Source organism: Methyloceanibacter sp. (assembly GCF_051306395.1).
Taxonomy (GTDB): domain Bacteria; phylum Pseudomonadota; class Alphaproteobacteria; order Rhizobiales; family Methyloligellaceae; genus Methyloceanibacter.
The window spans coordinates 1-42,865 of the sequence record NZ_JBPPND010000260.1; the positions used below are offsets into that span (position 1 = coordinate 1).

The following is a 42,865-nucleotide window of genomic DNA, read 5'->3' on the forward strand; positions in this document are numbered from 1 at the left end:
TCGACGAGCGCTTCCGGCTTTTTTGTTGGCTTGCCGGATTTGGGGGTGAGCGTTCCGGCGAGCTTGAGTGGCGAGAGGCGCGCTCGATGGAGCGCCTCGCACGCATAAATATTCCCCAGACCCGCGATCAGCCGTTGATCGAGCAGACCGGCCTTGATCGAGGTGGCCTTGCCTTTGAGCTTGCCCGCGAGCCATTCGGAGGTGAAGTCTTCGCCGAGGGGCTCGACGCCAAGCCCTTTGAAGAGCGCGTGGCTGTCGAGGGTCGCGGCCGGCACCAGATCCATGATCCCGAAGCGGCGCACGTCGCTGTAACGGATCGCCGAGCCGTCCCCGAGATGGAAGACGATGTGCTCGTGCTTCGGCACAGGCTTTTGCGGATGTGCGAAACGACCCGGGGCCGCCGCCGTGCCGTTCGCCTTGTCAATGGCGAAGCGGCCGGTCATGCCGAGATGCATGACGAGCACCTCGCCGTCGTCGAGCCGGGCGAGCAGATATTTGGCCCGCCGGTCGAGCGCCTCCACTTTGCGGCCCTCAAGGCGCTCGCCGAAACGCTTGGGCAGCGGAAAGCGCAGATCGGGACGGCGCTGCTCCACGCGGGCAAAGGCGTTGCCCACGAGAACGGGTTCCAGCCCCCGGCGCACGGTCTCCACTTCAGGCAGTTCGGGCATGGCGTCCCAGCATAGTGCAGTGCAGAACAACTCTCATCGCACTGCAACAATAGCCTGAACTGGGGCCTTAGGCTATTGTCCGCTGCATGTCAGAGGACCTCAAAAACCGGGACGCCGAGACCAGCTTCGGCTTCGCCAGCGTGCCCGAGAGCGGCCGCCAAGGCCTTGTGAACGAGGTCTTTTCCAAGGTCGCCGGCCGCTACGACCTGATGAACGACCTGATGTCTGGCGGCCTGCACCGCCTGTGGAAGGCCGAGCTTATCAGCACGCTCGCGCCACCGAAGGGCGAAGCGCCGTTTGCGCTCATCGACGTGGCGGGCGGCACAGGCGACATCGCTTTTCGCTTTCTCGATGCGGTGGGGCCGGGCGGCAGCGCCGTGATCTGCGACATCTCCAAGGAGATGATCGAGGCCGGCAAGGCGCGCGCCAAAGAAAGAGGGCCGCTCACCTTCGTGCAAGGCAATGCCGAAGCCCTCCCGTTCGAGAGCAAGCGCTTCGACGCCTATACGATCGCCTTCGGCATCCGCAACGTCACCCATATCGACCAGGCGCTGGCGGAGGCCTTTCGCGTGCTGAAGCCCGGGGGCCGGTTCCTGTGCCTGGAGTTCTCGAGCGTGGAGATGCCGCTGCTCGACACGCTCTATGACGCCTATTCCTTCAACGCCATCCCTGCGCTCGGCGGCCTTGTCGCCGGTGACGCGGAGTCCTATCGCTATCTCGTGGAAAGCATAAGGCGCTTCCCCGATCAGGAACGCTTCGCCCAGATGATAAGAGATGCGGGCTTCGAGCGTGTGGGCTATCGAAACCTGACAGGTGGCATCGCGGCCATCCATTCGGGCTGGCGAATTTGATGAGGCAATAGAGACGTGAATGCCATCGCCAACATGGCGCGGCTGACAAAGGCGGGCGTGACCCTTGCCTGGAGCGGCGCGCGCGTCCTGCCTGCGGACACCAAGCTGTCGGGCCCGCTTGCCGTGTTCGGCCGGGTCACGGCGCCCTTGCGCAAGAACGCCGCCGCCTCGGGTAACCAGGCGCTGCTCTCCGAGGCGCTGACCTCGCTCGGGCCGTCCTACATCAAGCTCGGACAGTTTCTCGCCACCCGCGACGACATCATCGGGCGCGAACTCGCCCGCGACCTCTCGACCTTGCAAGACCGTTTGCCGCCATTCTCGCAAGATGACGCGGTGAAAGCCGTGGAGACGGAGCTCGAAGCGCCGATCGGCGAGATCTTCGCGGAGTTCGGGCCGCCGGTCGCGGCGGCGTCGATCGCGCAAGTGCACAAGGCCAAGGTGAAGACGCCGGACGGCACGCTGAAAGACGTGGCGGTGAAGGTGCTGCGGCCGGGCATCGAGCAGCGCTTCAAGAGGGACCTCGATTCCTATTTCTTCGCCGCGCGCATGATCGAGCGCTTCCATGCGCCGTCCCGGCGTCTGCGCCCCATCGCCGTGGTGGATACGCTGGCGAAATCCGTCGGCATCGAGATGGATCTGCGCATGGAAGCAGCCGCCATCTCCGAGATGGCCGAGAACAGCAAGGACGATGAAGGCTTCCGCGTGCCGAAGGTCGATTGGACGCGCAGTGCGCGCCGCGTGCTGACGCTCGACTGGATCGACGGCATTCCCATCGGCAATCACGACAGGCTGCGCGCGGCGGGGCACGACCTCAAAGCGCTCGGCACGCTCCTGGTGCAGACCTTCCTGCGCCACGCCATGCGCGACGGCTTTTTCCATGCCGACATGCATCAGGGCAATTTGTTCGTCGATGCGCAAAGCACCATCGTCGCCGTCGATTTCGGCATCATGGGCCGCTTGAACATGAAGGAACGGCGCTTCCTCGCCGAAATCCTCTACGGGTTCATCACCCGCGACTATGCGCGGGTCGCGGAGGTGCATTTCGAGGCGGGCTACGTGCCGCGCAAACATTCCGTCGCGCAATTCGCGCAAGCTCTGCGCGCCATCGGCGAGCCCATCATGGACCGGCCGGCGAGCGAGATCTCCATGGCGCAGCTCCTCGGCCAGCTCTTCCAGTACACCGAAGTGTTCGACATGCAGACCCGGCCCGAGCTGATCCTGCTGCAGAAGACGATGGTGGTGGTCGAGGGCGTGGGCCGCAGCCTCGATCCCGATCTCAATATCTGGGTGGTGGCCGAGCCCGTGGCCAAGGAGTGGCTGGAGAGTCAGCTGGGCGCCGGCGCTCGTTTGGAGCAGGCAGCCGAAAGCGCCGCCTCCGTGGGCCGGTTCGTGGGCGATCTGCCGCGGCTCCTGCTTCAGGCCGAGCGTACGGTGGACGCCTTCGGGGCCATGGTCGAGGACGGTTTGCACCTGGACGACCGGAGCGTGGAACGGCTGGCCGAGGCGCAAGCCCATAAGGACCGCTGGAGCCGGACCGGTATCTGGGTCGGCGCAGCGGCCCTCGTCGCCATCGCGCTCGCGCTTCTGTTTTGAGGGACACGCTAACCCTATTTATTGTCATTGCCCGGCTTGACCGGGCAATCCAGTAACCCCCGTCAAACCATTATTGCTAAGGTCGTGGCTACTGGGGTCCCGCTTTCGCGGGAACGACGCGGAGCAAGACGAAAGTGCAAGGTAAGCGCATTCTTCTGATCGTCGGGGGCGGTATCGCCGCCTATAAGGCGCTGGAGCTCGTCCGCCGCTTGGGTGAACGGGGTGCCTCCACGCGCGTGATCCTGACGAAAAGCGGCGCGGAATTCGTGACGCCGCTCTCCTTCTCCGTGCTCTCTGGTGACAAGACCTTCACCGATCTGTTCGATCTCAAGGACGAGGCGGAGATCGGCCATATCCGCCTGTCGCGCGAAGCCGATCTCGTCGTGGTGGCGCCGGCGACCGCCGACCTGCTCGCCAAGATGGCGACGGGCACGGCCTCCGATCTCGCCTCCACCGTGCTGCTCGCCACCGACAAGCGTGTGTTGGTGGCGCCCGCCATGAACGTGCGCATGTGGCAGCACCCGGCGACGCGCCGCAACGTCACGACGCTCCGCGCCGACGGCATTCACTTCGTGGGTCCCGACGAAGGTGAAATGGCGTGCGGCGAGTTCGGTCCCGGCCGCATGGCAGAGCCTGAAGCGATCGTGAGCGCCGTCGCGAGGCTTCTTTCCGAAAAGCAAAAGGGCCCGCTCACCGGCCGTCACGTGCTGATCACCTCGGGCCCGACCCACGAGCCGCTCGATCCCGTGCGCTATATCGCCAACCGCTCCTCAGGGAAGCAGGGCCATGCGCTGGCGCGCGCCGCGCTTGCTCTCGGGGCCCGCGTGACGCTGGTCTCGGGCCCGGTGAATTTGCCCGACATCGACGGCGTGAACACGGTCAAGGTCGAGACGGCGCAAGAGATGCTGGATGCGGTGCTCGACGCGCTTCCCGCCGACATTGCCGTTTGCGCCGCCGCGGTCGCCGATTGGCGCGCGAATGCCGAAGCCGCGCAGAAGCTCAAGAAAGAGCGCGGCGGCGATGTCTCGCTGAGCCTCGCGCAGAACCCGGACATCTTGGCGACCGTCGCCATACCGGGGCCGCAGCGGCCGGAGCTCGTCATCGGCTTCGCCGCCGAGACGGAGAATGTCGTGCACCATGCGCGCGCGAAGCGCCGCGCCAAGGCCGCCGACTGGATCGTCGCCAACGATGTGTCCGCCGGCACCGGCATCATGGGCGGCGACCGCACGCAAGTGCATCTCGTGACCGACGCGGGCGTCGAGGATTGGCCTGCCATGAGCAAGGACGAGATGGCGGCGCGCCTCCTGGCGCGGGCCGCCGAGTCGTTGTCCAGTGTGCGTTCGGCGGCCGAATGAGCGTCACGCTCCGGATCTTGGCCCTCCCCCATGGCGAGGGGCTGCCGCGTCCCGCCTATCAGTCAGCCCATGCCGCAGGCTTCGATCTGCTGGCTGCCATGCCCGAAGACGGCACGCTGATGCTTGATCCGAGCGACCGCGTGTTGGTGCCGACCGGGCTCGTCTTCGAACTGCCCCCAGGCTACGAGGCGCAGATACGCCCGCGCTCGGGGCTGGCGCTGAAGCACGGCGTCACCGTGCTGAACAGCCCCGGCACCATCGACGCGGACTATCGGGGCGAGGTGAAGGTGCTGCTCATCAATCTGGGCAGCGAGCGTTTCCTCATTCAACGTGGCGACCGCATCGCCCAAGCCGTCATCGCGCCGGTGACCCATGTGGAGATCGTCGCGGCGGACGCGCTGAGCGACACGACGCGCGGCGATGGCGGCTTCGGCTCCACCGGCTAGGTGCCCTGGCGGTGCCTGCCTGCAAGGCATAGATTGAGCCCATGCTCACCCAAGACGAAATTGCCCGCTACCGGCGCCATCTGGTGCTGAAGGAGATCGGCGGCGAAGGCCAGCAGCGCCTCAAAGCCGCGCGCGTGCTCGTGATCGGCGCAGGCGGCCTCGGCTCGCCGCTCACGTTGTATTTGGCCGCGGCAGGCATCGGCCAGATCGGTATCATCGACGACGACCGGGTGAGTCTCGACAACCTCCAGCGCCAGATCGTACACGATACCGGCTCCGTCGGACGGGCGAAGACGAAGAGCGCGGCCGCGACCATCGAACGTCTCAATCCCCATGTGGCGACGAAGCTCTACACCACACGCCTCGTCGCGGAGAACGCGCTCGATATCTTGCGCGGCTACGACATCGTTGCCGACGGCTCCGACAATTTCGCCACGCGCTATCTGGTCAACGACGCCAGCTATTTCGCAAAGGTGCCGCTGGTCGCCGCCGCGCTCGGCCCCTTCGACGGCCAGCTCACCACCTTCCGCGCCTTCGAGGCCGACGCCGAAGGCAACCCGCGCCCCAACTACCGCTGCCTGTTTCCGGAGCCCCCGCCGGAAGGCACCGTGCCGGCCTGCTCGGAAGCGGGCATTCTCGGCGCGGTGGCGGGCGTGCTCGGCTGCCTCCAGGCGGTGGAGGTGGTCAAGGAGCTGCTCGGCATCGGCGATGGGCTGGTTGGCCGGCTGCTCCTCTACGATGCACTCCAAGCCCGGTTTTCCACCGTGAACTATGCGTGGGACCCGGAGAACCCGCTGAACGGCAGAAATCCGCGCTTTCGCGACCTCAGCCACCACCGCGCGCGCGCGCCAGCCGCCGCGCAATAGAGTTTTTCAATCTTTTCAGCCGAGGGTTGCGGGCGAGGGATCCTTGCATTGCCCGGCCGCGCCCGGGCGTCACCATGAGGCTGCGCCATGGCCACAGAGACCATCACCGTGGAGTGCGCGATCGCCGGCGGCGGCCCCGCCGGGGTCATGCTTGGCTTTCTCTTGGCGCGGGCCGGTGTCGACGTGGTCGTGCTCGAGAAGCATGAGGACTTCTTCCGCGACTTCCGGGGCGACACCATTCATCCCTCGACCCTGGAGCTTATGTACGAGCTCGGCTTGATCGACGAATTCCTCGAACGGCCCCACCAGGAGGTGCGCGAGCTCGGCGTGCAGATCGGCGATGAGCTGGTGCAGGTCGCCGATTTCTCGCATCTGCCGACCCACTGCAAGTTCCTCGCTTTCATGCCGCAATGGCACTTCCTCAATTTCCTAGCCGAGGCGGGCAAGCGCTACCCGACCTTTCATTTGCGCATGCAGGCGGAGGTGGACGAACTCCTGAAGGACGGCGAACGGGTCGTGGGCCTGAAAGCGGCGACGCCGCAAGGCGATCTGGAAGTGCACGCCGATCTTGTTGTCGGCACCGATGGCCGTCATTCCACCGTTCGCAAGCTTGCCGGCTTCGAGGTGGAGGATCGCGGCGCGCCCATGGACGTGCTGTGGCTTCGCCTGTCCAGGCACGCGGACGATGGGTCCGACAGTCTCGGCCGCATCGAGCCGGGCCGCTTCTTCATCATGATCGATCGCGGCGACTATTGGCAGTGCGCCTTCGTTATCCCGAAAGGCGGCTTCAACGAGCTGCGCCGCAAAGGCATCGAAGCTTTCCGCTTGGCGATTGTTGCGCTGAATCCGGAGCTGTCCGACCGGGTGCGCGAGATTGCCTCCTGGGACGACGTGAAACTGCTCACCGTGGCGGTCGACCGCTTGAAACGCTGGTACGCGCCGGGGCTGCTGTGCATCGGCGATGCGGCCCATGCCATGTCGCCCATCGGCGGCGTCGGCATCAATCTCGCCGTTCAGGATGCGGTCGCAACCGCCAATATTCTCGCCGCGCCGCTGCGCGAGGGGAGGGTGACCGAAGAGGATTTGCGCAAGGTGCAGAAGCGGCGGCAATGGCCGACCGAGATGACCCAGGCGCTCCAGATCTTCATTCAGAACCGCGTCGTCTCCAACGTGCTCACTATGAAGTCACGGCCGAAGCCGCCTTTCGCGGTCAAGCTGCTGAACCGCTTCCCGGTGCTGCGCCGGTTGCCTGCGCGGCTTATCGGGTTGGGCTTCCGGCCCGAGCACGTGCAGACGCCCGAGGCGCCCATCCGTCCCGCATCGTAGCGGGCCCTTCTTAGAACATTGCGGGGTGGACGCGGTCCGGCGGCGCGTGACCGTCGAGGAAGGTCTTGATGTTGATGATGACCTTCTCGCCCATGTCGACGCGGCCTTCGAGCGTCGCCGAGCCCATATGGGGCAGCACGACCACTTTCTCGTTGCGCAAGAGCTTCGGGTTCACGGCAGGCTCGTGCTCGAACACGTCGAGACCGGCGCCGGCCAGCTCGTTGTTCTCGATCATGCGGGCCAGCGCATTTTCGTCGATCACCTCGCCGCGCGCTGTGTTGACGACGTAGGCGGTCGGCTTCAGCAGCGACAGCCGCCGCGCCGAGAGCAAGTGATAGGTTGCCGGCGTGTGCGGGCAATTGACGGAGATGATGTCCATGCGCGCCAGCATCTGATCGAGGCTGTCCCAATAGGTGGCCTCAAGCGCCTGCTCCACATCCGGTGGGACCCGCCGCCGGTTGTGATAGTGGATCTGAAGGCCGAACGCCTTGGCGCGCCGCGCCACCGCTTGACCGATGCGCCCCATGCCGACAATGCCGAGCCGCTTGCCGAAGATGCGGTGGCCGAGCATCCAGGTCGGCGACCAGCCCTGCCATTGGTCGCTGTCCCCGAGCAGGATGTTTGCGCCCTCGGTCAGGCGCCGCGGCACCGCCAAGATCAGCGCCATGGTCATGTCGGCCGTATCCTCGGTCAGCACGCCAGGCGTGTTGGTCACGATGATCGAGCGGTTCCGCGCCGTGTCGAGGTCGATATTGTCCACGCCCGTGCCGAACTGGGCGATCAATTTGAGGTCCGGCCCGGCCTGGCTCAGCACTGCCCGGTCGATGCGGTCGGTGACCGTGGGCACCAACACGTTGGCCGTCTTGACCGCCTCGATCAGATCGTCCCGCGAGAACGGCTTGTCGTCGAGATTGAGCCGCGCGTCGAATAGCTCCCGGAGTCTTGTCTCGACGACATCGGGAAGCTTACGCGTGACGATAACGAGCGGTCGTTCAGAAGCCATAATTTGTCCAGTCAGGAGGCTAGCGGCGGGGGATGTTCCCGGATTGCGTTGATTTGCGCGCTTTGTCTAACAGAAGGGGCTTTAAGAGATAAAGCGTCATATTGGCTTAGGGACTGCCGGGCCACGATCCGTTCACTTTTCTCGGCCATTTAGGAGCGGGCCGATTCGGCCGCCAAGGGGGAGAAACAAGTGCGCTTTCGCGGGGTTGTCGGCATTGGGATGGCTTTGGGACTGGCCTTCGCCCTGGCCTTGGGGCTGGCCTTCGTTGGCACTTCGGGCCAGGCTGGCGCGCAAGAGGGCGCTCAGCCGGCGGCTGTGAAAGGCCCGAGCTCCGGCTTGAACGTGCCGCGCTTCGTCAGCCTCAAGTCCGACAAGGTCAATGTGCGCCGGGGCCCCAGCAACGATCAGTCCATTGTCTGGGTTTTCGCGCGCGCCGGCCTACCCGTCGAGATCATCGCCGAGGCCGACAACTGGCGCCGGGTCCGCGACAGCGAGGGCGCCGATGGCTGGGTCTTCCATAGCCTGTTGAGCGGACGGCGCACCGTCCTCATCAGCCCCTGGTCCAAGGGCAAGGAGGCCGTGGCGTTGCACAGCGGCCGCTCCACCGGATCGCGCGCCGTGGCCCAACTTCAATCGGGCGTGCTCGGCAACGTAGTCACCTGCGACGGGAAATGGTGCGAACTCACCGTCGACAACTATTCCGGCTATGTGGAGCAGGACAAGTTGTGGGGCGTCTATCGCGGCGAGGAGATAGAGTAGCTGCGCACGTTCGCGTCTGCCAGGACACGCGTCTCAAATCTGGAAGATTAATGCGAGCTAGCCGCTTCTCTTGACGAGCCGCACCAGCACGTCGACGCGGGAAATGGCCATGCCTTCCGGCGCCTCGGGTAGACCCTCGATGCGAATCGCGTCCGTATCGATATCCAGTAGCCTGCCGGACCGCTCGCAGAAGAAGTGATAGTGGTTCGACGTGTTGGTGTCGAAATAGGTCTTGGCCCCTTCGACCGCCACTTCCCGCAAGAGTCCAGCCTCGGTGAACTGGTGCAGCGTGTTGTAGACGGTGGCAAGCGAAACCGGCACCTTGGAGGCCAGCGCCTCCTCATGCAGCCACTCGGCCGTGACATGCCGGTCGCCCTCGGCGAACAGCAGGCGCGCGAGTGCGACCCGCTGGCGCGTGGGCCGCAAGCCCGCGCCGCGCAACAGCTCGGCGACGTTTCCGGCCGCAGCCGCGACGGTATCGTCTGCGTGGGACAGCTTTTCCATGATCTCGCGACTATCCAAAACTTTGGTTCCTGGAATATAGGCGTAAGCACGCTTTATCGCAACGCCGTGCTCTGGCTGACTTTTTGCCGCGTTAACCCGGATGCCTGGGGCTCGCCGGGCCCAAAGAAGGCCCAAGGCCCGAGGCCGATTGCCGGCCGCCGGGTGCCCGTGCGCGGGCTTTTGATGGGCCGTGGCATGTGTTAGGTAACCAGCCCAACGACAGACCGAAGCGAATGAAGGACTTCATGAGAGTGCAGAAATCCACGGCGGAACGGCAGGCCAGTTTCGACTACGAGGCTTTGCTCGCCTGCGCCCGGGGCGAGTTATTCGGCCCCGGCAATGCCCAGCTTCCCTTGCCGCCCATGCTCATGTTCGACCGCATCTCCAGCGTTCTGGAGGAAGGCGGCGAGCACGGGAATGGCCGTATCGTGGCGGAGCTGGACGTGAAGCCCGACCTCTGGTTCTTCGCCAGCCACTTCAAGGGCGATCCCGTCATGCCGGGTTGCCTTGGCCTCGACGCCTTGTGGCAGATGCTGGGCTTTTTCCTCGGCTGGATGGGCGCCCCCGGCAAGGGCCGCGCGCTCGGTGTCGGCGAGGTGAAATTCTCCGGCATGGTGCTGCCGACCATGCAGAAGCTCGAATATATTGTTGATCTCAAGCGCGTGATTCGCCGCAAATTCACCTTGGGTACCGGCGATGGTTGGCTCAAGGCCGACGGCGAGACGATCTACACGGCCAAGGATCTGAAGGTCGGCCTGTTCCAGGCGGGCGAAGCCGCTCCCGCCGGTAGTTGATCTGTTGCGGCGCAAGCATCAAGGACGTTAAGCGAATGAAACGCGTGGTCGTGACCGGCATGGGCATCGTGTCCTCCATCGGCAATAGTGCCCAGGAGGTGCTCGCCTCCCTGCGCGAAGCCAAGTCCGGCATCGTCAAGGCGGACGACTATGCGGAGCTCGGGTTCCGCTGCCAGGTCCATGGTGCGCCCAAGCTCGATTGGGAGGAGATGATCGACCGGAAGGTCCGCCGCTTCATGGGCGCCGGCGCCGGTTGGAACTACATCGCCATGGAGCAGGCGATCCGCGACGCCGGGCTCGAGGAAAAGGACGTCTCCAACGAGCGCACCGGGCTCGTCATGGGCTCGGGCGGACCCTCCACCCGCGCTATCGTGAAGGCCGCCGACACCACCCGCGAGAAGGGCCCCAAGAAGGTCGGCCCCTTCGAGGTGCCGAAGTCGATGTCCTCGACCAACTCGGCGACCCTGTCCACGCCCTATCATATCAAAGGCGTGAGCTATTCCATCTCGTCGGCCTGTTCGACCAGTGCCCACTGCATCGGCAATGCCAGCGAGCTGATCCAGCTCGGCAAGCAGGATATTGTGTTCGCCGGCGGCGGCGAGGAGCTCGACTGGACCCTGTCGGTCCTGTTCGACGCCATGAACGCCATGTCATCCGACTTCAACGACCAGCCGGAGAAATCGAGCCGCGCCTACGACACCGCCCGCGACGGCTTTGTCATTGCCGGCGGCGCGGGCGTCCTGGTGCTCGAGGAGTTGGAGCACGCCAAGGCGCGAGGCGCGCATATCTATGCGGAGCTCGTCGGCTACGGCGCCACGTCCGACGGTTTCGACATGGTGTTGCCCTCGGGCGAGGGCGCGGTGCGCTGCATGCGCATGGCGATGCAGAACCTGAACGGCGGTAAGATCGATTACATCAACCCGCACGCCACTTCGACGCCACAGGGCGACTTGCTCGAAATCGAGGCGATCCGCGAGGTGTTCGGCGAGGATTGCCCGTCTATCAGCGCGACCAAGTCGTTGAGCGGTCATTCGTTGGGCGCCGCGGGCGTGCACGAGGCGATCTACTCGCTCCTGATGATGAACAACGGCTTCATCTGCGAGTCCGCCAATATCGAGGATATGGACCCGGAAGTGGCGGACATGCCTATTGTGCGCAAGCGCAAGGATGGCGTCGCCATTAATACCGTAATGTCGAACAGTTTTGGCTTTGGCGGCACCAACGCCACACTCGTGTTCCGCCGTTTGGATAGCTGAGGGGCGGGAGCCTGCGAAATTAACCCCAAGCAGAGTATGTATCATGGCAACAACGAAAGACATTGCTGAACCCGGACCGCTGATGGCAGGGAAGCGGGGGTTGGTGATGGGTGTCGCCAACGACCGCTCCATCGCCTGGGGCATCGCCCGCGTCCTGCACGGACAGGGTGCGGAACTGGCCTTCAGTTACCAAGGCGGCGCCTTCGGCCGCCGCGCCGTGCCGTTGGCCGAATCCATCGGCGCCAAGATCATCGAAGAGGTGGACGTCGAGGATCTAGACAGCGTCGACCGCATGCTGGGCGTGGTCCGCAAAGAGTGGGGCTCCCTCGATTTCGTTGTGCATGCGCTCGCCTTTTCCGACCGCACCGAGCTGAAGGGCCGCTACTGCGACACCACGCGGAAGAATTTCGAGCACACGATGGTGATCTCCTGCTTCTCGTTCACGGAGATCTGCAAGCGCGCTTCCGACATGATGAGCGAGGGAGGTTCGCTGCTGACGCTGACCTATGGCGGTTCGACCCGCGTCGTACCCTGTTACAACGTTATGGGGGTAGCCAAGGCCGCGCTCGAGGCCAGCGTGAAATATCTCGCCTCCGATCTCGGCCCGCAAGGCGTTCGGGTGAACGCGCTTTCCGCCGGGCCCATGCGGACGCTCGCCGGCGCCGGCATCTCCGATGCGCGCACTCTGTTCCACTATCAGCAGCGGCACGCGCCCATGCGCCGTTCGCCGACCCTCGATGAAGTCGGCGGCGCCGCGCTCTATCTCCTGTCGGACCTGTCGGGCGCCGTCACCGGCGAGGTGCATTTCGTGGATTGCGGCTACTCGACCACGTTTATGCCCGATCTGAACGCCCTCAAGGCGATGGAACGTGCCGAGGAACTCGAGAACGCCGTGGAGAAGGTGGCCCCGCGCGAGGCGGCGCAATAGCGGGTAACGCTGTGGCCGGCCTCCATATTGACAGGGCGGGACACGGCCACGATTTTGCCGCGATAGCTATTGAGATGAATGGCCGACGCGCGCGCCACGCGCGCAAGCGAGGCCGCCCCAAGGAGGACTAAGGACTAATGTTCGAGATCATTGTCATGGTGTGCCTTGCAGCCACGGGAGAGCAATGCACGGAGTTCAAGCTCCCGGATAAGGAATATCGCGACGCGGTGACCTGTATCCGAGATAGCCACGCGGAGGGCGCTGCCTGGCAAAGTCAGAACACCAAGTACATCCTCGTCGGCACGCGTTGCGCGAAAGACGCCAAGGCTGCCGTAGCGCCCAACAGCTAGCCGGAAGCCCCAAAGAAAAACGGGGCGCCGAAGCGCCCCGCTCATCGTCTCATCGTTGAAGTGCTGGCCGCTGCCTAGCTGGCCTCCGCCTTCTCGATCTCTTTGCCGGTCTTCTGGTCGACGACCTTCATCGACAAGCGCACCTTGCCGCGCTCGTCGAAGCCAAGCAGCTTGACCCAGACCTGATCGCCTTCCTTGACGACGTCCGTGACCGCATTCGCGCGCCCCTCGGCAAGCTGCGAGATGTGTACCAGGCCGTCCTTGGGGCCGAAGAAGTTCACGAACGCGCCGAACTCCATCACCTTCACGACTTTGCCCTCGTAGATCTCGCCGACCTCAGGCTCTGCGGCAATGCCCTTGATGCGGGCGATGGCCGCGCGTATCGACTCCGCGTTGGACGAAGCGATCTTCACCGTGCCGTCGTCCGAAATGTCGATCTTGGCGCCGGATTCGGCCACGATCTCGCGGATCACCGAGCCGCCCGAGCCGATCACTTCGCGGATCTTGTCGGTCGGAATGTGGATCGTCTCGATGCGCGGCGCATACTCGCCGAGCTCCGGACGCGCCGCATTGAGCGCCTTGTCCATCTCGCCGAGGATATGCAGGCGACCGTCCTTCGCCTGGTCGAGCGCGATCTGCATGATCTCCTCGGTGATGCCGGTGATCTTGATGTCCATCTGCAGAGATGTGACGCCCTCCGACGTACCGGCCACCTTGAAATCCATGTCGCCGAGATGGTCCTCATCGCCCAGGATGTCGGACAGGACGGCAAACTTTTCGCCTTCCTTGATGAGGCCCATGGCGATGCCCGCAACCGGGCGCTTCAGCGGCACGCCCGCGTCCATCATGGCGAGCGAGGAGCCGCACACCGTGGCCATGGACGAGGAACCGTTCGACTCGGTGACCTCAGACACGATGCGGATGGTGTAGGGAAACTGCTCGCGGTCGGGCAGGACCGGGTGGATAGCCCGCCAGGCGAGCTTGCCGTGACCGATCTCGCGGCGTCCCGGAGTGCCCATGCGACCCGCTTCACCGACCGAGTAGGGCGGGAAGTTGTAGTGCAGCATGAAGCTTTCTTTGTAGGTGCCCGCAAGCGCATCGACGTACTGCTCGTCCTCGCCGGTGCCGAGCGTGGTGACGGCGAGCGCCTGTGTCTCGCCGCGGGTGAACAGCGCGCTGCCATGCGTGCGCGGCAGGATGCCGACTTCGCACGAGATCGGCCGCACCGTCACGAGGTCGCGGCCGTCAATGCGCTTCTTGGTGTCCAAGATGCTGCCGCGGACAATGTCCTTCTCGGCTTCCTTGAACGCGCCCGAAATCTTGCCGGCGATCGTGCCGTCGTCGTCCTCGGGGACGAGCTCGGTGACCACCGTCTCCTTCACCTGGGAGATGCCGTCGCGGCGCTCCTGCTTGGAGACGATGGAATAGGCTTCCCGCAAGCCGTTCTCGGCGAGGCCGCGCACCTTGGTGACCATCTCCGCGTTGTCGACGGGCTTGAGTTCCCAGGGCTCCTTGGCGGCGCGCTCGGCGAGCTTGACGATGGCGTCGAGTACCGGCTGGAAATGCTCATGGCCGTACATCACGGCGCCAAGCATGATGTCTTCGGGAAGCTCCTTGGCCTCCGATTCCACCATGAGCACGGCGTCGGCGGTACCGGCCACGACCAAGTCGAGCGTCGTCTCGGGCATCTCGTCCACCATCGGGTTCAGCACGTATTTGCCGTCGATATAACCGACGCGCGCCGCGCCGATCGGACCGAGGAACGGGACGCCGGAAATCGTCAGCGCCGCGGAGGCGGCAACCATGGCGACGATATCGGGATCGTTCTCCATGTCGTGCGACAGCACGGTGAGAATGACTTGAGTCTCGTTCTTGAAGCCCTTGGCGAACAGCGGACGAATAGGCCGGTCGATCAGGCGTGAGGTGAGGGTCTCCTTCTCGGTCGGGCGTCCCTCGCGCTTGAAATAGCCGCCGGGAATCTTGCCCGCGGCGAAGGTCTTCTCCTGGTAGTTCACGGTCAGAGGGAAGAAGTCGATCCCGGTTCTTTCCTCCTTGGCCGAGACGACGGTGGCGAGAACGCTGGTCTCGCCATAGGTGACCAGTACGGCGCCGTCGGCTTGTCGGGCAATGCGCCCGGTTTCGAATTTGAGTGGGCGTCGGGCCCATTCGATTTCTACAGTGTGTTTATTGAACATGTGCGTGTCCCAATGAGCGGGGAAAGATAAGGCCGTCCCTGTCGCCCGGTGGCGGAAGGACTGGCCCGTTCATATGCGTGGAAGCTCAACCGCCGCGTCTGCACGGCGAAATTGCTACCGGCGAATACCGAGCCGGTTGATGAGCTTCTGGTATCGGTCCTGATCTGACGCCTTGACGTAGTCGAGCAGACGCCGCCGCTGGCTGACCATTTTCAGCAGCCCACGACGCGAATGGTTATCCTTGCCGTGCGTTTTGAAATGCTCGGTAAGATTGGTGATCCGTTCTGTCAGGATCGCGACCTGAACTTCCGGAGATCCGGTATCGTCGGATTTGGTCGCGTACTCTTTGATAAGCTCTTGCTTGCGCTCAGCGCTAATCGACATCGGGATATCCTTATATTTGAGGGTTTGACAGGGCCGAGCCGGGATGTCGTCCAGCACGGTCGTTCGGAATGCGCGAAAAAGCCCGAAAAGCGGGGCCCGCGCGACCGCTGCACTATAGGGATTATCGCCCCCGAGACCAGCGGAATTTGGGCCGTCAGCCCGGCAGGTTAAAGATCCGCCGAGGCCTGAATTCGCCTTGGGAAACCTCCCCCAGAGCCACCAGCGCCCCATTGGAAACCGCGTAGACGGGGCCGGTGATAATCGGGGCGTCACGGCCCCGGAGCAGCACCGCCTGACCCTGGCGGAGCCTGGCCGCGTCGGAACTGCTCAAGTTGAGGGCCGGCAGGTCCTGAAGCGCCGTTTCCACCGGCTGAAGGAGGGCAAGCGCCGCTTCCCGGCTCTCGCCGGCGGCCGCCTCCACCTCCTCGAGGGTAACGGCCTCCGCCTCGCCGAAGGCGCCGACCCGGGTGCGGCGTAGCGCCGAGACATGGCCCAGACAGCCGAGTGCCCGGCCGAGATCGCGCGCCAGCGCCCGGACATAGGTGCCCTTGCCGCATTCGGCCTCCAGCACGCAATGGTCGGGGTCGGGCAGGTCCACGAGCGTGAGCCGGTGGACCGTCACGGTCCGCGGGGCGAGCTCGAACTCCTCCTCGTCACGGGCGAGATCGTAGGCCCGCGCGCCGTCCACCTTGAGGGCCGAGTAGCGCGGGGGGACCTGGGAAATGGCGCCGGTGAACTGGGGCAGCGCCGCCTCGATCTCCTCGCGGGAAGGCCGCAGGTCGGAGGTCTCGGTCACCTTGCCTTCCGTGTCTTCCGTGTCGGTCTCCGCACCGAAGCGCACGGTAAAGCGATAAGCCTTGGCGCCTTCGACGGCAAAAGGCACCGTCTTGGTCGCCTCACCGAAGGCAATCGGCAGGATGCCGGTGGCCAGCGGATCGAGCGTGCCGGCATGTCCCGCCTTGGTGGCGTCGTAGAGCCAGCGCACGCGCCCCACTGCCTTGGTCGAGGTCAGGCCTTCCGGCTTGTCGAGGATCAGCCAGCCGCTGACCGCTTGGCCCTTGCGCCGCCGCGCCATGCCGCTTGCCCCCTCAGAGTCCCGCTATTCGTCGAGGTCGCGGGCGACCTCGGGCGAGGCGAGCAGTTCGTCGATACGCGCGGAGGCCTCGAAAGACGAATCCACCTTGAAGCGGAGCTCCGGCATGAATTTGAGGCTGATACGTTTCGCCACCTCGCCGCGCAGGAAACGCTTGTGCTTTTCCAGATGCGCCACCACCTCGGCCGCCTCGCCACCGCCGAGCGGCATCACGAAGCAGGTGGCAAGCTTGAGGTCGGGCGTCATGCGGACCTCGGGCACGGTCAGCGAATGCCGGCTCAGCACTTCATCGATGACGTCGCCGCGGGTGAGAATCTCGGCAAGCGCATGGCGGATCAGTTCGCCCACTTTCAGTTGACGTTGGCTCGGGGTTTTAGGGCCCTTGTCTCGCGCGGTCATGAATGGCTTCTCTCGAAAGCGCCGAAAAACGGCTGGCGCAATGCGCCACGCCTACAACGTGCGCTGGACGTGCTCGACCTCGAAGCACTCGATGACGTCGCCCGGGCGCATGTCCTGATAGCCCTCGAAGGCCATGCCGCATTCCTGGCCCGACACCACCTCCTTCACTTCGTCCTTGAAGCGCTTGAGGGTGGAGAGCTTGCCTTCGTGCACCACGACGTTGTCGCGGATCAGCCGGACCTGGGCCCCGCGCTCGACCTTGCCCTCGGTCACGCGGCAGCCGGCCACCTTGCCGACCTTGGAGATGTTGAACACTTCCAGGATTTCGGCGTTGCCGAGGAAGGTCTCGCGCACGGAGGGGGAAAGCAGGCCGGACATGGCCTGTTTGATGTCGTCGACCAGATCGTAAATAACCGAGTATTGGCGAATTTCGACGCCGTCGCGCTCTGCGGCCTCGCGGGCCTGCGCATTGGCGCGCACGTTGAAGGCGAGCAGCGCGGCGCCCGACGTCAACGCCAGCGACACGTCAGACTCGGTGATGCCGCCGACGCCCGCGTGCACGATGCGGGCCTTGACCTCGTCGGTGCCGAGAGCGGCGAGAGCCGCGCAAATGGCCTCGACCGAGCCCTGCACGTCGCCCTTGATCACGAGCGTGAATTCCTGGACGCCGGTTTCCTTCAACTGGCTCATCATCTGCTCGAGGCTGCCGCGCTGGCCGGCCACGGCCAGCCGCTTGCGGCGCTCGCGCATACGATAGTCGGTGATCTCGCGGGCGCGCGCCTCGCTCTCGACCACGGCGAACTGATCGCCGGCCTCAGGCGCTGAATCGAAGCCGAGGACCTCGACCGGCACCGAAGGGCCGGCCTCCTTGACCTGATCGCCGAGATCGTCGATCAGCGCGCGCACACGTCCCCACGCGGAACCGGCAACGACAATATCGCCGAGGTGCAGCGTGCCGCGCTGAACGAGCGCCGTGCCGACCGGGCCTCTGCCCCGCTCGAGCTTGGCCTCGACGATGACGCCGTCGGCGTCGCGCTCCGGATTTGCCCTGAGTTCCAGCACCTCGGCCTGCAGCGCGATCGCCTCGAGCAGCTTGTCGAGATTGGTCTTCTTGAGGGCCGATACTTCGATTTCCAGCGTGTCGCCGCCCAGGCTCTCCACCACGATCTCGTGACTGAGCAGTTCGGTACGCACGCGCTTGGGGTCGGCGCCTTGCTTGTCGATCTTGTTGATGGCGACGATCAGCGGCACCTCGGCAGCTTTGGCGTGATTGATCGCCTCGATGGTCTGCGGCTTCACGCCGTCGTCCGCCGCCACCACCAGGATGACGATGTCCGTGACTTTGGCGCCGCGGGCGCGCATGGCGGTGAACGCCTCGTGGCCGGGCGTGTCGATAAAGGTGACCTTCTGGCCCGAGGGCACCTCGACCTGATAGGCGCCGATATGCTGTGTGATGCCACCCGCCTCCTGGCTCACGACATTGGCTTGGCGGATAGCGTCGAGCAGCGAGGTCTTGCCGTGGTCCACATGGCCCATGATGGTGACGATGGGCGCGCGCGGCTGCAAATCTTCCGCGTTGTCCTCGGCCCCAATAAAGCCCTCTTCGACGTCCGCTTCCGACACCCGGCGTACCGTATGGCCGAACTCCTCGGCGATGAGCTGCGCCGTGTCCGAGTCGATCACATCGGTGATCTTGTGCATTTCGCCGTCCTTCATCAGGTACTTGATGACGTCGACGCCGCGCGCGGCCATGCGGTTGGCCAGCTCCTGAATAGTGATGACCTCGGGAATCACCACCTCACGCGCGATCTTCTGCGTGGTTTGCGGTCCCGTGCCTTGCTTCTTCTGACGCTCGCGGTGGCGCCTCAGCGAGGCAAGGCTCCGCTGGCGCTGCTCCTCGTCGAGCGCGTTGGTAATCGTCAGGCGGCCACGAACCCGCCGATCGTCGCCGCGCCTTGGGGCTGCGGGGCTCTTCTTGTGACGGGCGTCCGGCGTGCGCGACGGCTGCTCTTCGGCCTCTTGCTTCAGATGCTTGCTGCGCGCGGGCTCCTCGGCCTTGGGCTGGGCCGTCTCCTCGGCGGACTTTTTCTCGTCGTCCTTGCGCTTGCGCTCCTCGGCCTCTTCGGCTTCTTCGGCCTCTTTGGCGCGCTGCTCGGCGAGAATGGCCTCCTGGGCCGCGGTCTCCTTGGCGCGCTCTTTCTCCTCGGCTTGCCGCACCTTTGAATCGGCGAGCGCCTTGGCGCGAGCGTCCTTCTCCTCCTCGGAGAGTTGCTTGAGCACCACGCCGGAACGGCGCTGCTTCTCTTCAGCGGCGGGCTTGGCGGGTCTCGCCTCGGCGGCGGGCGCCGCGACCTTCGGCTTGGCCTCCTCGGCGGGCTGTGCAGCCGCACCGCTTGAGCCGACCGACCGGCGCTTCTTCTTCTCGACCAGAACGGACTTTGAGCGCCCATGGCTAAAGCTCTGGCGCACATGGCCGGACTCCACGGTCCGGCGCACGTTGAGCGTCATCTTGCGCCCGCGAGTTTTGCCTTCAGTCTCGTTCGTTTCACTCATTCTTGGTCCGTATCCAATCCGTATTTGTCCGCGAATGCGGAAATTCCCTGGCAATAGCGCGCGGCGCGCGCGGCTGCCGCCAGAAACTTTCGAGCCGCTCCACCCTGGATTAGGGCAGCATGTATCACATTTGCCCGGCCCGATGCCAAACCCAATTCATCTGCGGTAAAGGCGCAGATAGAAGGGAGACCGCGCCCTTGCGTGGCCGCGCGGGCCTTGCCGTCCAGTTTCCGGCAACCATCTTCGGCCGCGTCCGAGGCGTGGATCAGGGCGATCACGCGGCCTTTGCTCAAGGCTTCCTCGACCTTGGAATGGCCGAAAACCACTTCCCCCGCCTTGTTGGCGAGGCTCAGTGCCCTGAGGGCCGCCTCGGCGAGGAGGTCTCCCACACGGTCCGGCAGCGCCTCCTGGGCCTTGGCTTCGGCCTTGAATGCCCGGCCGAAAGCCTTGCGTTTGACCGCCTCGGCGATGGTTTCGTGGGCGGCGGTCAACCAGACGCCGCGGCCGGGAAGCTTCTCTTTCAGGTCGGGGACGACCACGCCGTCCGGCCCGAGCACAAAGCGGATGAGGTCGTCCCTAGAGCGGTGGGCGCGCGTGACGGCGCAGCGGCGCTGCGTTTCCGCTGCCCGCTCCCGCGTCTCGTTTCGCTCTGCCGCTTCCAGCCGCAACCGCTCTGTCTCCTAATCGCCTCATGACGCAGGCGCGTCATCGGCCGCGGGCACCTCGCCCGCTTGCGCTTCCGTACCGGCCTCGGCATCCGCCTCGGCCTCGCCGTCCGTTTCGCCTTCCGCCACTTCTTCCTGGGCGACCAGGTCGGCCGCGTCGATCCAGCCGGCCTTCACCCGCGCGGCAAGGATCAGGTCCTCGCATTGCGGCCGGGTCACGCCAAAGCCGTCGAGGAAGCCCTCGTGGCGGATGGTCTCTTTCTCCTGCCGCTCGCTCCAGCCGGCGAGATCGTCGGTGGCGCAATCGGCCAAATCTTCGACGGTCTTCACGCCATTCTCGCCGAGCGCGACCAGCATCGCCGTAGTGAGCCCCGGAACCTCCAACAGCTCATCGGCCACGCCGAGCCCTTTGCGCTTCGCGTCGAGCTCAGTTTCGAGCTTATCGAGATGTTCGCGGGCGCGGGCCTGAATCTCGTCGGCGGTGTCCTCGTCGAAGCCTTCGATCGAGGAAATCTCATCCGGCTCGACAAAGGCCACTTCCTCCACCGAGGAGAACCCTTCCGAGGCCAGCAACTGGGCGATGACCTCGTCCACGTCGAGTGCCGCCATGAACTTGGCCGAGCGCTCGGCGAACTCCGCTTGGCGGCGCTCCGACTCCGACGCTTCCGTCATGATGTCGATGTCCCAGCCGGTGAGCTGGGAAGCCAGCCGCACGTTCTGGCCCTTGCGGCCGATGGCCAGAGACAGCTGCTGGTCGGGCACGACCACCTCGATGCGCTCGGCTTCCTCGTCGAGCACGACCTTGACAACTTCGGCAGGCGCGAGGCCGTTGACGATGAAGGTGGCGGCGTCCGGCGACCACTGGATGATGTCGATCTTCTCGCCTTGAAGTTCGTTCACCACGGCCTGCACGCGGCTGCCGCGCATGCCGACGCACGCGCCTACGGGATCGATCGAGGCGTCGCGCGAGACCACGGCGATTTTGGCGCGGCTGCCGGGATCGCGCGCAACCGACTTGATGGTGACGATGCCCTCATAGACTTCCGGAACTTCCTGAGCGAACAGCTTGGCCATGAATTCGGGATGCGTGCGCGACAGGAAAATTTGCGGACCGCGCTGCTCGCGCCGCACGTCGTAGACATAAGCGCGGATGCGGTCGCCATAGCGGAAGTTCTCGCGCGGCAGGGTCTCGTCGCGGCGCACGATGGCCTCGGCCCGGCCGAGATCGACGATCACGTTGCCGTATTCGACGCGCTTGACGATGCCGTTGACGATCTCGCCGACGCGATCCTTATACTCGTCGAACTGGCGCTCACGCTCGGCTTCACGCACTTTCTGCACGATGACCTGTTTTGCGTTCTGCGCCGCGACGCGCCCAAAATCGAGCGGCGGAAGCGGCTCGGCGATGAAGTCGCCCTCTTGCGCCGCCGGGTTCTTGCGGCGGGCCTCGGCGAGCGAAATCTGCGTCGCTTCCATGGTCACGTCCTCGACCACTTCCAAAAGCCGCGCCAGCGAGATCTCTCCGGTCTTGGGATCAACCTCGGCCTTGATCTCGTTCTCGCTGCCATAGCGGGACTTCGCCGCCTTCTGGATGGCGTCCTCCATGGCGGTGATCACCACCTCGCGGTCGATCGACTTCTCGCGCGCGACCGCATCGGCGATCTGCAGGAGCTCCAGTCTGTTGGCGCTCACGCCTGCCTGGGACATTCTTTAGCCTCCAACTCAAGTTGCGTTCGTTCGCGGGAGCATCGCTCCCCGAGCAAAATTCAATGCACGGGCTTGCCGCCCGAAAGATCCGTCCTGAAGCCGTCGAGATCGACGACGAGCTTCGCCTCGCCGATGAGCGAGAAGGGAAGGCCGATAATCACGGGCTCGGCCTTGCCATCCAGCTCAATCTTCAAATGCACTTCCTCGCCGGCCACGTCCTCGATCGTGCCCTTGAAGCGCTTACGACCGTCCACCGGCTCCTTCAGCTCTATCTTGGCCTCGTGACCCGCCCATAACGCGAAATCGCTCGGGCGGACCAAAGGCCGGTCGATTCCGGGCGAGGAGACCTCCAAGTTGTACGCCGCGGGCATCGGATCGTAGGCGTCGAGCACCGGCGAAAGTCCCCGGCTGATCGTGGCGCAATCGTGCACCGACATCTCACCGTTCGGCCGTTCGGCCATGATTTGCACCGTGCCGCCGTCCCGGCCCGAAATCTTCACCCGCACCAAGCGAAACCCGAGCTCTTCGATCACCGGCTCGGCGAGCTCGGCGACCGTCCGCTCCTGGTCCGTTTCCCGGACGAAACGGCGCTCTTTAGGTGTCGCAGTGCTCGGCATTGACGGCGAGGCTCGAAGGCCCCAGCGAGAAGGTGTGGGCCCTAATAAAAAGGAGCGGGCCGCGGCCCACTCCTGATCAAATCAACCATGAGTTTCGAGCGCTAATATACGTGCTTTCTCCAGGGTTTCAAGCGGCCTTGGACTCAAGAAAACGCCTGTATTCCAACGATGGTTTCTAATCGATGGGGATCACGTGCTTGGTGATGCGGGCGAAGTCTTGCGCCCGTTCCAGGCTCAGCGCGCACAGGCATGCCGAATAGTTGCCGCCGATCGAGGTGGCGCCGAAGGCAAGCTGGTCCTCGAAGGTGCAGTTGGCGTCGCGATAGGCGATCCATTTCTTTTGCGCGCCGACCAGTGACTGGAGCTGAATGTCCGGCCGCTGGCCCATCTCCTTTGCGAACCGCCGGATGGCGGCCTTCAGCGCCGCGTAAGCCTGGTTGAGCTTCGCGTCGGCGGCATCCGCCGCACGCGCCAAGCAAGCCTTGTATTCCGGGTTCGATGTGGTCCGCGCCTCACAAGCCGTATAGCAGGCCGCGGAGATTTCGGCCGCCGACGCCGTGGCCGGCAGGAGGAGGATCGTAAAAGCCAGGGCGCATGCGCGCATGGGAGGCTCCTTTTCTAACGTCTCCGCCAGCTGAGATAGACAGGCTTGCGGCCCTCGCTCAAGGCCTTCCTCTCATAGCGGGTCTCCGGCCAGTCCTCTGGCCGCAAGCGCCAATCCGATGGCTTGCGGGCCAGCCAATCGAAAGCCCCGTTCAGGTTGACGGCGCGCAGCGCGTGCCCGGCGTAGTCTACGTCGTCGCTGGCGAAACGCAGTTCGCCACCTCGCGCCAAGACACGGGCGAGGGCGTCCACGAGCGCAGGCGAGACCAGCCGTCGCTTCGCCTGCCGCTTCTTGGGCCATGGATCCGGAAACAAGATGAAGGCGCGGGCGATTCCAATATTTGGAAGCCAGGGGAGCACCTCCCGCGCGTCGCCATCATGGAGGCGGACGGTTTTCAGGCCCCGATCCTCGATGGCGCCGAGCAGGCTGGCCACGCCATTGATAAAGGGCTCACAGCCGATGAAGCCGATGTCCGGGTTCTGCGCCGTTTGCCACAGCAGATGCTCACCCGAGCCGAAGCCGATCTCGAGCCACACCTCCCGCACGGGCACGGAAAACAGCGTGCATGGATCCTCCGGGGCCGCGTCGCCAAGCCCGAGGCGGAGCGCCGGCAGCAACTCGGCGACGAGCCGGTCCTTGCGCGGGCTCAAGCGCTTGCCCTTGCGCCGCCCATAGGATCTGAGCGGTGAAGGCCCGGCCGGCGGTGATACGTCGCGTTTTTCCGTCATGCTTGGCCTTGCCTGCCTTCGCCGAAGCGAAGCCTTACCTAACATGCGCATCGGTACTAGTGGGCGCTGCGGCTTCGCGCGGGCAGGTGCCGGGCATCGGCGGCTTTTGCCAGCCCCAACGCAAAATGGCCGGGGCGACGCCCGGCCATCAGCGATCAAACCTGATTGAATTGGCTAGCTGAGCTCGCCGCGGATCGGCTCGACCAGGTCGAGGCGCTCCCAGGAGAAGCCGCCGTCGTTCACCGGCTGCCGGCCGAAATGGCCGTAAGCGGCGGTGCGCTCGTAGATGGGACGGCTGAGCCCCAAATGCTCGCGAATGCCGCGCGGGCTTAAATCCATCACCTTGCGCAGCACGTTTTCGAGCTTGTCCTCGGGGACGGTCCCGGTGCCGTGCAAGTCCGCATAGAGCGAAAGCGGCTGCGATACGCCGATCGCGTAGGCGACCTGCAGCGTGCATTTATCGGCAAGACCGGCCGCCACCACGTTCTTGGCGAGGTAGCGCGCGGCATAGGCCGCCGAGCGGTCCACCTTGGTCGGGTCCTTTCCGGAGAAGGCGCCGCCGCCATGAGGCGCCGCGCCGCCATAAGTGTCGACGATGATCTTGCGGCCGGTGAGGCCCGCGTCGCCGTCGGGACCGCCAATCACGAAGCGGCCGGTCGGATTCACATAGATCTTCGTGCCGCCGTTGACCCAGCCCTCGGGCATGACCTCGTCGACGAAGCCGCGCACGATCTCGGCGATGCGCTCCTGGCTTGCGTCCTCGGAATGCTGTGTGGAGACCACGACGGAGTCGGCGCGCACCGGCTTGCCGTCTTCGTAGATCAGCGTCACCTGGCTCTTGGCGTCGGGGCCGAGTTCCGGCGTGCGGCCAGCGTGCCGGCCTTTCGCCATCTCGTGCAGAATACGGTGGGAATAATGGATCGGCGCCGGCATGAGCGGCTCAGTCTCGCGGCAGGCGAAGCCGAACATGATGCCCTGGTCGCCCGCGCCTTCGTCCTTGTCGCTCTCGGTGTCGGCGTCAACGCCCATGGCGATATCGGCCGACTGCTCGTGCAGGTAGTTTTCGAACGTGGCGGTTTTCCAGTGAAAGCCGTCCTGCTCGTAGCCGATCTCGCGCACCGCGCCCCGCGCGGCGTCTTCGATGGCATCGGAGGTGACGCTCTCGGGGCCGCGCACTTCACCGGCAAGCACGATGCGGTTGGTGGTGACGAGCGTCTCACACGCCACGCGGGACAGGGGGTCGGCGGCCAGATAGAGGTCCACGACGGCATCGGAGATGCGGTCGCACACCTTGTCGGGATGGCCTTCCGACACCGATTCACTGGTAAAGAGGTAATTTCCTCGGGACATGCTCTCCCCTTTTTAGAAAACGAGTTGGGCTGGGCGGCCGAAACGGACGGCCCGGTTCTTACAATCGTGGAGCCGGAGGTCAAGTCCCGGCAATTTTGCGAGGGAACTAGTTGGTTCCGCTGCCGACGCTCAGAGCGCGGACCAGATCGACGACGCTCTTGCGGACCTTGGGGTCGCTGATCTTGACGAATGCGCGGTTCAGTTCAAGCCCTTCGCGGCTGTTCAGGAATTCCAGAATGAAGGCCTCGGAGTCGGGCTCCGCCATGCCAGGAGCCTTGCTCCCGTCGCCCACATAAGGGGCCTCTTCGAAAAAGAACTGCACCGGCACGTCGAGGATCTTGGAGATCTGAAACAACCTGCTGGCGCCGATGCGATTGACGCCTTTTTCGTATTTCTGCACTTGCTGAAAAGTCAGTCCCATGCTGTCGCCAAGGCGTTCTTGGCTCATGCCGAGCAGCATCCGCCGCAAGCGCACTCGGCTCCCGACATGCGTGTCAACGGGGTTAGGCTTCTTACCTGCCATTGGCGAAATTAATCCTCTAGTTGGCAAAAACAGAAGGTTGTTCAGAGTCTTGGTGGTTGGTCCCCAGCCCGGTTTGGTTCATAGGGTGGGTATATGAACCCGTCAAGTTTGCACCTATGCGCGCACTGCGGCAAACCATCCACCCAAATATCCCGAGTATCAAAACCAAGATTTCCATGTTCATCCCAAGCGCAACATAAGTCGTTCTGGGGCCCACTTTGGGCAGTTTTGCGTCGATGATGCCTTTTTCGCCGAGCCCGATCTCGGCGAGAACGCGTCCCCACGGGTCGATCACCGCCGAGATGCCGGTATTGGCCGCGCGCACCACGGGCAGACCCTGTTCGACGGCACGGACCTGGGCTTGATGGAAGTGCTGGTAGGGGCCGGCGCTCGATCCAAACCAGGCATCGTTAGTCACGTTGAGCATCCAGCCGGCCCGCGTGCCCTGGTCGGCGATCTCGTCGGGAAAAATGATCTCGTAGCAGATAAGGGGCCAGACAGGCGGCAGGCCGGGGATGTCGAGCAGGCGCGGTCCCATCCCCTCGCTGAAGCCGCCGCGCACGCCGGTCATCTGCATGAAGCCGAGGCCTTCGAGAAAATCCTGGAACGGCAGATACTCGCCGAACGGCACGAGGTGCATCTTGTCGTAACTGTCGAGAATCTGCCCGCCATTGCCGACGGCAAGCAGGCTGTTGAACACGTCGCGCTCTTCGAGGCGCCCGTTTGGGTCCCGCTGTTCGACCACCCGGGCAACGCCGACGAGCAATGTGGTGTCTTGCGGGAGCACCTCGCCGATCGCCGCAAGCGCGTCGGGCGAGTCGCCGAGCAGGAAGGGCAGCGCCGTTTCCGGCCAGATCACGAGGTCCATCTCGGCGAGCCCTTCGGTCCGGGTGAGGTCGAGATATTCGGCAAAAATTTCTGCGCTGTTCTCCGGACGCCACTTATCGGCCTGGTCGACATTGGCCTGGACGATGCGAAGGCGCACACCCGTGGTTCCCTCCGGGGCGGCGGCCAGCCGCCAATCCCCCCATACGTAGCCCAGTCCCAGCAGCACAAAGAGAATCGCCGCAAGCACAACCGTTCCTTTGCTTCGTCGTCCGTTGGCGTTCCAAATCGCCGCGGGGGCCGCGAACAGAAGGACGGCTACCAGACTCAAGGCATAAACGCCGAAAAGCGCGGCAAGTTGCATCAGAGGGCCGTTTGCCAGGAGCCCGTAGCCGATCAGGTTCCAGGGAAAGCCGGTCAGCACATGGCCGCGGGCGTATTCGGCAAGGCCGATAGCGATGGCCAAAGCGAAGACGCGGGCCGGGCCGGGCCGCCACAGAGCCATGGCGAGGACGCAAGCCGCGGCAAAGAACAGCGCCATGCCGGCGGGAAAGACCGTCATGACGAAGGGGATCAGCCAGCCGTGGCGCCAGGGCTCGATCAGGAATGCCTCGGCGACCCAGTAGAGCCCGGCGAGAAAGAAGCCGAAACCGAACCAGAAGCCGGTGAGGCCCGCGCATTTCAGGCGGTCGCCAAGCGCCGCGCGCGGCTCATGGCAGCCGTCGAGCAGCCAGACGAGCCCGCCGAAGCTCACGAAGAGGATCGGCCAGAAATGCACCGGCGCGAAGGCCAGCACCGACACCGCGCCAAGGAGCACCGCGACACAAGCGCGCTTTACCCCGGCAAGCCCACTCGTCCAGGCCGCCGCCCGGGAAAACGGCGCTAATCCGCGGCTCAAGACGCGCGCTGACCCGCCTGGCCCTCGGCGGAGGCGGTGTCGAGCTCTTTCGGCAGATGGATTCGCAGCTTCTTGATGCGGCGCGGATCGGCATCCAGCACCTCGAACTCGATTCCGCTCGGGTGATGCACGAGTTCGCCGCGCGCCGGAATGCGCCCCGTGAGGGTGAACACCACGCCGCCCAGCGTATCGATATCCTCTTCCTGCTCGTCGGTGACGAGCTGGACGCCGAGATGCTCCTCCAGATCCTCGACCGGAATGCGGGCGTCGGCGATCAGTCCGAGCCGCGGGTCGGTATGGATCATCGGCTCGTCTTCCACGTCGTGCTCGTCGGCAATGTCGCCAACGACCTCCTCGACCAGGTCCTCGATGGAGACGAGCCCGTCCGTGCCGCCATACTCGTCGACCACGAGCGCCAGATGCAGCTGCGAGGTCTGCATCTTCAGCAGCAAATCGAGCACGGACATGGACGGGGGCACGTATATCAGTTCGCGGGCGATTTGAATCGAGCCCACGCTCCGGGTCAGATCGACCTTGCCGAGATCGATCCTGTCGTCATCGCCTCCGTTCGCTTCCTCGGTGATCCACGACATGAGGTCGCGGATGTGAATCATGCCGCGCGGATCGTCCAGCGTCTCGCGATAGACGGGCAGGCGGGAATGCTCGGCCTTGCGGAACACGCGCAGCAGCTCCTCAATGGTCACGCTGTCGTCCACCGCGACAATGTCGGCGCGTGGCACCATGACGTCCTCGACCGTAAGCGCGCCGAAGCGGAGGATGCGCAGCAGCATGCTGCGCTCTTGAGCGCTCAGCGTGTCGCTCTTGCTGCGGGCCAACGCGCTCTCGATGAGTTCGCGCAGGTCCGGCTCCTCGCCGAGACCGAAGGTCTGCAACAGGCGATCGAACCAAGTCGAGTCCTCGTCGGCGGTGCGCGCTTGCTCGGTCTCAGGCTCGCGTTCGGCCGAGGGGTTACTCATCAAGTCACCTCCGCGAGGCCGGCCTCGTCCCCATGTCCATAGGGGTCGGCGATGCCGAGTGAGGCGAGGGCCTCTGTTTCCAGGTCTTCCATCTTATCGGCTTCGGCGTCGTCAAGATGGTCGAAGCCGAGAAGGTGAAGGACGCCGTGGATCACGAGGTGAGAGACGTGATCGGAAAGCGGGATGCCCGCCTGGTCCGCTTCCGCTTTGGCGGTCTCATAGGCGACGGCGACGTCGCCGAGAGCGCCGTCCTCCCCGGGCGTGTCGCCTGCCGGAAAGGACAGCACGTTGGTGGGCTCGTCCTTGCCGCGCCAGGTGCGGTTCAAGGCGCGCATCTCCGCATCGTCGGTAAGAAGGATGGTCGCTTCGTAGGGCGCGGACCTTGCGGGCAAAGCCTGGGTGAAGGCGGCGTGCGCGGCGAGTTCCAGTGTGGCGTCGCTGACCGTGCTTTCGTCCCACGCGCCGCCATGGCGCACGACCTCGGCCGCGAGCGTCACCGCTTGCGGAGGTTCCCCGCTGTTGCGGCTAGAGCCGTCGTCGCTCATTCGTTTCCCCCGGTCTTCGGAGCAAACGTCTTGGCGGCCTGCTCGTTGGGGGCGGCCTCGTAGGCCTCGACAATGCGGCCGACGAGTTCCCGGCGCACCACGTCGGACTTGGAGAAGGCGATGTGGCCGATCTCGTCGATCCCGCGCAGGATCTCGATGGCTTCGATGAGGCCTGAATCCTTGCCGGGCGGCAGGTCGACTTGCGTGGGGTCGCCGGTGACGATCATCTTGCTCCCCTCGCCGATGCGCGTGAGGAACATCTTGAGCTGAACCGCCGTGCAGTTCTGGGCTTCGTCGAGAATGATCATGGCATGGGAGAGGGTGCGTCCGCGCATAAAGGCAAGGGGCGCGATCTCGATCACGCCCGTATCGAGCCCGCGTTCGACCCGTTCGGGCGCGAGCACGTCATAGAGGGCATCGTAAAGGGGGCGCAAATAGGGATCGACCTTCTCGCGCATGTCGCCGGGCAGGAAGCCCAGCCGTTCGCCCGCCTCCACGGCTGGCCGCGACAGGATCAGCCGGTCGCAGCGCCCGGCCTCCAGGCAGGCCGCGGCAAAGGCGACGGCGAGATAGGTCTTGCCGGTGCCGGCCGGGCCGGTGGCGAACACCAGGTCGTTCCGCTGAAGTGATTCCAGATAGGCGCTTTGCGCCGGCGTGCGCGCGGTGATCAGGCGCTTGCGCGTCCGGATCTGCTGGGCCTTGGCGTCCGGCGCCCCGTCGTCTTCCGTCTCGATGACGCGGGCATGGCGAATGGCGCCCACCACCTCACCCGCGCCGATTATCTCGCCTTGGGCCAAGCGGCCGTAAAGCTGCTCGAGCACGGACTTGGCGGCGGCGCAGGCCTCGTCCGGCCCGCGCAAGGCCACGGCGTTGCCGTTGACTGTCGCCGAGATGCCGAGCCGGTCCTCGAGGACGGCGAGATTCGCGTCATAGTCGCCAAGGAGATCGCGCACGAGTTGGATATCGTCGAAGTAGACGACCAGGGGCTCACCGCCCCCGTTGGTCTGCGCCGCGTCTGGACGCGTTGCCGTTGCTGCTCGCCCGCGCGTCAAAGATGGTTTCCGAACGCTGGCCTTGCTGGTCACACGGCCGCCTGAACTGGCTCGCGCCATTCAAATCCCGAATTCATGACACCGGTAAGACTGTTCGGCCCTGCCGCCCGGATGTCAACCTCGGCGATGTGACCTATCAACGCTTCCGGACCCTCCACATGCACCGCCTGCAGATAGGGTGAACGCCCGGTGACCTGTCCTGGTTTCCGCCCCTTGGCCTCGAACAGCACCGGCAGGCGCCGCCCCACCAGGCTCCGGTCGAAGGCGTGACGGCTCTCTTCGAGCAGCGCCTGGAGCGCGGCGAGACGTTCTTTCTTGGCCGCTTCAGGCACTTGGCCTTCGAGCTTCGCCGCAGGCGTGCCCGGCCGGGCGCTATACTTAAAAGAGAAGGCTTGGGCAAAGCCGACCCGGCGCACCAGCCCCAGCGTGTCTTCGAAGTCGGCGTCGGTCTCGCCGGGAAAGCCGACAATGACATCGGTGGAGAGCGCGAGGTCCGGCCGAACGGCGCGGATGCGTTCGATCAGCGACTCATACTCCTCGGCCGTGTGCTTCCGGTTCATGGCCGCCAGGATGCGGTCGGACCCGGCCTGGAAGGGCAGGTGGAGATACGGCATTAGCTTCTCTTCGTCACCGAACAGCGCGATGAGATCATCGTCCATGTCGCGCGGGTGGCTCGTGGTGAAGCGCAGGCGCGCGACGGACGGAATCTCGCCGAGCCGCCGCAACAGCCGCGCGAGGTTCCAGGTGCCGCCGCCCGCTCCGTCGCCGTGATAGGCGTTGACGTTCTGCCCGAGCAGGGTCACCTCGCGTACGCCGCGCGAGGCAAGCCGCTCGACCTCGGCGACGATCTCGGAAGGCGCGCGTGAATACTCCGCGCCGCGCGTGTACGGCACCACGCAGAACGTGCAGAATTTGTCGCAGCCCTCCTGCACGGTGACGAACGCGGATGTCTGTCGTTTGCCGAGGGCGCGCTGCGGCAGCGCCGCGAATTTGTCTTGCGCGGGAAACTCCGTCTCGACCGACCGCTTGCCGGTCGAGGCGTCGGCCACGAGATCGGCGATGCGGTGCAGGCTTTGCGGGCCGACCACGATGTCAACCACGGGCGCGCGGGCGATGATTTCCTCGCCCTCGGCTTGCGCGACACAGCCGGCCACCGCCACCATCGTGTCGCGGCCTTGCGCTTTGCGCGCCTCCTTGTTCAGCCGCACGCGGCCAAGCTCCGAGTAGACCTTCTCGGCCGCCTTCTCGCGGATATGACAGGTGTTGAGGATGACCAAGTCGGCGTCGTCCATCGCCTCGGTCAGCTCGAAACCGGCAGGCGCAAGCGCTTCGGCCATGCGCTCGGAATCGTACGCATTCATCTGGCAGCCGAAGGTCTTGATGTGGAGTTTTTTGGGGCTCATCGCCATTTGCCGTTTGTTGGGCAGGAAGGCCCGGTTCGTCAAGTATTCACCGTCACTGTCCCAGCATCGTGGCGATCAACTTGGGCGGCTTCCGGGCGGGCAGGATCTGCTCGAAGGTGCATTGCGTCGGCGCCTTGTCCGGCCGAAATCGCACGAGCTTGGTGCCGTGACGAAACCTCTCGCCGGTGACTTGGTCATAGCGCACCTCTACCACGATCTTCGGCTTGACCGGCTTCCATTCGCTGGAGCGGTCCGTCGACCATCGGCTGGGGCCGCTAGGCGCTTTTCCGGTGAAACCCGGTGGCGTGATCAAACCCTCGAGAAGCTTGGTTAGTGCCGGGCGCTCAACGTTGGTGATTGTCGATGTGAAGCCGACATGGTCGAGCTTCCCTTCGTCATTGTAGAGTCCGAGGAGGAGCGAACCGACCTCCGTGCTGTTGGCCGCGTAGCGGAAGCCGCCGACCACGCAGTCGGCGGTCCGCAAGAGCTTCACCTTCAGCATGGCGCGCTCGCCGGGCAGGTAGGGCCCGTCGAGGCGCTTGGCCACGACGCCGTCGAGGGAGCCACTCGCCCGGCCAAGCCAACGCTCGGCTTCATTACGGTCCAGCGTGGCAGGCGACAGCTTAACGCTGCCGCTTCCGCCGACTGACTTGTTGAAAGCTTCAAGCGCACGTCTCCGCTTGGTCAGTGGCTCCGCGATAAGGCTCTTGTTCTTCGCGTCGACGAGCATGTCGAATAGGATGAGAATGGAAGGCGTCTCCGCCGCAAGCTTGTCAACGCGGCTCTCGGCTGGATGGATGCGTTGTTGCAGGGCATCGAACGACAGTCTCGTGCCGACGGGGATGGCAAGTTCGCCGTCAAGGACGAAGCATTTCGGTTTGAGCGCCTTCAGCGCCTCGACCAACTCCGGAAAATAGCGCGTCAGCGGCTTTCCCGACTTCGCTCGCAACTCCACTTGGTCGCCGGCGCGGAAAGCGAGGCAGCGAAAGCCGTCCCATTTGGGCTCGAACTGCCAGCCATTGTCTTCCGGCAGCTCGCTGACAAGCTTGGCCTCCATAGGCTCCAAGTCCGTCGGAACAGCAAGCTCAGCGAGAGATTTTGGCGCTGCCATCGCGATAACTCCTCCGGGGATGGGACACGGGGGAACGCGCTTGGCCCGCAAGGCGTTTTGGCCGCATAGATTCGAACGTGGAGAGTAGACCATGCCAGCGAAATCAGCAGCCCAGCAAAAAGCCGCCGGCGCGGCCCTTGCCGCCAAGCGCGGCGAGATCAAGGTCAGCGAGCTTCAGGGCGCCTCGAAGGAGATGTACGAGTCGATGTCCGAGAAGGAACTCGACGAGATGGCGTCCACCAAGCGCAAGGACAAGCCCGAGCACGTCTCCGAGTCGAAGCGCTAGCCTAGGCTATTGCAGCCGCACGGTGACGCTGTCCGCGGCGCCGGTCGCATCGGTCACCGTGAGCCGCACGAAGCCGGGGCCGTCCGGGGCAAAGAATAAAGTGCCGGCGCCTCGCGCCGTCTCGAACGGCAGGCCATTGACCAGCACGTTGAGCGGCGGCGTGCCGCCCGCGATCTTGATGGCGATGGAATCGAGCCCTGCAGCGTCGGAAGTGAGCGCCAGGCTCGCGTTATTCGGTGGAAACACGATGCGGACTTTCGGCCTCATGGCCTCGCCTTGCTCGCCGCGCCCGGCGAAGCGCCGGAGCGGCGGCGGCAACTGCGCCGTGCGTGCCGTGACGATGCCTTTCGGCGCCGGCAGTAGAGCTTTTGGCTTTTGCGTGAGACGGGCGAAAGCATCGAACAGGATCGGCGCCGCGGCCGTGCGGCCCACGAGGCCGGTCACCGGCGCTCCGTCGGGCCGCCCGACCCAAACACCGATCGTATATTCGCCGTCGAAGCCAACCGCCCAGGCGTCGCGGTAGCCGTAGCTGGTGCCGGTCTTGAAGGCGATGCGCCCGCCAAGCGCGTTCGGCGGCGGCGGCGCGCCGCGCAGCACATTGCCCACATACCAGGCGGCCACCTGTGCCATCAGCCGCTTGTCCGGCAGAACCGCCGCGCCGGTCCGCTCCCGCAGGGGAGCCACCGTACCCTGGCGGGCAAGCCCCGAATAAAGCGCTGTGAGGTCGATCAGCTTCACGCCGATGCCGCCGAGCCCCAGCGCCAAGCCGGCCGTCTCATGGTCCGGCAGTTTGAGCGCGGCGCCCGCCTCGCCGAGCCGGGCCAACAACCGGTTTGGTCCCACCGCATCCAGCACGGCGACCGCCGGCACGTTGAGCGACAATTGCAGAGCCCGGCGCACCGTGACGGTCCCTTGGAACGTCTGGTCGAAATTCTCCGGCGCATAGTCGCCATAACGGGTCGGGCGGTCCTCGATCAGTGTCTCGGGGTGGACCAGCCCGTCCTCGAAGCCGAGCCCATAGATAAAGGGTTTCAATGCCGAGCCCGGAGAGCGCAAGGCGCGCGTCAAATCCACTTGGCCCGCGCGGGCCTTGTCGAAGTAGTCGGGCGAGGCGACCCGGACCAGGATCTCACCGGTTTCGTTCTTGACCACGACGATCGCCGCCGACATGGCATCGCCAAGCGCCGCCGCCCGCTCGCGGGCGAGCCGCTCCAGCCGGCGCTGCAAGCGTCCGTCAATGGTGAGGTGGATGGTCTTCGCGCCGGCCGAGGCCGACCGCGCCTCGTCCGCGGCATGGGGCGCGGAGAGCGGCATGGGCTTGCGCGCGTGCGGAACGGGCTCGGTCTTGGCGCTGGCGCGCTCTTCCGCACTGAAGAGGCCGTTGCCCGCGATGCGATCCAGCACGCGATTCCGCGCCGCTTGCGCCCGTTCGGGATGGCGGTCGGGACGGCGATATTCCGGCGATTGCGGCAGCGCCACGAGGAGCGCCGTCTCCCCGAGCGTCAGCCGCCGCGGCTCCTTGCCGAAATAGGCGAGCGACGCGGCACGGATGCCTTCCAGGTTGCCGCCATAGGGCGCGAGCGTGAGGTAGAGCGAAAGGATCTGGTCCTTGTCGAGCGCCCATTCGAGCTGAAGCGCGCGGACCATTTGCCGGTACTTGGCATAGAGCGAACGCTCCCGTCGTGGCTCCAGCAGGCGCGCCACCTGCATGGTGATGGTCGAGCCGCCGGAGACGATGTGACCCTGGGTCGCGAACTGATAGGCCGCGCGCGTCATGGCCAGCGGATCGACCCCGTGATGGGAGAAGAACCGCTTATCCTCATAGGCGAGCAGCGCCTCGATAAAGCGTGGGTCGACGTCCGCTTGCGTGGCCGGAAGCCGCCAGCGTCCTTCGTCCGTCAGGTAAGCGCGCAACAGCTTGCCGTCGCGGTCGAGCACCGTGGTGGAGTATTCGAGGTCTTTCCCCAAGGGCGGCGGGCCGAAGGAGTCGGCAAGACCGGCGAGCGCGCCCGCGGCAATGGCCGCGAGCCACACCGCCCCGATAGCGGCATAGGTGGCGCGTCGCGTGAGCCGGCTCATTTGCGCGCGGTCACCTTGACGGACCCGGTGCCGGTGCGGCCGAAACGGTCGGGACTGTACATGTCCTCGACCACCGCTTGCGGCAACACGTAGTCGCCGGGAGAGACCGCGCGCACCACATAAGCCACGCGGTAGACCACGGGACTGTCGGCCTTGCGCTCGAACGCGGCGACGAACCGGTCGTCGCGGAAGGCCGTATGCTCAGGGGTCGCGGCTTGGCCGATCCAGGACAGACCGCCGGTATCGGCCGAGGACACGAGCTTCGGATTGTCGATCTCGAAGCCGGCCGGCACATAGTCGGTCAGCGCCACGCGGGCGAATTGCGGCTTCGCCTCGGTGACGGCGAGCAGCACCACGTAGCGCTCATTTTGCGTGGCCGTGGCGATGTCCACCTCTTCGCCGTCGAGCGTGTGGAAGGTCCGCTCGAGCCTAAAGCCGTGATCCGCGGCAGGTTCGGGCGTGGTCGGTGCGCCGCTCACCGAGACCACCGCGTCGACGGGCGTGTCACCGTTATTGGTCACGGTCACCGGATTGATGCCGAGATCCTCTTCGCTGAAGGACCGGTAGAGCGGGCCAAGCTGACCGCCTTCTTCGCCGCTTCCTTCCTCGATCGTAAGGCTGACGCCTTGCTGACCGAGCGCCCGTGCGGCGAGCACCAGCCAGGCGTCCTCTTGAGTCGAGGTGTAGGTCACGGCGTCGCGCGCCACGCCGATCTGTCGCGTGGCGCTGACCAGGATCGGCTTGCCGGCATCGCCTTCAGCCGCGAGGGTCACCACCGCGGCCGCATCGCGCAGGCGCGAGCCGAAATCGACGCGGCCGGTGGCTTTCGGCTTCTCCTCGGGGAGCGCGCCGGCCGCCACCCGGAACGCCTTCTCGGCACGGGTCTTGTCGCCAAGCATGGCCAGCGCCGCCCCGATCTCGGCCTGCGCCGTCGGCGTGCCGAGCTTGTCGAGTTTCACGTCGGCGATGTAGCGGAGGTCGCCCACGGGAGCCATGCCGTTGCGGGCCAGCACGTAGAGTGCATAGGACAGCGCGAGCCCGCCATCGGTGGAGACGTCGGGCGCGGTGCTCACATAGTTCCGCAAGCGATTCAGCGCGAGCTTGAAGCGCTCATCCGGGACGGTGTGACCGTTGGCGCGCGCGCGCGTCAAAAAGTCGGTGACATAAGAATCGAGCCAGGCATCGCTGCCGCCGGGCGACCACAAGCCGAACGCGCCCTCATAGCCTTGGCGCGCCAGTACGGTCTCGATCGCCTTGGTGATGCGTTTGTCGACCTTGGCATCCGCGGCGAGCTTCGCATCGAGCGCCATGTCGTTGACATAGAGCAGCGGCAGCGCGCGGCTCACGATCTGCTCGGTGCAGCCGAGCGGATAGCGGTCGAGCGCGGCGAGCAGGCTCGCCACGTCAAGCGCCGCGGTCGGCGTGACCGACAGCGCCAGCTTTCCGGTCCCCGGCACGAGATTGGCGAACACGTCATTCGAAAGCGTGATGCTTTGCCCGGGTTCGAGCGGCTTCACGGTGCGCCGCGCCAGGATCTGCGTCGCCGGGTTCACGGTGAGCGCGTAGCGCCGCGCCACCTCGAAATCCTCCGGCCCCGTCACCGTCACGTCGATGGTGCCGTCGCCGACGCCGAGCGCCGAAACCGGGAAGGTCGCGGCGCCGCGCTTCTTGGCATCGAGTTCGATGGCGCGGTCCCCGTTGCCGACGCTAAGCGGGCCGGCGGTCGAAACAGCAATCTGGTAGGAGCCCGCTGCGCCTTCCACATTGTCGAGGTCGAGTCGCAGCGTGGACGTGTCGCCCATGAGCAGGAAGCGCGGCAGCGTGGCGCTGACCACCACCGGATCGCGCACGACCACGTCGCCCGAGCCGTGCCCGACTTGGGTACCGTTCCAGGCGACGGCCATGACGCGCACCGTGCCGGTGAAGGCAGGGATGTCGAATTTCACCTCTGCCGTGCCGTCTTCGCCGACGGTGACGATTCCCGAATAAAGCGCCAAGGGGGGTTGCGTCGGCGGGTTTCCTTGCAATGTCCCGCCGGAATCGCCGCCGGTGCGGATTTGCCCGCGCGCCCCTTGCATGCCGTCGATGAGCTGGCCGTAGAGGTCGCGGATCTGCGCCGAGAGCTGGCGCTGGCCGAGATAGTACTCGTCCGGGTTCGGCGGCTCGTAGCCGGTGAGATTGAGAATGCCTACATCAACGGCCGCGACCACGATGCGCGCCTGATCGCCGGTGGCGAGATTGGCGAGGCGCACCGGCACGCGCAACGTCGTCTCCGGTCTGACGAGATCGGGCAGGTCGAGGTCCACGCCAATCGTGTGCGCGAGCCGGTCCACGCTGAACCACTGCACGCCGATGGCGCGCCCGGGCATGCGCTTCTCCGCCGCGTCGAGCGGCCGGCGCAGCGTCGCCAGCACGTAGGCGCCGGTGCCCCAATCTTCACCGACGGTGAGCGGCAGCTTCACCAGCCCCGCCTCCACGTCCGTGGTGGTCTGGGTGATGAGCCGGTCCCCGATCACCGACAGCGTCACGGTGCCGGCGCTGCGCGCGGTCACGGCCACGGTCATGGTGTCGCCCGGCGCGTAGCCATTCTTGTCGAGGGCGATCTCCAGAAGGTCCGGCGTGTCGGCGGACGCTTCCGCGTACCAGCCCGAGTCGAAGCCGTAGGTGGTCAGCGGGCCTTGCGGGTCGTTGGTTTCCACTTCGAGCCGGTAGCGGCCCCAGCTCACCGGTACCTCGATCTGGCCCGGCTGCGCCGCGCCCACGTCGATCGTGCCGTCGGCGACCCGGCGGGTGACCTTGATGGGCTCGTAATTCCAGCTGCCGTATTGCCGGTACCACTGATGTTTGGACTCGATGCGCAGGAGCTGCCATTTCAGCCCCTTCGCGGCGACTTGCATACCGTCGGGCGCGGCCATCACCACGTCGAACTTGGCGATGTCCTGGTCGCCGAGGGATGAGCCTTTGAACAGCGGCTTCACGCCGATCATGTCGGAGCGGGGCGTAACCGGCAGTTTGAGGTCGTGCTCGACGGCGCGGCCGCCGGGCTCGGCAAGCCGCACCACGACCGTGGCCTCGAGCGGCCTGGCCGAAGCGGGAACTTTGTCGAGCGCGACCGGGAAGGTCGCTTTGCCGTCAGCGTCGGTCTCGGGCAGGTCGGCGAGCGGAAAGCTCTCGGAGGAAAAGCCGTCGTCGGATTGCGCGTCGTTCACACCGAACACGTAGCCTGTAAAGCCCGGGCGTTCGCTGGTGGCGGCGATCTTCAGTTCCCCGTCGATTGGCAGCCCGGAGGCCGGCGCGCCATAGAGGAAACGTCCGTCGAGGGCGATCTCGGCGGGGCTCGCCGGTGACAGAGTCTTCGCGCCGGTCGAGATGTCGAATTCGAGCCGCTCCGGCACATAGTCCTCGACCAGGAAGCTCGTCTTGCCGACGGGTGCGCCCTTGGGGTCGGAATAGACCTCGACCCGGTAAGTGCCTGTCGGCGCCGAGGAAATAAGCGCCACGTCGAGTGCGCGGCCGCCGAGCCCCTCGTCGGGCACCACGGCGCGGCGATATTCGATACCGTCCGGACGGTCGACCACCAGCGTCAGGGGAACTCCGGGCACGGCGATCCCGGCGGCGTCGCGCAACAGTGCCGTGATGTGTACGGTCTCGCCGGTGCGGTAGACGCCGCGCTCGGTAAACACGAAGGCATCGAGCCCCTTGGGCGCCTCGCGTCCGGCGACGCCCCGGTCGGTCAGGTCGAAGCCGGACTGTTTGAGATTGAGAAAGGCGTAGTCGCCGTTAGTCCCCGAAGCGACGAGCATCGCCGGCGACAGACCGCCTTCACCCCGCGCCAAGCCAGGCGCGAAAGTGACCGCGCCTTTGTCGTCGGTCGCCGCCGTCGCCAGCACTTCGTTGTTGCGCGCGATCAGACGGACCTCGACGCCTGACAAGGGCGCCGTGCTGGCGAGCGAGTTGACGAAAGCGTGGACGCCGTCGGAGCCGGAATAGGCCGTGAGACCGAAGTCGGAGACGACGAACCATTGCGTGGTCCGCTCGCCGTAGTCGTCGCCCGGCACGTCGGCGGGGTTGGCGGCGAGGAGATAGACGCCCGGCGCCATCTCAGGCACCGCCTCGCCGACCGGGAAAGCGGTGGTGACTTCTTTATTGAGCTCCTGCGCGACCGTGAGCTTGCCGCTCCAGACTTCTTGGCCCTTCTCGTCGGCGACGGTCTCCAGGTCGTACTGGTAGAGATTGCGCTGGAAATCGTAGCTCAGCACGTTGCCGAGCAGGTTGCGGTCGCCGATCCGGTAGATCGTCACGTCGAGCAGGCCGGTGTTGACGGAAACGAGTGGGATGCCTTGCTGTCCGGTGCTCGGCAGCACATACGCCTTGCCGGCGAGCCGCACCGACGGCTTCCGGTCCCGCACATAGATCGTGAACTCCGCGTCCTTTAGCAGGTCCTCGTGCACCGCCGAGGGCAATCCCTGGCGCAAGGTGACGTCATAGGTTTCGCCGTGCTTCAGCCCCTCGACGCAAAGCTGCTGATCGTCCGCTGAGAGCGCCGGTTTGTCCCGCCCGGCGACGGAGACGAATGGCGAGAAGTCCGCGCGCTTCAACAAAGGTTCGGTGAACTGGAAGCAGGCGCGTGGGCTCGCCGCGTCGGAGTCCACGCTGAAATTGGAGACGCGGAAGCCGTATTTCTCGCGGAGCTGGTCGTAGGTGACCTTGAGTCCCTGGTTGTCGTCGAGCGTGAGCGCGAGATGCAGCGCGTTCAGCGCCGGGCGCCAATCGCCGCCTTTGCCGAAGGCGGTGGCGAGCGTGGCCAGGCCCGCGGCTTCTTGCTTCGGCGTCGTCGCCCGGCGATAGGCGATGTAGGCGGCGGTGCGGGCATTGCGATAGCGGACGCTGCCGTCGTCCGTCTCGTGCGGCGGGATGGCGAGCCAGATATCGGCCAGTCGGCGCCAGGCCGTGGAATCGTCGGGCGCCACGGTGACGATCTGCCCATAAGTGAAAGCGGCGCCCTCGAGGTCCTGCTTTCTCAGTTGGACGGCGGCTTGCTCTTTCAGCTTGATGACCGGGAGCTCGACCGTGCCCGACTCGTTCTTGAGATCGGCCGCGAGCGTGATCGCGGCCTCGTCGAGGGCGACGTCTTGGAAAGCTTTGTCGGCGGCGGAAGTGGGGGTGGCGACGAAAATCAACAGCGCGGCGGCAAGGCCAGCGCGGAACCAGGCGACCATGGACGTCCTCCAAGCGCCCAAACCCTCGGCGGCAGGCGGGCGAGGGCGCCATGGTAATGGAGCATCATGACGGAAGCCAGAGGCCTCGCCAAAACGCCCAAACCGCCGAGCAGCGAGGGCGGCGTTACGCCGCGCCCACGATCTCCAGGGCGATATTGGCGAACTCCCCACGCAGCCATTGGTGGCATTCGTCGCGGTCGTAGCTCGAATGCCACATGAGCCTTAGGGGGAGATCCACGGGCGGCACGGGCTGGTCGATGCGCGCCAGCCCGAATTGCTTCTCCAGGATCGCCGCGAGCGAAGAGGGAAGCGTCAACAGCGCGTCGCTGTTCAAGACCACGAGCACCCCGACGAGCACCGAGGAGACCTGAGAGGAGACATTGCAGCTGAGCCCTTCGCCCCTGAGCGCCTGATCTAACAGCGTCATGGTCGGCAGCGTGTTGACCGCCACATGGTCGGCGGCCGCGAAGGTGGCGGCCTTGGGCTTGCGCTTGATGAAGGGATGGTCCGGTCCTGACAAGGTGGCGAGCGTGTCGTCGAACAGCTTGGCGACGCGCACGTCAGGGGCGGCGACCGGCGCCCCCTCGATATCGATGACGAAGTGGCTGCGGGCGTTGCGCAGCGAATCGATATTCTCGTCGCGATGCGATGGCGTCCAGCTCACATGCACATTTGGGGCGAGCGATTGGAGGCGTTTGCGTAAAGGCTCAACCAAAATGAGCTCGCCCGCTTCGCTCGATGCTGCGGCAAACTCGCGCACGGAAAGCGACGGTTCGAAGGGTTTGCTCGGCCTCAGCAGGCTTTCCATACCGGCCAGGATGACGTGAACCGTGGGCGCAAGCTCCAGCGCCTTGGCCGTCGGGACCAGGCGTTGTCCGGCCCGCACGAAGAGCTCGTCGTTGAAAATTTCGCGGAGTTTCGCCAATGCGTGGCTGATGGCGGAGGCGCTCCGCCCTAGTCTCTCCGCAGCCCGGGTCACGCTCGCATCCACCAGCAGGGCGTCGAGGGTCACGAGCAGATTGGCGTCGACCTCTTTAAGATGCATTTTGCTCAACTATTCTGATGAAAAGAGTTCAGTACGCTCATGTTAGGCGCTGGGCTAGTGTCTTGGCAAGACATTCGGCCGCCCAGCCCGAATGTCTGGAGCGTCTGAGCCCGAGCCTGGACGCTTCCTCATCTCAACCTTGCGGCGGCCCAAAGGTCCCGGCTGGCGGGCCGCCGCATTCTTCCCGCCTTCGGGCGGTTTTGAGGGGAAAACCGGGAAAGGGCCTACAGCGTGAGTGCGTAGGCCGAGCTACAACAAAAGGGATGACGATGTTCCGAGGACCGATGACTGTTCTGCCGGCCGCCGCTTTGGCGCTCGGCTTTTGCTTTTCGCCCGCTTTGGCCGCTGACAGCACCAAGGACGTGCTGAAGACCTACGCCAACATCGCGCAAGCTGGGTATGAGGATTCTCTCGAGACCGCCAAGACGATGCAGCTGGCGATCAACGAGTTTCTGTCCGAGCCGACCGCGCCGAATCTGCGCGCCGCGCGCGCCGCTTGGATCGCCGCCCGGGTGCCCTACATGCAGACCGAAGCCTATCGCTTCGGCAATGCCATCGTCGATGATTGGGAGGGCAAGGTGAATGCCTGGCCGCTCGACGAGGGCCTGATCGACTACGTTGCCGAGGTTTACGGCGCCGAGTCGCCGGAGAACGAGCTTTACGTCGCCAACGTTCAAGAACGTCTCGCTGACCATGGGCGGCAAGAAGATCGACACGTCCAAATTTACTAAGGAACTGCTCGCGGACGAGCTGCAAGAGGCCGGCGGCGTGGAGGCCAACGTGGCCACCGGCTATCACGCGGTCGAGTTCCTGCTTTGGGACCAGGACTTGAACGGCACCGGGCCTGGCGCAGGAGAACGGCCTGCCACCGACTACGATCTGAAGAACTGCACCAACGGCAATTGTGATCGCCGGGCCCAGTATCTGAGCACCGTCACGGACCTGCTCATCGACGATCTCGCCTGGATGGCGGAGCAGTGGGCTCCCGGCGGCGATGCCCGCAAGGGTGTCGGCGGCGGTCAGGAAGGTCTCACCACCATCATGACCGGCCTCGGCTCTCTGTCTTATGGCGAGCTGGCCGGCGAGCGCATCAAGCTCGGCCTAATGATCCACGATCCGGAGGAGGAGCACGACTGCTTCTCGGACAACACCCACGCGTCTCACTTCTTTGACGCGCTCGGCATCAGCAATGTCTATCTCGGACGCTATCGCCGCGCCGATGGGTCGTTTGTTGGTGGCGCCAGCGTGTCCGATCTCGTCAAGGCCAAGGACCCAAAGGTTGACGCCGAACTGCGCGCCAAGCTCGACGCCACCATGGACGCCATGAACGCGCTGTATCTTCGCGCGCTGACCACCGAGTCCTACGACCAGATGATTGGCGAAGGGAACGAGGCAGGGAACAAGGTCGTCCAGGACGTGGTCGACGCCCTTCTCGGTCAAACCAAGGCCATCGAGCGGGCCGTGGCCACGCTGGACCTGAAGTCCATCGAGTTCGAGGGCTCCGACAGCCTCGACGCACCGGAAAAGGTCGTGGCAGGGGAGTAGGCAAAAAAACCCCGTTGATCGGGGTCTGGATGTCGTCTACGTTATAACATAACAAGCGTAGACCATACTGAGCATAGCCTTGGGGGGCTGACAACATGACGAAGAACGCACTGTAATCGGGCGACCGACCACCACACGATTCGACCACTTGGATGGGGCGGCTCGGCACTAAGCTAGCGAAGACGGCCGCCGTCGCCTCCGTGCTGGCCGTATCGATCATGGCCATGCCGGGCGGCGCCTTGGCAAATTGCGGGGTCAGCCCGACAGGCATTCCCGACGACGCGCTTGTGCCCCTCGATGTGGGTGGCGCCCGCAAGGGTCTTGCCAATGCCGGCATTCAGGTCGGCGGCGCCTACTATGCCG

General features: G+C 65.1%; 37 protein-coding genes and 1 pseudogene. 14 read left to right on the top strand and 24 right to left on the bottom strand.

The window, feature by feature from the left end:
• The coding region (gene mutM, locus ACSLE4_RS14030) for a bifunctional DNA-formamidopyrimidine glycosylase/DNA-(apurinic or apyrimidinic site) lyase (RefSeq protein WP_435905052.1) at positions 1–668 on the bottom strand (668 nt) is incomplete at its 3' end.
• A gap of 86 nt (positions 669–754) precedes the next feature.
• On the opposite strand from mutM, the gene ubiE reads away from it, so the two are divergent.
• From ubiE to ACSLE4_RS14060, 6 genes are all read left to right on the top strand, one after another.
• Positions 755–1,519 carry a bifunctional demethylmenaquinone methyltransferase/2-methoxy-6-polyprenyl-1,4-benzoquinol methylase UbiE gene (ubiE, locus tag ACSLE4_RS14035; RefSeq protein WP_435905053.1) on the top strand — a complete coding sequence of 255 codons (765 nt, stop codon included), beginning with the start codon at positions 755–757 and terminating at the stop codon, positions 1,517–1,519.
• Between the two features lie 15 nt (positions 1,520–1,534).
• Positions 1,535–3,112, top strand: a complete 1,578-nt coding sequence (ubiB, locus tag ACSLE4_RS14040; RefSeq protein ID WP_435905054.1) for a 2-polyprenylphenol 6-hydroxylase — start codon at positions 1,535–1,537, stop codon at positions 3,110–3,112.
• A 134-nt stretch (positions 3,113–3,246) separates the two neighbouring features.
• The gene (coaBC, locus tag ACSLE4_RS14045; protein ID WP_435905055.1) at positions 3,247–4,467 is read left to right on the top strand and encodes a bifunctional phosphopantothenoylcysteine decarboxylase/phosphopantothenate--cysteine ligase CoaBC; all 1,221 of its coding nucleotides are present in this window, start codon (positions 3,247–3,249) and stop codon (positions 4,465–4,467) included.
• The gene (gene dut, locus ACSLE4_RS14050; RefSeq protein ID WP_435905056.1) at positions 4,464–4,913 is read left to right on the top strand and encodes a dUTP diphosphatase; all 450 of its coding nucleotides are present in this window, start codon (positions 4,464–4,466) and stop codon (positions 4,911–4,913) included. Before coaBC ends, dut begins: the two co-directional genes overlap by 4 nt.
• Positions 4,914–4,954: 41 nt before the next feature.
• Positions 4,955–5,779: a HesA/MoeB/ThiF family protein gene (locus tag ACSLE4_RS14055; protein WP_435905057.1), complete on the top strand. Its 825-nt coding sequence runs from the start codon at positions 4,955–4,957 to the stop codon at positions 5,777–5,779.
• Positions 5,780–5,866: 87 nt separating this feature from the next.
• Positions 5,867–7,105, top strand: coding sequence for an FAD-dependent oxidoreductase (locus tag ACSLE4_RS14060; RefSeq protein ID WP_435905058.1), 1,239 nt, complete (start codon positions 5,867–5,869; stop codon positions 7,103–7,105).
• Positions 7,106–7,115: 10 nt separating this feature from the next.
• On the opposite strand, the gene ACSLE4_RS14065 is transcribed toward ACSLE4_RS14060, so the two are convergent.
• Positions 7,116–8,108, bottom strand: coding sequence for a 2-hydroxyacid dehydrogenase (locus ACSLE4_RS14065; RefSeq protein ID WP_435905059.1), 993 nt, complete (start codon positions 8,106–8,108; stop codon positions 7,116–7,118).
• A 219-nt stretch (positions 8,109–8,327) separates the two neighbouring features.
• Between ACSLE4_RS14065 and ACSLE4_RS14070 the strand changes: the two genes are divergently transcribed.
• Positions 8,328–8,867: an SH3 domain-containing protein gene (locus ACSLE4_RS14070; RefSeq protein WP_435905060.1), complete on the top strand. Its 540-nt coding sequence runs from the start codon at positions 8,328–8,330 to the stop codon at positions 8,865–8,867.
• Between the two features lie 57 nt (positions 8,868–8,924).
• Here ACSLE4_RS14070 and irrA read toward each other — a convergent pair whose 3' ends face one another.
• Entirely contained in the window at positions 8,925–9,371 is a 447-nt protein-coding gene (gene irrA, locus ACSLE4_RS14075) for an iron response transcriptional regulator IrrA (RefSeq protein WP_435905061.1), read from the bottom strand.
• A 245-nt stretch (positions 9,372–9,616) separates the two neighbouring features.
• Between irrA and fabA the strand changes: the two genes are divergently transcribed.
• The 4 genes from fabA (at position 9,617) to ACSLE4_RS14095 (ending at position 12,699) form a co-directional block, all read left to right on the top strand.
• Positions 9,617–10,165, top strand: a complete 549-nt coding sequence (gene fabA, locus ACSLE4_RS14080; RefSeq protein WP_435905062.1) for a 3-hydroxyacyl-[acyl-carrier-protein] dehydratase FabA — start codon at positions 9,617–9,619, stop codon at positions 10,163–10,165.
• Between the two features lie 35 nt (positions 10,166–10,200).
• On the top strand, positions 10,201–11,421 hold the full coding sequence (fabB, locus tag ACSLE4_RS14085; protein WP_435905063.1) for a beta-ketoacyl-ACP synthase I: 1,221 nt from the start codon (positions 10,201–10,203) through the stop codon (positions 11,419–11,421).
• Positions 11,422–11,464: 43 nt separating this feature from the next.
• Positions 11,465–12,349: an enoyl-ACP reductase FabI gene (gene fabI / locus ACSLE4_RS14090; protein ID WP_435905064.1), complete on the top strand. Its 885-nt coding sequence runs from the start codon at positions 11,465–11,467 to the stop codon at positions 12,347–12,349.
• A gap of 137 nt (positions 12,350–12,486) precedes the next feature.
• Positions 12,487–12,699, top strand: a complete 213-nt coding sequence (locus ACSLE4_RS14095) for a hypothetical protein (protein WP_435905065.1) — start codon at positions 12,487–12,489, stop codon at positions 12,697–12,699.
• Between the two features lie 74 nt (positions 12,700–12,773).
• Here the strand turns inward: ACSLE4_RS14095 and pnp are convergent, their stop codons facing one another.
• From pnp to ACSLE4_RS14185, 18 genes are all read right to left on the bottom strand, one after another.
• Positions 12,774–14,894, bottom strand: a complete 2,121-nt coding sequence (gene pnp / locus ACSLE4_RS14100; RefSeq protein ID WP_435905066.1) for a polyribonucleotide nucleotidyltransferase — start codon at positions 14,892–14,894, stop codon at positions 12,774–12,776.
• A 114-nt stretch (positions 14,895–15,008) separates the two neighbouring features.
• A complete protein-coding gene (gene rpsO / locus ACSLE4_RS14105) occupies positions 15,009–15,278 on the bottom strand; it encodes a 30S ribosomal protein S15 (RefSeq protein ID WP_069622952.1) in 270 nt (89 codons plus the stop codon).
• Positions 15,279–15,432: 154 nt separating this feature from the next.
• Entirely contained in the window at positions 15,433–16,353 is a 921-nt protein-coding gene (gene truB / locus ACSLE4_RS14110) for a tRNA pseudouridine(55) synthase TruB (protein ID WP_435905067.1), read from the bottom strand.
• A 24-nt stretch (positions 16,354–16,377) separates the two neighbouring features.
• Positions 16,378–16,770, bottom strand: a complete 393-nt coding sequence (rbfA, locus tag ACSLE4_RS14115; RefSeq protein ID WP_435905068.1) for a 30S ribosome-binding factor RbfA — start codon at positions 16,768–16,770, stop codon at positions 16,378–16,380.
• A gap of 51 nt (positions 16,771–16,821) precedes the next feature.
• Positions 16,822–19,323, bottom strand: coding sequence for a translation initiation factor IF-2 (gene infB, locus ACSLE4_RS14120; protein WP_435905069.1), 2,502 nt, complete (start codon positions 19,321–19,323; stop codon positions 16,822–16,824).
• Entirely contained in the window at positions 19,320–19,991 is a 672-nt protein-coding gene (locus ACSLE4_RS14125) for an RNA-binding protein (RefSeq protein ID WP_435905070.1), read from the bottom strand. The genes infB and ACSLE4_RS14125 overlap by 4 nt, the downstream gene beginning before the upstream one ends.
• Before the next feature lie 21 nt (positions 19,992–20,012).
• The gene (gene nusA, locus ACSLE4_RS14130) at positions 20,013–21,695 is read right to left on the bottom strand and encodes a transcription termination factor NusA (protein WP_435905071.1); all 1,683 of its coding nucleotides are present in this window, start codon (positions 21,693–21,695) and stop codon (positions 20,013–20,015) included.
• 59 nt (positions 21,696–21,754) lie between these two features.
• Complete coding sequence (rimP, locus tag ACSLE4_RS14135) at positions 21,755–22,312, bottom strand: ribosome maturation factor RimP (RefSeq protein ID WP_435905072.1); 558 nt, start codon at positions 22,310–22,312, stop codon at positions 21,755–21,757.
• 175 nt (positions 22,313–22,487) lie between these two features.
• A complete protein-coding gene (locus tag ACSLE4_RS14140) occupies positions 22,488–22,916 on the bottom strand; it encodes a lysozyme inhibitor LprI family protein (RefSeq protein ID WP_435905073.1) in 429 nt (142 codons plus the stop codon).
• A gap of 14 nt (positions 22,917–22,930) precedes the next feature.
• The gene (gene trmB / locus ACSLE4_RS14145) at positions 22,931–23,644 is read right to left on the bottom strand and encodes a tRNA (guanine(46)-N(7))-methyltransferase TrmB (RefSeq protein ID WP_435905074.1); all 714 of its coding nucleotides are present in this window, start codon (positions 23,642–23,644) and stop codon (positions 22,931–22,933) included.
• Positions 23,645–23,818: 174 nt separating this feature from the next.
• A complete protein-coding gene (metK, locus tag ACSLE4_RS14150; RefSeq protein ID WP_435905075.1) occupies positions 23,819–24,994 on the bottom strand; it encodes a methionine adenosyltransferase in 1,176 nt (391 codons plus the stop codon).
• Between the two features lie 106 nt (positions 24,995–25,100).
• A complete protein-coding gene (locus tag ACSLE4_RS14155) occupies positions 25,101–25,517 on the bottom strand; it encodes a helix-turn-helix domain-containing protein (protein ID WP_435905076.1) in 417 nt (138 codons plus the stop codon).
• Positions 25,518–25,533: 16 nt separating this feature from the next.
• The gene (gene lnt, locus ACSLE4_RS14160; protein WP_435905077.1) at positions 25,534–27,240 is read right to left on the bottom strand and encodes an apolipoprotein N-acyltransferase; all 1,707 of its coding nucleotides are present in this window, start codon (positions 27,238–27,240) and stop codon (positions 25,534–25,536) included.
• Positions 27,237–28,217, bottom strand: coding sequence for a hemolysin family protein (locus ACSLE4_RS14165; protein ID WP_435905078.1), 981 nt, complete (start codon positions 28,215–28,217; stop codon positions 27,237–27,239). Before ACSLE4_RS14165 ends, lnt begins: the two co-directional genes overlap by 4 nt.
• Complete coding sequence (gene ybeY, locus ACSLE4_RS14170) at positions 28,217–28,762, bottom strand: rRNA maturation RNase YbeY (protein ID WP_435905079.1); 546 nt, start codon at positions 28,760–28,762, stop codon at positions 28,217–28,219. Before ybeY ends, ACSLE4_RS14165 begins: the two co-directional genes overlap by 1 nt.
• Positions 28,759–29,814, bottom strand: a complete 1,056-nt coding sequence (locus tag ACSLE4_RS14175; protein ID WP_435905080.1) for a PhoH family protein — start codon at positions 29,812–29,814, stop codon at positions 28,759–28,761. Before ACSLE4_RS14175 ends, ybeY begins: the two co-directional genes overlap by 4 nt.
• A 29-nt stretch (positions 29,815–29,843) precedes the next feature.
• On the bottom strand, positions 29,844–31,223 hold the full coding sequence (miaB, locus tag ACSLE4_RS14180) for a tRNA (N6-isopentenyl adenosine(37)-C2)-methylthiotransferase MiaB (protein WP_435905081.1): 1,380 nt from the start codon (positions 31,221–31,223) through the stop codon (positions 29,844–29,846).
• Positions 31,224–31,269: 46 nt separating this feature from the next.
• A complete protein-coding gene (locus tag ACSLE4_RS14185) occupies positions 31,270–32,328 on the bottom strand; it encodes an ATP-dependent DNA ligase (RefSeq protein ID WP_435905082.1) in 1,059 nt (352 codons plus the stop codon).
• 91 nt (positions 32,329–32,419) lie between these two features.
• Between ACSLE4_RS14185 and ACSLE4_RS14190 the strand changes: the two genes are divergently transcribed.
• Positions 32,420–32,614: a DUF3008 family protein gene (locus ACSLE4_RS14190; RefSeq protein ID WP_435905083.1), complete on the top strand. Its 195-nt coding sequence runs from the start codon at positions 32,420–32,422 to the stop codon at positions 32,612–32,614.
• A 6-nt stretch (positions 32,615–32,620) separates the two neighbouring features.
• Here ACSLE4_RS14190 and pbpC read toward each other — a convergent pair whose 3' ends face one another.
• From pbpC to ACSLE4_RS14205, 3 genes are all read right to left on the bottom strand, one after another.
• Positions 32,621–34,693 carry a penicillin-binding protein 1C gene (gene pbpC, locus ACSLE4_RS14195; protein WP_435905084.1) on the bottom strand — a complete coding sequence of 691 codons (2,073 nt, stop codon included), beginning with the start codon at positions 34,691–34,693 and terminating at the stop codon, positions 32,621–32,623.
• A complete protein-coding gene (locus ACSLE4_RS14200) occupies positions 34,690–39,912 on the bottom strand; it encodes an alpha-2-macroglobulin family protein (protein WP_435905085.1) in 5,223 nt (1,740 codons plus the stop codon). Before ACSLE4_RS14200 ends, pbpC begins: the two co-directional genes overlap by 4 nt.
• 124 nt (positions 39,913–40,036) lie before the next feature.
• Positions 40,037–40,957, bottom strand: coding sequence for a LysR family transcriptional regulator (locus ACSLE4_RS14205; RefSeq protein WP_435905086.1), 921 nt, complete (start codon positions 40,955–40,957; stop codon positions 40,037–40,039).
• A gap of 284 nt (positions 40,958–41,241) precedes the next feature.
• On the opposite strand from ACSLE4_RS14205, the pseudogene ACSLE4_RS14210 reads away from it, so the two are divergent.
• Together ACSLE4_RS14210 and ACSLE4_RS14215 are read left to right on the top strand one after the other, a co-directional pair.
• Positions 41,242–42,502: pseudogene (locus ACSLE4_RS14210) on the top strand (imelysin family protein).
• 152 nt (positions 42,503–42,654) lie between these two features.
• The coding region (locus ACSLE4_RS14215; RefSeq protein ID WP_435905087.1) for a hypothetical protein at positions 42,655–42,865 on the top strand (211 nt) is incomplete at its 3' end.

Coding starts and splice junctions, on each gene's coding strand:
- ubiE (WP_435905053.1), top strand. CDS start 755: ATGTCAGAGGACCTCAAAAACCGGGACGCCGAGACCAGCTTCGGCTTC.
- dut (WP_435905056.1), top strand. CDS start 4,464: ATGAGCGTCACGCTCCGGATCTTGGCCCTCCCCCATGGCGAGGGGCTG.
- ACSLE4_RS14055 (WP_435905057.1), top strand. CDS start 4,955: ATGCTCACCCAAGACGAAATTGCCCGCTACCGGCGCCATCTGGTGCTG.
- ACSLE4_RS14060 (WP_435905058.1), top strand. CDS start 5,867: ATGGCCACAGAGACCATCACCGTGGAGTGCGCGATCGCCGGCGGCGGC.
- ACSLE4_RS14065 (WP_435905059.1), bottom strand. CDS start 8,108: ATGGCTTCTGAACGACCGCTCGTTATCGTCACGCGTAAGCTTCCCGAT.
- ACSLE4_RS14070 (WP_435905060.1), top strand. CDS start 8,328: ATGGCTTTGGGACTGGCCTTCGCCCTGGCCTTGGGGCTGGCCTTCGTT.
- irrA (WP_435905061.1), bottom strand. CDS start 9,371: ATGGAAAAGCTGTCCCACGCAGACGATACCGTCGCGGCTGCGGCCGGA.
- fabA (WP_435905062.1), top strand. CDS start 9,617: ATGAGAGTGCAGAAATCCACGGCGGAACGGCAGGCCAGTTTCGACTAC.
- fabB (WP_435905063.1), top strand. CDS start 10,201: ATGAAACGCGTGGTCGTGACCGGCATGGGCATCGTGTCCTCCATCGGC.
- fabI (WP_435905064.1), top strand. CDS start 11,465: ATGGCAACAACGAAAGACATTGCTGAACCCGGACCGCTGATGGCAGGG.
- ACSLE4_RS14095 (WP_435905065.1), top strand. CDS start 12,487: ATGTTCGAGATCATTGTCATGGTGTGCCTTGCAGCCACGGGAGAGCAA.
- pnp (WP_435905066.1), bottom strand. CDS start 14,894: ATGTTCAATAAACACACTGTAGAAATCGAATGGGCCCGACGCCCACTC.
- rpsO (WP_069622952.1), bottom strand. CDS start 15,278: ATGTCGATTAGCGCTGAGCGCAAGCAAGAGCTTATCAAAGAGTACGCG.
- truB (WP_435905067.1), bottom strand. CDS start 16,353: ATGGCGCGGCGGCGCAAGGGCCAAGCGGTCAGCGGCTGGCTGATCCTC.
- rbfA (WP_435905068.1), bottom strand. CDS start 16,770: ATGACCGCGCGAGACAAGGGCCCTAAAACCCCGAGCCAACGTCAACTG.
- infB (WP_435905069.1), bottom strand. CDS start 19,323: ATGAGTGAAACGAACGAGACTGAAGGCAAAACTCGCGGGCGCAAGATG.
- nusA (WP_435905071.1), bottom strand. CDS start 21,695: ATGTCCCAGGCAGGCGTGAGCGCCAACAGACTGGAGCTCCTGCAGATC.
- rimP (WP_435905072.1), bottom strand. CDS start 22,312: ATGCCGAGCACTGCGACACCTAAAGAGCGCCGTTTCGTCCGGGAAACG.
- ACSLE4_RS14140 (WP_435905073.1), bottom strand. CDS start 22,916: ATGCGCGCATGCGCCCTGGCTTTTACGATCCTCCTCCTGCCGGCCACG.
- trmB (WP_435905074.1), bottom strand. CDS start 23,644: ATGACGGAAAAACGCGACGTATCACCGCCGGCCGGGCCTTCACCGCTC.
- metK (WP_435905075.1), bottom strand. CDS start 24,994: ATGTCCCGAGGAAATTACCTCTTTACCAGTGAATCGGTGTCGGAAGGC.
- ACSLE4_RS14155 (WP_435905076.1), bottom strand. CDS start 25,517: ATGGCAGGTAAGAAGCCTAACCCCGTTGACACGCATGTCGGGAGCCGA.
- ACSLE4_RS14165 (WP_435905078.1), bottom strand. CDS start 28,217: ATGAGTAACCCCTCGGCCGAACGCGAGCCTGAGACCGAGCAAGCGCGC.
- ybeY (WP_435905079.1), bottom strand. CDS start 28,762: ATGAGCGACGACGGCTCTAGCCGCAACAGCGGGGAACCTCCGCAAGCG.
- miaB (WP_435905081.1), bottom strand. CDS start 31,223: ATGGCGATGAGCCCCAAAAAACTCCACATCAAGACCTTCGGCTGCCAG.
- ACSLE4_RS14185 (WP_435905082.1), bottom strand. CDS start 32,328: ATGGCAGCGCCAAAATCTCTCGCTGAGCTTGCTGTTCCGACGGACTTG.
- ACSLE4_RS14190 (WP_435905083.1), top strand. CDS start 32,420: ATGCCAGCGAAATCAGCAGCCCAGCAAAAAGCCGCCGGCGCGGCCCTT.
- pbpC (WP_435905084.1), bottom strand. CDS start 34,693: ATGAGCCGGCTCACGCGACGCGCCACCTATGCCGCTATCGGGGCGGTG.
- ACSLE4_RS14200 (WP_435905085.1), bottom strand. CDS start 39,912: ATGGTCGCCTGGTTCCGCGCTGGCCTTGCCGCCGCGCTGTTGATTTTC.
- ACSLE4_RS14205 (WP_435905086.1), bottom strand. CDS start 40,957: ATGCATCTTAAAGAGGTCGACGCCAATCTGCTCGTGACCCTCGACGCC.